The organism is Streptomyces sp. ICC4 (assembly GCF_003287915.1).
Classification (GTDB): domain Bacteria; phylum Actinomycetota; class Actinomycetes; order Streptomycetales; family Streptomycetaceae; genus Streptomyces; species Streptomyces tritrimontium.
Genome location: NZ_CP030286.1, coordinates 6,768,583 through 6,824,072, shown reverse-complemented (window position 1 = coordinate 6,824,072; position 55,490 = coordinate 6,768,583). Strand labels below are relative to the sequence as shown.

Sequence of the window (55,490 nt, the reverse complement as noted above, 5' to 3'; positions counted from 1 at the left end):
CCAGCACGTCCACGCCCTGGCGGTGGTCGCGTGCGCGCCGGGCGGCGCGGTAGTGCGGCATCAGGGAGCGCAGGTCCTCGCGTACGGACTGGGCGTGCGCGGCGGCCTGCGCGACCCGGGCCTCCAGCGGGCCGACCGCCTCCGCCGCGGCGGCGTCCGGGCTGACCGGGATCAGCTCCCCGGGACTGCCGGGCGCCGGGCGCAGCAGCCGCAGCACCAGCAGGGTGCGGCAGGCCCCCTCGACCTCGTCCGGGGTCATGCCGAGGGCCCCGGGCGCCTCGTGCGGCGGCCTCTTGAGGCTGCCCTGCGACAACGCGTACGCGAAGACGGCGACGGCCCGGTCGTCGAGCCGCGGCAGCTCGATGGAATTTGTCTCTGTGGTCACGATTTCCCCCGCAATGCGGCCCTGCTACTTCCGTGTCATGCAGGGTATTGCCAGCTCACAGGGGTGGACCAAGCGGGCACGCCGGTATGAACTTTGAGCATCCGGCCGGGTCACACCCCATCAGGTCGATATGCCGACATACGGCGCGAACCGCCCGACGAGGGTGGTCGCCGCCCGATCCACCACCTCCCCATCCAGGAGCCGCACCATGTCCCGAACCCTCAGCTGTCTGCTCCTCCTCACGGTCCTGCTGGCCGGCGGTTCCCCCGCCGCCCTGCGGGAAGCGGGGCCGGGGGCGGCCGAGGTGCGGCCCGCCTGGGCCCCGCCCACCCTTGCCGGCAGCCCCCTCCGCGCGGTCGACCCCGCCCGGGCCCGCGCGGAAGGCCGCTCGCCGATCATCGACCCGGGCCCGCGGGCGGCCATACTGACCGCCGCCCTCGGGCTGGTCATCGCCGCGGCCGCGGCCCTCGGCAAGCTCGCGCTGCTCGCACCCCTGATCGCGCTCCAGGGCCTCACCGCGGCCGGCTGGTTCCGGCTGAACGGCAGAACCGCGACCTCACAGGTCTTTTTCAAAGGAACCTCATCCACCGAAATGGACGGGGTATCAACTTTTTGGCGTTGATTTTTGGCACGCTGTTGAGTTCTCAAGGAACGGACGCTTCCTTTGTACTCACCCTCTCGGGCTTTCCTCCGGGCGCTTCCTTCGTTCTTGTGTTTCCGACTCTATCAGACTCTTTCGGGCCTGACCCCCAGTCAGCGGGGTTTGTCTTTCGGGCTGTTGTGCCCTTCCGACTCCCAGAACTCTAGTGGATTTCCCAGGCGATTCATAATCGGCCTTCGGAAATGAATTCGGGCATGCCGAATACGTTCCCGGTGGGAGATCGTGCTGAGTTGGGTGCCGCAACGAGGCGGCGGGATTCGTTATACCCGAAACCTTTCGGCTCAGGGACAACTCGAAGAACCTTACGGATCCGCGGGCCTGGTGTCAACCCCGGACTCGGGGACGCGTCAGCTGGGGGACTGGAGGTCCTCCACGCGGTCCAGGAGGCGGGTGAGCATGTCGCCCAGCACTCCCCGTTCCGCGGTGGAGAGGTCCTGGAGGAGGTCCTCCTCGAAGACCGTGGCCGCGCGCATCGCGTCCAGCCACTTGCTGCGGCCCTCCGCGGTGAGCTCGACGATCACGCGGACGCGGTTGTTCTCGTCCCGCTCGCGCGTGACCAGCCCTTCCGCCGTCATCCGGTCGATCCGGTGGGTCATCGCCGCCGGCGTGAGGCCCAACTGCTTCGCGAGCTCGCTCGGGCCCATCCGGTACGGGTCTCCGGAGATGACGAGGGCCTTGAGGACCTCCCACTCCGCGTTGCTGATGCCCAGGGCCGCGGTCTGGCGGCCGTACGCCACGTTCATCCGGCGGTTCAGGCGGCTCAGGGCCGAGACGACCTTCTCGACCTGGGGGTCGAGGTCCTGGAACTCGCGCTGATAGACGGCGATCTGTTCGTCGAGGCTCGGCTCGTGGACGGGCGCAGTGCCGTCGGGGGTGTCACCCATGGTTCGAAGTATCGCACGGGAGCGTTGGCGTCTAACTCCTTCGATGTGTAGAGTTAAGGATCGAACTTTAGGGATGAAGTCTTCAAGCTTCAGCAATCAAGGTGGTGAGAAGTGACCAAGGTGATGGGCGCTGCGATGCGGCGGATCCAGGCCGGGAACGCGTTGACCGCGTTCGGCATCGGCTTCACGGTTCCGTTCCTCTATGTCTACGCGGCGAAAGTGCGAGAGCTGGACCCCGTGTGGGCGACCGGCGCGTTCATGGCGTTCGCCCTCGGTGCGCTTCTCGCGCTGCCCTTCACCGGGCGGGTGATCGACCGGCGCGGTCCGGTCCCCGTCGTCATCGGTGCGGCCTTCCTCGCCTCCGCCGGCGCGCTGTCGCTCGGGCTGTCCACGGGCGTGGTCGCGATCCTGCTCTCCGCACTCGCGCTGGGTGCCGGTCAGGCCGTCATGCAGCCCGCGCTGGCCACAATGATCGTGCGGTGCTCCACGCCGTCCACCCGGACCCGTGCCTTCGCGCTCCAGTTCTTCATGCAGAACCTGGGGCTGGGCATCGGCGGGCTCATCGGCGGCCTGATCGTCGACGAGAGCCGTCCCGGCAGCTTCACCCTGCTCTTCGGCATCGAGGCCGTGATGTTCCTGGTCCTGGCCGGGGTCATCGCCACCGTGCGGATGCCGCAGGTGCCGGCCATCAGCAACGCCCTTGCCAAGCAGGCCGCGCAGTCGGGCGGCGGCTGGAAGCGGCTGATGGAGCACAAGGCCATGGTGCAGTTCTGCGTCCTCGGCTTCGTCCTGTTCTTCGCCTGTTACGGACAGTTCGAGTCGGGGCTGGCCGCCTTCGGTACGGAGGCCGCCGGGATCTCCCCGTCCACGCTCGGGTTCGCGCTGGCCGCCAACACGGGTGCGATCGTCCTCGCGCAGTTCGTCGTGCTGCGGCTGGTGGAGAACCGTCGCCGCTCCCGGGTGATCGCGCTCGTCGGTCTGATCTGGACCGGCGCCTGGATCATCGCCGGCTTCTCCGGGCTGGGACACGGCAGCGCCGTCATGGCCGCCGCCGCGTTCGTGATCACGTACGGGCTCTTCGGCATCGGCGAGGCCATGCTGTCGCCGACGCTGGCGCCGCTGGTGGCCGATCTGGCTCCGGAGGGCTCCGTGGGCCAGTACAACTCGGCCTTCGCGCTGGTCAAGCAGATGGCGCTGGCGCTCGGGCCGCTGGGTGTGCCGCTGGGTGCGGGCGTGCCGATGCTCTACATCGGGATCTTCGTCCTGGTCTCGCTGGGCATCGTCGGGCTGGCGCTGCGCCTCGGCAAGCAGCTGACGCCGGTGCAGGACAACCCGTCGCTGGCGCCGAGCCTGGTCGTGGCGGGGTCGGCGGAGCCGGCGAAGGCCGCCGCGCCCGTGCCCGCGTAGGCGGACTGAACAGGAGAAGGCCCCGGTCCGGTGGACCGGGGCCTTCTTCGTGTCCGGACGCTACTTGTCCCTGTCCCTCTCCCTGTCCCTGTCCTTGTCGGGGAGGGCGAACTCGCACCAGACGGCCTTGCCGCCGCCCGGGGTGCGGCGCGAGCCCCACGCCGAGGCGATGGTGGCGACGATGGAGATGCCGCGGCCGGTCTCGTCGGCCGGTTCCGCGCGGCGGCGGCGCGGGAGGTGGTCGTCCCCGTCGGTGACCTCGATGATCAGCCGGCGGTCGGTGCGGCGCAGGCGCAGGCGCATGGGCGGGGTGCCGTGCTGGAGGGAGTTCGCCACGAGCTCGCTGGCGGCCAGGACGCCGAGGTCGCAGAGCTCGACGGGGAAGCGCCAGGAGGCGAGGACGCCCTGGGCGAAGGCGCGGGCGCGCGGGGCGGCCTCGACGCCGCCGAGGAGTTCCAGGGCTGCGTTGTGGAAGAGCTCGGCATCGGCTCCGGTGCGGGCGGGCTGCTGGAGGACCATCACGGCGACGTCGTCGTCGTGGTCGGCGTCCACTCCGAGGGCGCGCATCAGGCGGTCGCAGATGACGGCGGGGGTGCCCTGTGCGCCGGAGAGGGCGCGCTCCAGGGCGGCGACGCCTTCGTCGATGTCCTCGCCGCGGCGTTCGACCAGGCCGTCCGTATAGAGGACGGCGGTGGAGCCGGGGCCGAGCGCGATGGTGCCGGAGGTGTGGAGCCAGCCGCCGGTGCCCAGCGGCGGGCCGGTGGGGTCGGCGGCGCGGCGGACGGTGCCGTCCTCGTCGCGGACGAGGATCGGGAGGTGGCCGGCGGAGGCGTAGGCGAGGAGGCCTTCGTTGGGGTCGTGGACGGCGTAGACGCAGGTGGCGATCTGGCTGGCGTCGATCTCGGCGGCCAGTCCGTCGAGGAGCTGCAGGACCTCGTGGGGCGGGAGGTCCAGGCGGGCGTACGCGCGGACCGCCGTGCGGAGCTGGCCCATGACGGCGGCGGCGCGGACCCCGCGGCCCATGACGTCGCCGATGACGAGGGCGGTGCGGCCGGCGCCGAGGGTGATGACGTCGTACCAGTCGCCGCCGACGGCCGCCTCGGTGCCGCCGGGCTGGTACGTCGCGGCGACGCGCAGGTCGTCGGGCTGTTCCAGCTCCTGCGGGAGGAGGGAGCGCTGGAGGGTGACGGCGGCCTCGCGCTGGCGGCGCTCGCTCGCCCGCAGGCGCTCGGCGGCCTCGGCGTGGTCGGTGACGTCGGCGAGGTGGATCAGGATGCCGGTGTGGTGGGCGCCGTCCGGCTCGCCGTCGGCGGCGGCCTTGGGGAAGTCCACCGGGGTGCACGTGACGGTGTACGAGCTGCCGCCGCCGGGCGCCGTGCGGTTCTTGGCGGTACGGGGCTTCCCGCTGCGCTGGACCTGCTCCAGGAGCGGGAGCAGGCCGAGGTCGCCGATCTCGGGGAGGGCCAGGTGGGCGGGGGCGCCGGGGGTGCGGGCGCCGAAGCCGGCGGTGTAGGCGTCGTTGACGTAGGCGACCCGGTGCTCGGGGCCGTGCACGAGGGCGATGAGGGCCGGGAGGCGGTCGAGGACGTCCCGTACGGAGAGCTCGTCGGGGGAGGGCACGGGTGCGGCGGAGCTTCCCGTACCGGCGGTGGCGGGCGCGGCCGCGGTGGCCGAGCCGGTGCCGCGGACGGTGGGGTCGGCGGGGCCGCCGTCGACCGCGGCGGCCGCGTGGCCGGCGGCGCCGCGGGCGGCCGGGACCGCGCCCTCGCCCCGTTTGGCCTGGGCGGCGGCGTGTTCGGAGCGGGCGGCGGCGCGACGCTGCGTTCCGGGGAACCGGGCGCTCCAGCGCGTGAAGTTCACTGCGTTCAAGCCTCGTGGTGTCGCTCGTGGTCGCTGTGTCACTCGGTGGCACTCGGGTGGCACTCGGATGTCACGCTGATGTCACTCAGTGCAGGTGTGAGCCCACCTATGGTCACACGTCCGGTGGGGCCGACGGCACTGACGACGTCAGCCTTCGGTCTTCTTCGGGGGGTCCTTGGGGCCTCCGCCCGCGGCGAGTTCGAATTCTGCTCTGGGGTGTTCGAGGGATCCCAGGGAGACGATCTCACGCTTGAAGAGTCCGGAGAGGGTCCATTCGGCGAGTACGCGCGTCTTGCGGTTGAGGGTGGGGACGCGGCTGAGGTGGTAGGCGCGGTGCATCAGCCAGGCCGGGTAGCCCTTGAGCTTGCGGCCGTAGACGTGGGCGACGCCCTTGTGGAGGCCGAGCGAGGCCACGGATCCGGCGTACTTGTGGGCGTACTCGGTGAGGAGTCCGCCGCGCAGGGACGAGACGAGGTTGTCGGCGAGGACCTTGGCCTGGCGCAGGGCGTGCTGGGCGTTGGGCGCGCAGGCGGTGCCCTTCTCCGGTGCCGTGATGTCGGGGACGGAGGCGGCGTCGCCGGCCGCCCAGGCGTGTTCGACGCCTTCGACGGTGAGGAACGAGGTGCAGGCGAGGCGGCCGCGGTCGGTCTTGGGCAGGTCGCTGGCGGCGAGGATCGGGTGCGGTTTGACGCCGGCGGTCCAGACGACGGTGCGGGTGGGGAAGCGGGCGCCGTCGCTGAGGACGGCGACGCGGTTCTCGCAGGATTCGAGGCGGGTCTCGAGGCGCAGGTCGATGCCGCGGCGGCGCAGTTCACGGATCGTGTAGGTGCCCATTTCGGGGCCGACCTCGGGGAGGATCCGGTCGCTGGCCTCGACCAGCACCCATTTCATGTCCTCGGGTTTGACGTTGTGGTAGTAGCGGGCGGCGTAGCGCGCCATGTCCTCGAGCTCGCCGAGCGCTTCGACGCCGGCGTAGCCGCCGCCGACGAAGACGAAGGTCAGGGCGGCGTCGCGGATGGCGGGGTCGCGGGTGGAGGAGGCGATGTCCATCTGCTCGATGACGTGGTTGCGCAGGCCGATGGCCTCTTCCACGGTCTTGAATCCGATGGCGTATTCCGCGAGTCCCGGAATGGGGAGGGTGCGGGAGACGGATCCGGGGGCGAGGACGAGTTCGTCGTACTCGATCACCACGGGGCCGCCGCCCTCCTCCTCGGTGGCGAGGGTGGTGACGGTCGCGGTCCGGGCGGAGTGGTCGATGCTCCGGGCCTCGCCGATGAGGATGCGGCATTTGGGGAGGACGCGGCGCAGCGGGACCACCACGTGGCGCGGTGAGATGGAGCCCGCGGCCGCTTCGGGGAGGAAGGGCTGGTACGTCATGTAGGGCTCGGGGGTGACCACCGTGACCTCGGCCTCGTCGGTTCTCAGCTTTCGCTGGAGCCGGAGTGCCGTGTACATGCCTACGTAGCCGCCGCCGATGATGAGGATCCGCGTACGGGGCGGGGTACCGGGGGCCGTGCCCCGGGAGTTAGCAGCCTTCACCATCCCATGACGCAACGTGGCCGGGAGTTTGTCCACAGGCCCGACAAATTGTGTGACCGACGGGGAAGGCGGGACGGGGCTGTCGGGGGGTGCCGATGGAGGAGAAGGTGTGCAGGTCAGGCCGTGCGGAACGGGTGATTCCGGGGGCTTGGAACGGAAAAGTGGGGGTGAATGCTCCGATCGGGCGGCGGTCCGTCCGGGGCTGCCTCTTCTGAATTGACTCTGGCTCAACTATGTTCGTATCTCGTCGAGGAGTAGGACCAGGGCCCTCATGACCGTGGCCCCCCTCGATGCGAAGGCGGGGAGTGTCTCCGGGGGGAGACATAAGATTACCGGGGGATACACATGCACATTTCCGATTTCCATGCTTCTGCCACGGCACTGTCGACAGCCACGGCTTCGACCGAAAACAATGGCCGCCTGATGGCCGGCGGCCCCACCACGCACGGCGTGGGCCGCTCCACGCCGCTGCGCGTCGACGCTCAGCGCAACCTCGAACACGTACTGCGCGCGGCCCGCGAGGTCTTCGGCGAGCTGGGCTACGGGGCTCCGATGGAGGACGTCGCGCGCCGTGCGCGGGTCGGCGTCGGCACCGTGTACCGGCGGTTCCCGAGCAAGGACGTCCTGGTCCGGCGCATAGCCGAGGAGGAGACCTCCCGGCTGACCGAGCAGGCGCGCACCGCGCTCGGCCAGGAGGAGGAGCCGTGGCAGGCGCTGTCGCGCTTCCTGCGCACCTCCGTGGCCTCCGGCGCCGGGCGGCTGCTGCCGCCGCAGGTGCTGCGGGTCGGCGGGCCGGACGAGGACGGGGCGCAGGACGGGGACGCGCGCGTCCCGCACCAGCGTCAGGCCGCCGTCACCGGCGGGGTGCCCGATCTGCGGGTCGTGGGGGGTTCTCGGACCTCCCTGGAGGACGAACCCTCGGACGACGCGGGCGCGGGTGCGCTGCTGGAGGTCGTCGGCCGTCTGGTGGACCGGGCCCGGGAGGCCGGCGAGCTGCGCGCCGACGTCACGGTGGCCGATGTGCTGCTCGTGATAGCCACGGCGGCGCCCGCGCTGCCGGACGCGGCGCAGCAGGCGGCGGCCTCGGCCCGGCTGCTCGACATCCTGCTCGAGGGGCTGCGCTCCCGGACCGTCTGACAGGTGGGGCGGGGCACCGCGCTGCTGGTCGGGCTTCGCACTGGGTGGTCGGCTTCGCACTGGGTGGTCGTCGCCGAGCGGTGGTTGCCGCCGAGCGGTGGTCGGCTTCGCAGTGGAGGGCGGCTTCGCACTGCGTGGTCGCCGCCGCGCGGTGGTCGGCTTCGCACCGGGGGCGGCTCCGCACTGGTGGTCGCGTCAACCGGGTCCGTCGAACGGCCGCTCGCTCGAACGGGTGAGGTGACGTACGGCGATTCGCCGCACCTTGCCCGGACGAGTGGATGGCGTGGAGACGGGTCCGGTGCGCGGCCGCCATGTGACACGCTGGATCGGTGGACCGGTTGAGTGTGTCGTGCGGGGGCTTCCGCGATGAGCGGTGACGGGCGTGAAGAGCCACGCGGTGGCGCCGGCGGCGAGGTCGAGACGGGCAGCCTGCCCGCCCGGCAGGTCCCGGCGCAGCGCGAACCGGGTGGCCGCCACGCCGCCGGGTCGAGCGGAGAGCTCCCGCCGTCCGACGGGGATTTGATCGCCCGGATGCGCGCCGGCGACGACGGTGCGTACGAGGAGCTGTTCCGCCGGCACGCCGATGCCGTGCGCCGCTACGCCCGCACCTGCTGTCGCGACGGGCACACCGCCGACGATCTGACGGCCGAGGTGTTCGCCCGCACCCTCCAGGCGGTACGGGGCGGGGCGGGTCCGGACCAGTCGGTGCGCGCCTACCTGCTGACCACCGTGCGCCGGGTTGCCGCGGCCTGGGCGAAGACCGCCAAGCGGGAGCACCTGGTCGAGGACTTCGCGCTGTTCGCGGAGCAGTCGGCCGGATCCGGTGACGGCCCGGTCCCGCTGACCGGGGACGACACCCTGGAACTCGGCGCCGACGTACGGGCGATGCGCGAGGCGGAGCAGTCCCTCGCCATGCAGGCCTTCCGGAGCCTGCCCGAGCGGTGGCAGGCCGTGCTGTGGCACACCACCGTCGAGGAAGCCTCTCCCAGCGCGATCGCCCCGCTCTTCGGGCTGAGCGCCAACGCCACCGCCGTCCTGGCCAGCCGGGCCCGCGAAGGGCTCAAGCAGGCGTACTTGCAGGCCCATGTGAGCACCGCGCTGAGCTCGGGCGGGGACTGCGCCCGGTACGCCGACCGGCTCGGCGCGTACGCCCGCGGCGGGCTGCGCATGCGGGCCGAGCGGGGGCTGCGCAAGCACCTGGAGGAGTGCGCCCGGTGCCGGCTCGCCGCCGGGGAGCTCAAAGACGTCAACGCGGGCATTCCCGCGCTGCTTCCGGTCGCCGTCATCGGGTGGTTCGCCGCCGGGTACGCGGCCAAGGCCGCCGGAGTGGTGGCGGGCGGGGCCGTCGCCGCGGGCGGGGCCGGGGCCGCCGCGGCCGCCGCGGGCGGATCGACCGCAGGGGCCGGTGCAGGTGCCGGAGCCGGGGCCGCGGGTGGTGCGGCCGGGTCCGGCGGGGTCGGCGGAGCCGTGGCTTCGGAGGGGCTGGGGCTGCCCGCGAAGGCGGCCATCGCCGCCGGGGTCGTGGTCGCCGCTGCCGCCGGAGTGGTGTTCGCACTGGCCGGTGACGACACCGAGCCGCAGGCCCGGGCGGATGCCGCGCCGAGCGTGGCGGCGCCGGTCCGGCCGGTGCCGGTGAGTTCCGCGCCCGCCGCGCAGGAGCCGAGCCCGCCCGCCGCGCAGCCTTCGGCGGCGCGCGGCTCCGTACCGCCGCCGCGGGCCAGCACTCCCCCGCCGCCGTCGGCCAAGGCGCCGCCGGCCGTGCCGAAGGCCTCGCCGAGCCGGGAGCGGCCCTCGCCCGGCCCGAGCCCGAGCCGCAGCACGAGCCCCAAGCCGAAGCCGACGCCCACCCCGCCGCCGCAGGCCCCGGAGGGGTTCCGGCTGTCCGGGCTGGTCCACTCCGTCTACGGGGACCACAGCGGCCCGGAGCTCCAGACCTGGCGCAGCAGCTGGGTGTGGCAGCGCTGGGGACCGCAGATCGGCGGGCAGCGCTTCACGCACGGGATCACCGTCAACTCCCGCTCCTCCGTGAAGATCGCACTCAACCGCCAGTGCGCGAGCTTCTCCTCGCGGGCCGGCGTGGACGGCCTGTCGGTGCTCACGGACGGCGAGGTGCGCTTCTCCGTGTACGCGGACGGGCAGCGCCTGTGGCAGTCCCGGGCGCTCGGCTACGAGGACCCGGCGGTGGGCGTGTCCGTCTCCCTGGCCGGGCACAAGACGCTGCGCCTGGTCGTGGAGCGGGCCGGGGACGGCCGGCTGCCGACGCTGGCGAGCTGGGCCGACTCCGTCATCAGCTGCCGCTGACCGCGGCCGTCGGGTTTCCGGGCGCCGTCAGGTGCCGGTGAGGGCCAGGACCGTGCTGGTCAGGAGCTCCGCCGCCTCGGGCGGGCCGAGGGCGGCGCCGGCCGCCTGCTCCCCGGCGTACCGCTCCGGGCCGAGCGCTGCGAGGGTGCGGTGGGGGAGGTCGGCCAGGGCGGCCGCCTCCGGGACCGAGCGCGGGTGGCCCGCGCGCCAGGCGGTGGCGGCCGCGAAGACCCGTACCGCCTCGGCGGGCCGGTCGGCGGCGGCCAGCTGACCGGCGGCGGTCTCGGCGAGCGCGGCGAGGACCCGCTCCGCGCAGTGCCCGGCGACGGCGGCGGCCAGGGCGGGGGCGATCAGGACCAGGCCGGCCTCGGGGCCGTGCTCCCGGGCGGCGAGGACGGCGCCGATGTTGTCGATGCCGGCGGTGAGCTGCGGGGGCCCGGTGAACTTCCCGGCCGAGGCGCGGGCCAGATCGCACTCGCTGCGTGCCCGGCCGAGATCGCCCCGGAAGAGCGCGATCAGCGAGGCGACCAGGTGGCTGTAGGAGAGCACGTCATACACCCCGCCGTACTGTTCGGCCTCCCGGTCGGCCTGGTCCAGCAGCCGCTCCGCCTCGTCGAAGTCCCCGGCGCAGAACGACGCTTCGGCGATGCGGACGAGCGCGAAGGGCGCTTCGATGTGCGCCCCGACCTCGCGGGCCAGGCGCAGGCACTCCTCGTACTCGGTGCGGGCGGTGGCGTACCGGCCGCGGGAGAGGGCCAGTTCGCCGGCCGCGCTGGCCACCTGGGAACGGGTCCAGCGGTCGCCGACCCGGTGGGCGATCTCGTGCAGTTCCGCGATGTCCGCGTCGACGGTGGGCAGGCCGCCGGTGATGTCGATGGCGACGTGGGTGCGGAGCATGAGGGTGACGCCGAGCTCCCAGTCGCCGCCGTGGCGGCGGCAGGCCTCGACGGTCGTGTCGAGGTGGGCGTGGAAGTCGAGGACGTCGCCCGTGAGGAACGAGGCCATGGGCCAGAGCATGCCGGGGAAGCGGGCCGTCTCGGGGCCGCCGCGGCCGAAGGCCTCGGTGATGCGGGCCGAGAGGGCGGCGTACTCCGGGGTGCGGAACGGCACCGTGTCGCGGCCCTCGGCCACCAGGAAGATGTGGAGCACCTGGAGGCGCATGAGGCTCCAGTGGTGCGCTGAGCCCACGGGCGGGTCGGGCGGGGTGACGGCGAGGACCCGGTCGGTCCACTCGGCGCCCTCGTCGCGGTAGTTGCGCAGCCACCAGAACCAGCCGAGGGCGAAGTTGAGGCGGTGGGCGGTGTCGACGTCGTGGTGGGTGAGGGCGGTGTGGAGGGCCGCGCGGAGGTTGTCGAGCTCGGTCTCGATCCGGCGGATCCAGGGGAGCTGGGCGGCGGAGCGGAGCAGGGGTTCGGCTTCTTCGGCGAGGGCCGTGAAGTGGGCGGCGTGGCGACGGGCGGTACGGGCGCGGGCGGCGGGTTCGGCCGCGGCGCGCTCGGTGACGTACTCGTGGATGGTTTCGAGCATGCGGTAGCGCATGCCGGCCGGGCCGGCGGGTTCGGCGAGGACGAGGGACTTGTCGACGAGGGAGCCGAGGAGGTCGGCGACGTCCCGGGGGTCGGCGACGGCCGGGGGGCCGGCGACAGCCGGGGGGTGGCGGGCGTCGGGGTCGGCGCAGACGGCTTCGGCCGCCGCCAGGTCGCAGCCGCCCGCGAAGACGGACAGCCGGCGCAGGACGGTGCGTTCGGGCTCGGCGAGGAGGTCCCAGGACCAGTCGACGACGGCGCGCAGGGTCTGCTGGCGGGGCAGGACGGTACGGCTGCCACTGGTCAGGAGCCGGAAGCGGTCGTCGAGGCGGTCGGCGATCTGGCGCGGGGTGAGCAGGCGCAGCCTCGCCGCGGCCAGCTCGTCAGACCTCGATCGCCGCCCGGAGCGGCAGGTCACCCGCGCTGCGCCCGGCCAGCACCTCGAACCGGCCCGGCTCCGTGGTCCAGCCCCTTCCCCCCGGTGACCAGTGCTGCAGGGCTCGCGCGGGGCTGCGTACGGACCCCGCTCCCCGCCCCCCCGGCCCCCCGCCGGTAACGTTTCTGCTGGGCCTGGGCCCGGTAACACCGTCGGACTAGATGTCCTCGTGCGCCACCGCACGACGCGCGTCCGCGTCCAGCACGCCCCAGCTGATCAGCTGCTCGGTCAGGACCGAGGGGGACTGGTCGTAGATGACGGCGAGGGTGCGCAGGTCGTCCTGGCGGATCGAGAGCACCTTGCCGTTGTAGTCGCCGCGCTGGCTCTGGATGGTCGCCGCGTAACGCTGCAGCGGGCCGGCCTTCTCCGCGGGGACGTGGGCCAGGCGCTCCAGGTCCAGGCGCAGCTTCGGCGGCGGCTCGGCCGCTCCGCCGGGGGTCGTTCCCGGCAGCAGTTCCTGCACCGGAACCCCGTAGAAGTCCGCCAGCTCGGCAAGGCGCTGGACGGTCACGGCGCGGTCCCCGCGCTCGTAGGAACCGACCACCACGGCCTTCCAACGGCCCTGGGACTTCTCCTCGACACCATGGAGGGAAAGGCCCTGCTGGGTGCGGATGGCGCGGAGCTTGGCCCCGAGCTGTTTGGCGTATTCGCTGGACATAACGCTCCCGGACGCTGTGCGCTGTGACGGCATGGACGCTGTGACGACATGAACGCTTTGGCGACATGGCCCACGTGATGGACCACGTGCGGCTCCGCCGCGCGGCTCGTAACTCACTGTGAGGTTACGCAGCGTTACTTGGATGCGTCAAGCCGAATGGTCCGCGACGCCCACGGACGAGGGGTCCCGGGCCGCCCCGGTGCGGGCCCCGGGGAATCCCCCTGGTACCGTGGAACGCGTAGATCAGACGTCCTTTAAGGTCCGTCCCGTGAGGCGGAGAAGGAGGTCCTTTTCATGGACACCCAGCACAACCGCACCACAGCCCGGGAAACCGGGCAGAGCGATGCCATGCGCCCCGTTCTCGACGCGCAGGACATCGCCCGGGTCCTGACCCGGATCGCCCACGAGATCGTCGAACGCGCCAAGGGCGCCGACGACGTGGTGCTCCTCGGCATCCCCACCCGCGGCGTGTACCTCGCCCGCAGGCTGGCCGCCAAACTCGAAGAGATCACCGGTGCCAAGATCCCGGTGGGCTCCCTCGACATCACCATGTACCGCGACGACCTGCGGATGAAGCCGGCCCGCGCCATCGGGCGCACCGAGATCCCCGGCGACGACATCGACGGCCGCCTGGTCGTCCTCGTCGACGACGTCCTCTTCTCCGGCCGCACCATCCGCGCCGCCCTCGACGCCCTCGGCGACATCGGCCGCCCGCGCGCCGTGCAGCTCGCCGTCCTCGTCGACCGCGGCCACCGCGAACTGCCGATCCGCGCCGACTACGTCGGCAAGAACCTCCCCACGTCGCTGCGGGAGAACGTGTCGGTCCAGCTCCAGGAGGAGGACGGCCGGGACGCCGTACTGCTCGGCCAGCGAACCGACCGGGCAGCGGGGCAGTAACCCTGCCGGAGCCGGACCCCCCCGGGGGTCCGCGCGCCGAAGCCTGCCCTGCCACACCCCAGCCCGCCCGTCTGCCCTCCCCACACCGCTGCCCTCACCGACGTACGGAGAACCCGGATGAAGCGCCACCTCATCTCGGCCGCCGATCTCACGCGCGACGACGCCGTCCTGATCCTCGACACCGCCGAGGAGATGGCGCGCGTCGCGGACCGGCCGATAAAGAAGCTGCCCACCCTGCGCGGCCGCACGATCTGCAACCTCTTCTTCGAGGACTCGACCCGCACCCGGATCTCCTTCGAGGCCGCCGAGAAGCGCCTGTCCGCCGATGTGATCAACTTCGCGGCGAAGGGCTCCAGCGTCTCCAAGGGCGAGTCCCTCAAGGACACCGCCCAGACCCTGGAGGCCATGGGCGTCGACGCGGTCGTCATCCGGCACCACGCCTCCGGCGCCCCCTACCGCCTCGCGACCTCCGGCTGGATCGACGCCCCGGTCATCAACGCCGGTGACGGCACCCACGAGCACCCCACCCAGGCCCTGCTCGACGCCTTCACCATGCGCCGCCGCCTCGTCGGCAAGGACGCCGGGCTCGGCAAGGACCTGAACGGCCGCCGGATCACCATCGTCGGCGACGTCCTGCACAGCCGGGTCGCCCGCTCCAACGTCCAGCTGCTGCACACCCTGGGCGCCGAGGTCACCCTGGTGGCCCCGCCCACCCTGGTGCCCGTCGGCGTCGAGGCCTGGCCGTGTGAGATCTCGTACAGCCTGGACGAGGTGCTGCCGAAGTCCGACGCCGTGATGATGCTGCGCGTGCAGCGCGAGCGGATGAACGCCGCCTTCTTCCCGACCGAGCGCGAGTACTCCCGCCGCTACGGCCTGGACGGCGCCCGGATGGCCCGGATGCCCGAGCACGCCATCGTGATGCACCCCGGCCCGATGGTCCGCGGCATGGAGATCACCGCCGAGGTCGCCGACTCCGACCGCTGCACGGTCATCGAGCAGGTCACCAACGGCGTCTCCATCCGGATGGCCGTCCTGTACCTGCTGCTCGGGGGCTCCGAGCCCGCCGTCACCACCAGCACCGCCAGCACCACCGCCGCCCGCACCGAGGAGACGAAGTAAAGATGAGCAAGATCCTGATCCGTGGCGCGAAGGTACTCGGTGGCGAGGCGCAGGACGTCCTGATCGACGGCGAGACCATCGCCGCCGTGGGCGCGAACCTGGACGCCGGCGACGCGACGGTCATCGAGGCCCAGGGCCAGACCCTCCTCCCGGGCCTCGTCGACCTCCACACCCACCTGCGCGAGCCCGGCCGCGAGGACTCCGAGACCGTCCTCACCGGCACCCGCGCCGCCGCCTCCGGCGGCTACACCGCCGTCTTCGCCATGGCCAACACCTTCCCCGTCGCCGACACCGCCGGCGTCGTCGAGCAGGTGTGGCGCCTGGGCAAGGAGTCCGGCTACTGCGACGTGCAGCCCATCGGCGCCGTCACCGTCGGCCTGGAGGGCAAGAAGCTCGCCGAGCTTGGCGCCATGCACGAGTCCGCCGCCCGCGTCACCGTCTTCTCCGACGACGGCAAGTGCGTGGACGACGCCGTGATCATGCGCCGCGCCCTGGAGTACGTGAAGGCCTTCGGCGGCGTCGTCGCCCAGCACGCCCAGGAGCCCCGCCTCACCGAGGGCGCCCAGATGAACGAGGGCGTCGTCTCCGCCGAGCTCGGCCTCGGCGGCTGGCCCGCCGTCGCCGAGGAGTCGGTCATCGCCCGCGACGTGCTGCTCGCCGAGCACGTCGGCTCCCGCGTGCACATCTGCCACCTCTCCACCGCCGGCTCCGTCGAGATCGTCCGCTGGGCCAAGTCCCGCGGCATCGACGTCACCGCCGAGGTCACCCCGCACCACCTGCTCCTCACCGACGAGCTCGTGCGCTCGTACAACCCGGTCTACAAGGTCAACCCGCCGCTGCGCACCGAGCGCGACGTGCTGGCCCTGCGCGAGGCGCTCGCCGACGGCACGATCGACATCGTCGCGACCGACCACGCCCCGCACCCCCACGAGGACAAGGACTGCGAGTGGGCCGCGGCCGCCATGGGCATGGTGGGCCTGGAGACCGCGCTCTCCGTCGTCCAGCAGACGATGGTGGAGACCGGACTGCTCGACTGGGCGGGCGTCGCCGAGCGGATGTCCTTCGCCCCGGCGCGCATCGGCGGCCTCCCGAACCACGGACGCCCCGTCTCGGCAGGTGAACCCGCGAACCTGACCTTGGTCGATACCTCGTACCGTGGTGTCGTGGACCCCGCACACTTCGCCTCCCGCAGCCGCAACACGCCTTACGAGGGCCGTGAGCTGCCGGGGCGCGTCACTCACACCTTCCTGCGGGGCCGGGCAACGGTCGTGGACGGGAAACTGGCGTGACACCTGCAGTGATCCAACTGGCCGCCGAGGCCGCCGAACGACAGTCGGCGGAGGTGACGGACTGGGGCGCCCGCATCGCGTGGGTGATCGGTCTGCTCGTCTTCATCGCGTTCGTGTACTGGCTGATGCGGCAGGGCTGGAAATGGCGCGGCACCCTGCAGAGCGATCTGCCGGAGCTGCCCGCCGCCCCCAGCGGCCTCCCGGCGCACCGGCTGGCCCTGACCGGCCGGTACCACGGGTCCACCACCGCCGGGCAGTGGCTCGACCGGATCGTCGCCCACGGGCTGGGGGTCCGCAGCCGGGTCGAGCTCACGCTCACCGACGCGGGCCTCGACGTGGTCCGTCCGGGTGCCACCGACTTCTTCGTACCGGCCGCGCAACTGCGCGGCGCCCGCCTCGACAAGGGAATCGCGGGCAAGGTACTCACCGAGGGCGGTCTCCTCGTCGTCACATGGGCGCACGGCGACAGGCTGATCGACTCCGGATTCCGCTCCGACCGCGCGGCCGAACACGCCGCCTGGGTCGAAGCGATCAACCTCATGAACCACTCAATCACCACGACGGAAGGCGCCGAACGATGACGACCTCCACCAGGGGAGCAGCCAAAGCTCCCGCCGTACTCGTCCTGGAGGACGGTCGGATCTTCCGCGGCCGCGCCTACGGCGCTGTGGGGGAGACCTTCGGCGAGGCCGTGTTCTCCACCGGCATGACCGGCTACCAGGAGACCCTCACCGACCCGTCGTACCACCGGCAGGTCGTCGTGATGACCGCCCCGCACGTGGGCAACACCGGCGTCAACGACGAGGACTCCGAGTCCTCCCGCATCTGGGTCGCCGGATACGTCGTGCGCGACCCCGCGCGCGTCCCCTCGAACTGGCGCTCGCGCCGCTCGCTGGACGAGGAGCTCGTCAAGCAGGGCGTCGTCGGGATCTCCGGCATCGACACCCGCGCCCTGACCCGCCACCTGCGCGAGCGCGGCGCCATGCGCGTCGGCATCTTCTCCGGCGAGGCCTGGGACGGCGTCCGTGACGAGGCGCTGCTCGCCAAGGTGCGCACCGCCCCGCAGATGAAGGGCGCCAACCTCGCCGCCGAGGTCGCCACCAAGGAGGCGTACGTCGTCCCCGCGATCGGTGAGAAGAAGTTCACCGTCGCCGCCGTGGACCTCGGCATCAAGGGCATGACCCCGCACCGGATGGCCGAGCGCGGCATCGAGGTGCACGTGCTCCCCGCCACCGCCACCGTCGAGGACGTGTACGCGGTCAACCCCGACGGCGTGTTCTTCTCCAACGGCCCGGGCGACCCGGCCACCGCAGACGGCCCCGTCGCGGTCATGCAGGCCGTACTGGCCCGCAAGACCCCGCTCTTCGGCATCTGCTTCGGCAACCAGATCCTGGGCCGCGCGCTCGGCTTCGGCACGTACAAGCTGAAGTACGGCCACCGCGGCATCAACCAGCCGGTGCAGGACCGCACCACCGGCAAGGTCGAGATCACCGCGCACAACCACGGCTTCGCCGTGGACGCGCCCCTCGACAAGGTCTCCGAGACCGCCTACGGCCGCGCCGAGGTCTCCCACGTGTGCCTGAACGACCAGGTCGTCGAAGGCCTCCAGCTGCTCGACCAGCCGGCCTTCTCCGTCCAGTACCACCCCGAGGCGGCTGCCGGCCCGCACGACGCCGCGTACCTCTTCGACCGCTTCACGTCTTTGATGGAAACCGCCCAGATGGAGGCCGATCGTGCCTAAGCGCACCGATATCCAGTCCGTCCTGGTCATCGGCTCCGGCCCGATCGTCATCGGGCAGGCCGCCGAGTTCGACTACTCCGGGACCCAGGCCTGCCGCATCCTCAAGGCCGAGGGCCTGCGGGTGATCCTGGTGAACTCCAACCCCGCCACGATCATGACCGACCCGGAGATCGCCGACGCCACGTACGTCGAGCCGATCACCCCCGAGTTCGTCGAGAAGATCATCGCGAAGGAGCGCCCCGACGCGCTGCTCCCGACCCTCGGCGGCCAGACCGCGCTCAACACCGCCATCTCCATGCACGAGCAGGGTGTGCTGGAGAAGTACAACGTCGAGCTCATCGGCGCCAACGTCGAGGCGATCAACAAGGGCGAGGACCGCGAGCTCTTCAAGGGCGTCGTCGAAGCCGTCCACGCCAAGATCGGCTACGGCGAGTCCGCCCGCTCGGTCATCTGCCACACGATGGACGACGTCATCCAGGGCGTCGACACCCTCGGCGGCTACCCCGTCGTCGTGCGCCCCTCCTTCACCATGGGCGGCGCCGGCTCCGGCTTCGCCCACAACGAGGAAGAGCTGCGCCGCATCGCCGGCCAGGGCCTCACGCTCTCCCCGACCACCGAGGTGCTCCTGGAGGAGTCCATCCTCGGCTGGAAGGAGTACGAGCTGGAGCTGATGCGCGACACCAAGGACAACGTCGTCGTCGTCTGCTCCATCGAGAACTTCGACCCGATGGGCGTCCACACCGGTGACTCGATCACCGTCGCCCCGGCGATGACGCTCACCGACCGCGAGTACCAGCGGCTGCGCGACATCGGCATCGCGATCATCCGCGAGGTCGGCGTCGACACCGGCGGCTGCAACATCCAGTTCGCGATCGACCCGGTCGACGGCCGCGTCATCGTCATCGAGATGAACCCGCGCGTGTCCCGGTCGTCCGCGCTCGCGTCGAAGGCCACCGGCTTCCCGATCGCCAAGATCGCCGCCAAGCTGGCCATCGGCTACACGCTCGACGAGGTCCCCAACGACATCACCGAGAAGACCCCGGCCTCCTTCGAGCCGTCCCTCGACTACGTCGTCGTCAAGGCCCCGCGCTTCGCCTTCGAGAAGTTCCCGCTCGCCGACGCCACCCTCACCACCACCATGAAGTCGGTGGGCGAGGCCATGGCCATCGGCCGCAACTTCACCGAGGCCCTCCAGAAGGCCCTGCGCTCCCTGGAGAAGAAGGGCTCGCAGTTCACCTTCGTCGGCCCCACCGGCGACAAGGACGAGCTCCTCGCCACCGCGGTCCGCCCCACCGACGGCCGCATCAACACCGTCATGCAGGCCATCCGCGCCGGCGCCACCCAGGAAGAGGTCTTCGAGTCCACGAAGATCGACCCCTGGTTCGTCGACCAGCTCTTCCTCATCAAGGAGATCGCGGACGAGCTGGCCGCCGCGGAGAAGCTCCACCCCGAGCTGCTCGCCGAGGCCAAGCGCCACGGCTTCTCCGACTTCCAGATCGCCGAGATCCGCGGCCTGCGCGAGGACGTAGTCCGCGAGGTCCGCCACGCGCTGGGCGTCCGCCCGGTCTACAAGACGGTCGACACCTGCGCCGCCGAGTTCGCCGCGAAGACCCCGTACTTCTACTCGTCCTACGACGAGGAGTCCGAGGTCGCCCCCCGCGAGAAGCCCGCGGTCATCATCCTGGGCTCCGGCCCGAACCGCATCGGCCAGGGCATCGAGTTCGACTACTCCTGCGTCCACGCCTCCTTCGCGCTCAGCGACGCCGGCTACGAGACCGTGATGGTCAACTGCAACCCGGAGACCGTCTCCACGGACTACGACACCTCCGACCGCCTGTACTTCGAGCCGCTCACGCTCGAGGACGTGCTGGAGATCGTCCACGCCGAGTCGCTGGCCGGCCCCATCGCCGGTGTCATCGTCCAGCTCGGCGGCCAGACCCCCCTCGGTCTCGCCCAGGCGCTCAAGGACAACGGCGTGCCCATCGTCGGCACCCCGCCGGAGGCCATCCACGCCGCCGAGGACCGCGGCGCCTTCGGCCAGGTCCTCGCCGACGCCGGCCTGCCCGCCCCCAAGCACGGCACCGCCACCACCTTCAAGGGCGCCAAGGCCATCGCCGACGAGATCGGCTACCCCGTCCTCGTACGCCCCTCGTACGTGCTCGGCGGCCGCGGCATGGAGATCGTCTACGACGAGGACCGGCTGTCCTCGTACATCGCCGAGTCCACCGAGATCTCGCCGACCCGCCCCGTGCTGGTCGACCGCTTCCTCGACGACGCCATCGAGATCGACGTCGACGCCCTCTACGACGGCACCGAGCTCTACCTCGGTGGCGTCATGGAGCACATCGAGGAAGCCGGCATCCACTCCGGCGACTCGGCCTGCGCCCTGCCCCCGATCACCCTCGGCGGCTACGACATCAAGCGGCTGCGCGCCTCCACCGAGGCCATCGCCAAGGGCGTGGGCGTCCGCGGCCTGATCAACATCCAGTTCGCGATGGCGGGCGACATCCTCTACGTCCTGGAGGCCAACCCGCGCGCCTCCCGGACCGTCCCCTTCACCTCGAAGGCGACCGCCGTCCCCCTCGCGAAGGCCGCCGCCCGCATCTCGCTCGGCACCACCATCGCCGAGCTGCGCGAAGAGGGCATGCTCCCGAAGACCGGCGACGGCGGCACCCTGCCGCTCGACGCGCCGATCTCCGTCAAGGAGGCCGTCATGCCGTGGTCGCGCTTCCGCGACATCCACGGCCGCGGCGTCGACACGGTCCTCGGCCCGGAGATGCGCTCCACCGGCGAGGTCATGGGCATCGACTGCGTCTTCGGCACCGCCTACGCGAAGTCCCAGGCCGGCGCCTACGGCCCGCTGCCCACCAAGGGCCGCGCGTTCATCTCCGTCGCCAACCGCGACAAGCGCACGATGATCTTCCCGGCGCGCGAGCTCGTCGCCCACGGCTTCGAGCTGATGGCCACCTCCGGCACCGCCGAGGTGCTGCGCCGCAACGGCATCAACGCCACCGTCGTGCGCAAGCTCAGCGAGGGCGAGGGCCCGGACGGCGAGAAGACCATCGTCCAGCTCATCCACGACGGCCAGGTCGACCTGATCGTCAACACCCCGTACGGCACCGGCGGCCGCCTCGACGGCTACGAGATCCGTACGGCCGCCGTGGCGCGCGGCGTCCCGTGCCTCACCACGGTCCAGGCGCTCGCCGCGGCCGTCCAGGGCATCGACGCGCTCAACCGCGGCGACGTCGGCGTCCGCTCGCTCCAGGAGCACGCGGAGCGGCTGACGGCGGCCCGCGACTAGATCCCGGCGAGGACCGACAAGCCCGTACGGCCCGTAGAGGGGAGGGGGACACCGTCCAGCGCGAAGCGCGACGGTCGTCCCCCTCTTCATGAGCTTCATGAGCGCACAAGGGAACCCCTGCACGATGTACAAACTCTTCTTCGACCTGGTCTTCAAGCGGATGGACCCGGAGCAGGCCCACTACATGGCCTTCCGCTGGATCCGCCTCGCCGCCCGCACGCCGGTCCTGCGCACCTTCGTCGCCGCCTTCCTGGCACCCCGGTACGCATCGCTGCGCACCGAGGCCCTCGGCCTGCGGATGCACGGCCCCTTCGGGCTCGCGGCCGGCTTCGACAAGAACGCCGTCGCCATCGACGGGATGTCGATGCTCGGCTTCGACCACATCGAGATCGGCACGGTCACGGCCCAGGCCCAGCCGGGCAACCCGAAGAAGCGGCTGTTCCGGCTGGTGCCGGACCGTGCGCTGATCAACCGCATGGGCTTCAACAACGAGGGTTCGGCGGCCGTGGCGGACCGCCTGGCCGCCCGCAACCCGGTCTTCAAGACCGTCGTCGGCGTCAACATCGGCAAGACGAAGGTCGTGCCCGAGGAGGAGGCCGTCGCCGACTACGTCGCCTCCACCGAGCGCCTCGCCCGCCACGCCGACTACCTGGTCGTCAACGTCTCCTCCCCGAACACCCCGGGACTGCGCAACCTCCAGGCGACCGAGTCGCTGCGCCCGCTGCTGAGCGCCGTACGGGAAGCCGCGGACCGCGCCGTCACCGACCGCCGGGTCCCGCTGCTCGTCAAGATCGCCCCGGACCTCGCGGACGAGGACGTGGACGCGGTCGCCGACCTGGCCCTGGAGCTGGGCCTGGACGGCATCATCGCCACGAACACCACCATCGCCCGCGACGGCCTCGGTCTGAAGTCCTCCCCGTCCCTGGTCAAGGAGACCGGCGGACTGTCCGGCGCCCCCGTCAAGGAGCGCTCGCTGGAGGTCCTGCGCCGGCTGTACGCCCGCGTCGGCGACCGGCTGGTCCTGGTCGGCGTCGGCGGCATCGAGAACGCCGAGGACGCCTGGCAGCGGATCCTGGCCGGCGCGAGCCTGGTCCAGGGCTACAGCGCCTTCATCTACGAGGGCCCCTGCTACGCCCGCGCCATCCACAAGGGCCTGGCCGCGCGCCTGGCCGCCAGCCCGTACGCGACCCTCGCCGACGCGGTGGGCGCCGAAACCCGAAAGGCCGCGCTGTGAGCCCTGTGATCCCGTTCGGTACCCGCCTGCGCGAGGCGATGGACACCCGCGGTCCGCTGTGCGTGGGCATCGACCCGCACGCGGCGCTGCTGGCCTCGTGGGGCCTGGACGACGACATCGCGGGCCTGGAGAAGTTCTCCCGCACGGTCGTCGAGGCGCTGGCCGACTCGGTGGCGGTCTTCAAGCCGCAGGCGGCGTTCTTCGAGCGGTTCGGGTCCAAGGGCGTCGCGGTGCTCGAGCAGACCGTGGCCGACGCCCGGGCGGCGGGCACGCTGGTCGTCATGGACGCCAAGCGGGGCGACATCGGCTCGACGATGGCCGCGTACGCGCAGACCTTCCTGTCGCCGTCCTCGCCGCTCTTCTCCGACGCGCTGACCGTCTCCCCGTACCTGGGCTACGGCTCGCTGAAGCCGGCGGTCGACCTGGCCCGCGAGTCGGGGGCCGGCCTGTTCGTCCTGGCCCTGACCTCCAACCCGGAGGGCGCGGAGGTCCAGCGGGCCGTGCGGTCGGACGGCCGGACGATCGGCGCGACGATGCTCGGGCACCTGGCGGCGGAGAACGCGGGCGCCTCCCCGATGGGCTCGTTCGGAGCCGTCGTGGGCGCGACCCTCGGGGACCTGTCCTCCTTCGACCTGGACATCAACGGGCCGCTGCTGGCCCCCGGCATCGGCGCGCAGGGCGCGACGGCGGCGGACCTCCCGGCGGTCTTCGGCGCGGCCGTCCGCAATGTCGTGCCGAACGTGTCGCGGGGCGTGCTGAAGCACGGACCCGACGCGGGTGCGTTGCGCGGCGCGGCGGAGCGGTTCGCGGACGAGATCCGCGCGGCCGTCTCGGCCTGACCCACGCGTTGCCGGGCGCCCGCGCAGGGGCGTACGGCCCTGGGGGTCGGGGCTTTCGGCCGGTGCCGGCCGGGCGGGGTGCGGGCGATCATGGGGTGGGGGCGGTCGCGGTCGCGGGCTCTTCCGCGAAGCGGGCGTACACCTCGGGGCGGCGGGTCTTCAGGCGCTGGGCGAGGACGAGGCCGGCCGCGAAGACGGCGGGGACGAGGGCGACGAGGACGGTGTTGACGGTGGTGGAGGCCATGGTGAACAGGCCCACCTTGGAGACGACCAGGCAGATCGCGACGGCCAGCAGCACGGCGGCGGTGACGGGCGCGACCAGGGTCCGCCAGGGGCCCTCGTCGTGGGGGACGCGGTGGAAGTAGACGGGCACGGCGATGGCGGCGAGCAGCATCAGGGCCATGAGCCCGATCATGCCGGGAGTGTTCACCCAGAGCAGGAGCTGCTGGTACGGGTCGGCTCCGGCGAGGGCGAAACCGAGGACGATGACGGCACCGAGGGCGGTCTGGGCGAGGCCGGCGAGGTACGGGGAGCCGTGGCGCGGGTGGATCCGGCCGAGGGCGGCGGGCAGTACGCCTTCTTCGGCGAGGGCCAGCACGTACCGGTTGATGGCGTTGTGGAAGGCGAGGAGGGAGGCGATGACGCTGGTGACGATGAAGACGTGCATCAGGTCGGCCGCCCAGGGGCCGACGTAGGTGGTGATGGCGGTGAAGAAGAGGCCGGCGGGGTCCTCGCCGGCCGCGGTGAGGACCTCCTCGGAGCCGAAGGCCTGGATGACGGTCCAGACGATGAAGGCGTAGAAGAGGCCGAGGAAGGCGACGGCGATGTAGGTGGCGCGCGGGACGGTCCGGTCGGGGTCGCGGGCCTCGCGGCGGTAGATGACGGTGGACTCGAAGCCGGTGAACGCGGCGAAGGCGAAGGCCAGGACGGCCGCGGTGCCGGGGACGAGCACGGCGCCCGGGGCGAAGGAGCCGAGGGAGAGCCCGTGGGCGCCGCCCTCGATGAGGACCCCGCCCGCGAGGAGGACGAGTATCCCGGTCTCGGCGACGAGCAGCACGCCGAGCAGCTTGGCGCCGAAGTCGATGGAGCGGAAGCCGCCGTACCAGATGAGGGCGAGGCCGGCGAGGGAGACGGGCAGCCAGGGGACGTCGACGCCGGCCAGGGAGTGGGCGGTGTCGGCGGTGGTGGTGCCGAGGAGGCCGTAGACGCCGATCTCCATGCCGTTGTAGCCCACGAGGGCGAGGAGCGCGGCGCCGATGCCGACGCGCTTGCCGAGGCCGCGGGCGATGTACGCGTAGAAGGCGCCGCCGCTGCGGACGTGGCGGCTCATGGTGGTGAAGCCGATGGCGAAGACCGCGAGGGTGAGGCCGGCGAGGAGGTAGCCGGCGGGGGCGCCGACGCCGCCGAGGAGGATCGCGACGGGGGCGACGCCGGCCATGACGGTGAGGGGGGCGGCGGCGGAGATGACGAAGAAGGAGATGTCGGCGGTACCGAGCGCGCCGCGGCGCAGCTCGGTTCCGGTTCTCGGCGGCTCGGGCGTTTCGGGCATGCGGGAGCACCCTTCTGCGAACGGCGGGCGGCGGGGACGCAAAAACCTAAAGGCTTTCGGTTTGCGGCAATGTAGCCTCCGGTTTTGGCGTACGGGAAGACCTGACGGCGGGAGAACACCGATGGCACGGCCACGCACCCCCTTGCTGGACCGGGAGCGGATCGGCGCTGCCGCCCTGCAACTGCTGGCGGAGCAGGGCGAGTTCAGCGTGCCGCAGATCGCCCGGGCGCTCGGCGTGCAGACCGGGTCGCTGTATCACCACGTGGACGGCCGGGCCGGGGTGGTGGAGCTGGTACGGGAGCGGGTGTGCGCCGGAATCGACGGCGGGGCCCTGGCCGGGGAGCCCTGGGACGGGGCGCTGGAGGCCTGGGCGCGGTCCTACCGGGCCGCCTTCGCCGCCTACCCGCGGGCCATCCCGCTGCTGATGACCACGCCGGTACGGGCCCCGGCGGTGCTCGCGCAGTACGAGCAGGCGGTGGCGCTGCTGCTGCGGGCCGGGTTCCGCGTGGAGCGGGTGATGCCGCTGCTGACGGGGCTGGAGAACCTGGTCCTGGGCTCGGCCCTGGACCTCGCGGCGCCGGAGGCCATGTGGGAGCCGACGCCGCAGACCCCGCTGCTGGCGGAGGCGCTGGCCGCGCAGGGCCCGGGCCGCGCGGAGGCCGCCTTCGAAGTCGGGCTGGCGGCGTTCCTGGCGTACGCGCGGACCCTGCGGGGCGAGGCGGAACCGACCGGCTGAAAGCAGGCCCAGGTCAGCGGCCTGAGCCTGCTTCGTTGCGCAGACCCACGCCTATGGCTCCAGGTGGCTGAATCCGACCTCGAAGCGTTCGACCGAGACGATCCGCTGGCCTTCCCGCTGTGCTGTTTCCTCGCGGATCCGGGCGGCACGCTCCTCGCTCTCCAGCATGGTCCGCTCGTCCTCCCACAGGGTCAGCGACGTGGCCTTCCCCGAGGCCCGGTCGACGAGGTAATACACGCCCCGGAAGCCGGGAACGTCCTGAACCTGCCGGACGATCGCCTCCGAATTCGTGGTCAGGTCTCCCTCCGCAGGCACCGGTGACCCCTGGTAGGTACTCAGCCTCGCGAACATCTCCCGCAGTCCTTTCCTTCAGGTCCTTCAGGCCCCAGGACCAGCGTGCTCCGGCAGGTCACGCGCCGCATGCCGAGTGGCGTGACAATGGTGGTGAGGGACGCATCGGCCGTTGCGGAGAGGCGGGACGTCATCGTGGCGTACATAGCCGTGACCGCCCTGAGTCATGTCGGGCTGGTTCGCGATCAGAACGAGGACAGCCTCGTCGTCGGACCGTGGACGCTGTGCGGGACCACGACCCGGAGCCCCCAGACGCTCCTGTTCCCCCTCGGCAGGCCGCTCGTCGTCGCGGTTGCCGACGGGCTGGGTGGGCAGCCGGCCGGCGAGGTCGCCAGCGAGCTGGTCGTCCGCCAGCTCGCCCTGCTCGGCCCTTCGCTGGACGGCGTCGAAGCCATCGAGGACGCGCTGAACCTCTGCAATCGCGCGGTGTACTCAGCCACCGACGGCCGTCCGGAGCTGACCGCCATGGGCACCACGGTCGCCGGCGCCCTCGTCACGGCGGAGTCGCTGCTGTCGTTCAACGTCGGTGACAGCAAGGTGTTCCACGCGGCTCCGGACGGGCTGCGCCAGGTCAGCGTGGACGACAGCCCGGCGCTGCTACCGGGCCACCGCACCACGTCGGTCGTCACGCAGACACTCGGTGGAAGCCGCGGGCCCCACGTCCTCACTCCCCACGTGGCGGCCCTCCCGCTGGCCATGGGCGATCGCTACCTGGTGTGCAGCGACGGGCTGACCGACCCGGTGCCCGACGAGGCCATCAACGACGTGCTGCGGGTGCACGACGACGGCAAGGCGGCGTACGAGCTGTGGAAGGCGGCCATCGAAGCCGGAGGCCCCGACAACATCACCCTCGCGCTGGTACGCATCGGCGCGTGACGTCACCGACGCCTGGTCGCGTACCCCACGAACCCGGTCCAGGCCACCGGACCGACGGCGAGGCGGGGGCCATCCGTGACCTTGGAGTCCCGGATGAGGATCGCCTCGGGCAGCATCGCCACCTCGACGCAGTCGTTGCTGTCGCTGGCGCTGTAGCTGCTCTTGAACCAGGCGACTTCGACGCAGTCGTTGCTGCTGCTGGCGCTGTAGCTGCTCTTGACCCAGGTCAGTGCGGAAGGACCGCCGGTCGAGGGCTTGATGCTCATGTATCCCCCAGCATTTTCTCGATGAAGGCCCTCGACTGCCGTGGGCTGAGAGCCTGTGACCGGATGATCCCATACCGGAGTTCGAGGATCTGGATGTCCTTGGCGTCGGTGATCAGGCGGCTCATCAACTGCGCCTCGACGTACCCGATCGTCGAACCGTCCTTGAGCTTCAGGACGTCGATCTGCCCGCCCATCCCCGCGTGATCGTCACAGTCCATCGGCATCACCTGGATCTCTACGTTGCGCAGCTGCCCGATGTCGAGCAGGTGCTCCAACTGCCTGCGGAGTACCGCCCGCCCGCCGATCGGCCGCTCCAGCGTGACTTGCTCCAGCACGAAGGTCAGGGCGGGTGACGGCTGTCGGTGGAACATCTTCTGCCGGGCCATGCGGCCGGCGACGTACCGGTCCACCACGTCCGGCGAGAAGGCCGGCCGCCGGACCTCGTACAGCGCCCGCGCGTGCTCCTCCGTCTGGAGCAGACCATGCAGGTTGTGGTTCCCGTAGGCGCCCAACTCGACCGCGTCGGACTCCAGCTTGGCCAGGGCCCGGACCTTTTTGGGGTAGCGGGCCTTTTCCACGTCGTCCTTCATCGCGGCGATTTTGCCGCCCGCGCCGAGGATCTCGTCCGCCTTGTCCAAGTACTCCGGGCGCGGGATTCGCGCGCCGCGCTCGATCTTGTAGATCAGGTTCGGCCCGTATCCCAGGCGCTTACCGAACTGCGCACGGTCGAGCCCGGCGGCCTCCCGCCACATTTGCAACTGGCGGCCCACGGTGGCGATAACGGCCCCCGCTTCATCCTCCGGGTCGAGTTCCCAACTCGATTCACTCGACTCGTCGACACCGTCTGCATTCATCTCCACCCCCGAGGGACAGGCGGGACAGGGCGGGACAGCCCTGGACAACCGCCGTACAGGGCGGCCTCATTCCTGTTCAGGTTACGCACGGCTCGCCACGCTGAGTCACGTGAATCAGGAAATCGCCTTCGTCGCCACGCTCCCCGCCACCCCGCACGGCGCCCGCGCCGCCCGGCAACTCACCGCCGCACAACTGGCGGACTGGGGGCTTCCGTTCCATGACGCGGCCCAAGTCGTCGCCGAGCTCGCGAGCAACGCCGTCACGCACGGCCGGGTCCCCGGACGGGGGTTCCGGCTCCGGATCTCCACTTCGGGCGGCACGCTCCGTATCGAGGTGAGCGAAACCCGCGCCGAGTGCGCGCCGCCGTCCACCGCCGAATTCCCGTCCCTTGACGCCGAGTCCGGCCGAGGCATGGCACTCGTCGCGGCGCTGGCGGACCGCTGGGGGGTGTCCGTCGGGCCCGTTCCACTGAAAACGGTCTGGGCGGAAATCGGCACACCGCATCTCGGTTCACCGGATCTGGGTATCCACGACCCGGTGGACGACGTAGCGGTGGCGCACGACGTAAACCGCTTTAAAGACCCGGGGAAATAACCCAACCCAACCAAACCCGGGCCGCGCTCACTCGGTCGGGTGAATGAGCCCAACCCGGCTGGCGCATATGCCAATTCAGGGTGCAGGCTCAGCCTCGACAACCCCAGACATGCGAACGGCCCCCGACGGGACTGGCATCCCGGCCGAGGGCCTCACCGCTCAGGAAGTGGAGCTTCCCGTGGCTGAACAGCAGCTTAGCGCGCCGCTGCGCGCTCCGTACGGCAATCCGAGGCCCGGCGTCATGCACGAGCAAGACCCCCAGGCCGAGCGCTACGTCAAGATCTGCAACCGGCTCGCCCAGCACCGCGAGCTGAGTTTGACCGCGATCGGCCTGTCCACCCACATCCAGTCCCTGCCCACCGGCGCCCTGGTCTCCATCAAGGCCCTGTCGGCGCGCTTCTCCGAGGGCGAGACCCGCATCGCGGCGGCCCTGCGCGAGCTGGAAGCGCACGGCTACCTGGCCCGGATCCGGGAGCGGCTCCCGTCGGGGCAGGTCATCACCCGAACGGTGTCGTACAACGTCCCGCTCGCCCTGCGGGCGGCCCCGCCGGAGCGAGTCCCGGCCGTGGCACCGGTGTTGGCGCCCGTTCCGGTGCTGCTGCCGGTACGGGTACCGGCTGAGGACTCAAGCCCGGACGCCGACCCGGATTCCGACCCCGACCCGGATTCCGACCCGGACCCCGGACCCGGCGCCGGTCTGGATCCCGGCTCCCAACCGGCCCCCGGGCCCGGCCAGGGCCCCCGACCCGGCTCCGGCTCCCACCCCGGCCCCGCACCGGCGGCGCCGGTGGCCCGCCGGGCCGAGGCCACGTCCCGGCACGAGACCGTGTCCCGGACCGCGTTCGCGTCCCTGTCCGCACCCGCACCCGCAGGGCCCCTCCCCGAGGAACACCGGGAGGCCGCCGAGCTGCTCGCCCGCCTGCGGCTGCGCGACCCGAGGCTGATGCTCTCGGAGCGCGACGTGGCGCGGCTCGCGCCCAGCCTGACCGGCTGGCTGAAGCTCGGCCTGAGCCCCGCCGCCACCAGCGCCACCCTCGCGGGCTGCCTTCCGGACGGGCCGATCCGGTCGCCCGGGGCCCTGCTGGCGTACCGGCTCCGGGAGTTGCGGCCGCCCCGCCTCTCGGAGCGCCCTGTCGGTGTCCGGCCCCCGAAGGACCGGGAGATCCTGCCGTTCCAGACCTGCGACGACTGCGATCGCGCCTTCCGCGCCGCCTCCCCCGGCCACTGCGCCCCCTGCACGGCGGCCAAGGCCGCCTGACTCCCCCGGTCGGCGACCCGCGAGGATTCGATTGCGCTTCCGGGCAACCGAATCCGGGCGGGTGGTGGTCAAGGGGGCGAAGGAGGTGCCGATGCAAGCCGAGGAAGAAGCTCAGTTCCAGTCGTTCGTCGCCGCACGCTGGACCCATCTGGTGCGAACCGCGTACCTGTTGACCGGTGATCCGCACGACGCGGAGGACGTGACCCAGGCCGCGCTCGCGAAGGCGTACCGGTCGTGGCGGCGCGTGGCGCGCATGGACAGTCCGGAGGCGTACGTCCGCCGGATGCTGGTGACCTGCAACAGCGACCGGTTCCGCAAGCGCCGGGTCGCCGAGCGCCTGACGGACCGCGTGCCGGACACGTCGGTGCACGACCACCGCGTGGCGTGGGCCGACGAACGCAACGTGCTGATGGAGGCGCTGGCCGAACTGCCGACCCGGCAGCGGGCGGTGGTGGTCATGCGGTACTGGGAGGACCTCTCCGAGGCCGAGACCGCCGACGTCCTGGGGTGCTCCCAGGGCACCGTCAAGAGCCAGGCCTCCAAGGCGCTGGCGAAACTGCGCGCCTGGCCCGGACTGAGCCGGATCGCGACGAGGAACGAGGGGGCGGCCGCGTGAACGGGCAGGGCAACGGACAGGGCAACGGACAGCGCAACGAGCCGGGTTACCGGCACGACGACTTGTTCGAGCTCGACCTGCGGGATTGGATGGCCCAGGGCGCGGACGCCGTACGTCCCGCCGCCGCGCCGTATCCGGAGATCGTCCGGCAGGGCCGCGCGGAGCGGCGGCGCAGGCTGGCGGTGGCGGGGGCCGCCCTGGTCGCGCTGGCCGTCGTACCGGCCACGACCCTCGCCTTCACCGGCAACAGCGGCGGCGGGCCCGCGGACCGGGTGTCCGTGGCCGGCGGCGGCCCGGGACCGAGCGTGACGGCGCCGGCCCCGCTGGCGCCCGCCGGGCCGGGCGCTCCCGCGACTCCCGGGCAGCTCGCCGACGGGATCACCCTCCAGGACGCGGCCGCCGGGCTGGAGCAGTGCCTCGCCTACGACCGGGAGCACTCCAGCTCGTCGGGTTTCCAGCGGACGGACCTGGGCAAGGCCACCGACTATCGGATCCTGCTCGCGCACCGCAGCACCGGCAACGACAACTCCCCGGGGGACGGCCACTTCGTAGTCGCAGTCAGGGACAATCCCCCGCAGACCCGGCTGATCTGCACCATCAAGGACGGCCGGGTGAGCGGCATCAACACCTCCCGCAGGGACGCGGACCCCGAGCGCGGAGCGGTCGTCCCCGACATGAACGGGGGCAAGCTCCACCTGCAGCGGCTGCGCTCCGAGGGTCCGTGGAAGCTGCCCTACCGCTGGGGCAGCATCGGCACCGTCGACTCCAGCGTCGCCCGAGTCACCGTCAGCTACGGCAGCGTCAGCGTCGAAGCCGCCCTCGACCACGGCTGGTTCGCCGCCACCAGCATGCTGGACCGCGCCGTCACCGAGGCCCCGCGCATCCAGGGCTACGACGCCCAGGGCAAGCGGATCTACGACTCCAACCAGGACCAGGCCTACGACAAGCCCATCCCTTAACGGGGAGCCGGGCGGAGCCCGTAGGACCTCGCCGCCGTACAGGGGTCGGCGGCGAGGTCCTACGCGCCGTAGAAGAGTTCGTCCACCACCGCCCGCGCGCGGCGCGTGATGCGGCGGTAGTCGTCGAGCATCTCGCCGACCCGGCCCTCCGCATAGCCGAGGTAGCGGCCGACCGCCGCCTGTTCGCGGACGTCGGAGGGGAAGCTGTCCCCGGCCCGGCCGCGGACCAGCATCACGGCGTTGCGGACGCGGGTGGCCAGCACCCAGGCCTCGTCGAGGATCTGCGCCTCTTCGGTGGGGATCAGGCCGGCCGCGTGGGCGGCTGCCAGGGCCCGGCGGGTCCGGGTGGTGCGCAGGCCGGGCTCGGCCCAGGCGTGGCGCATCTGGATCAGCTGGACGGTCCACTCGACGTCGCTGAGGCCGCCGCGCCCCAGTTTGGCGTGCAGGGTCGGGTCGGCGCCCCTGGGCAGGCGCTCGGATTCCATCCGGGCCTTCAGCCGCCGGATCTCGCGGACGGCGTCCTCGCCGAGACCCTCCATCGGGTAGCGCAGCGGATCGATGAGCTCGATGAAGCGGGCACCGAGCTCGGCGTCGCCCGCGATCGGCTCGGCGCGCAGCAGGGCCTGGGACTCCCAGGTCAGGGACCAGCGGCGGTAGTAGGCGGCGTAGGAGGGGATGGTGCGCACCAGCGGGCCGGAGCGGCCTTCGGGGCGCAGGTCGGCGTCGATGAGCAGCGGCGGGTCCGCGGTGGGCAGCTGGAGCAGTCTGCGCATCTCGGAGACGACGTGCTGGGCGGCTTTCGCGGCCTCCTGTTCGTCGACGCCCTCGCGGGGTTCGTGGACGAACAGGACGTCGGCGTCGGAGCCGTAGCCGAGCTCGTGTCCGCCGAAGCGTCCGACTCCGATGATCGCGAAGCGGGTGGGCAGGGTGTCGCCCCAGTGGCCCCGGACGGCGGCGCGCAGGGCTCCGGCGACGGTGACGGCGGTGAGGTCGGAGACGGCGTCGCCGACCCGGTCGACCAGGGCTCCGTGGTCCTCCTCGGCCGGGCTGTCCTCCGTACCGTAGGAGCCGATGATGTCGGCGGCGGTGGTGCGGAAGAGTTCGCGGCGGCGCACTCCGCGGGCGGCGGCCACGCCGGCCTCCGGGTTCTCGGCGCGGCCGACGGCGGCGAGCACCTCCTGTTCGAGGGCCTCGCGGGTACGGGGGACCAGGCCTTCGGCGTCGCCGAGCAGGGCCACGGCTTCGGGGGCGCGCATGAGCAGGTCGGGGGCGAGGCGGCCGGCGGACAGGACGCGGGCGAGGTTCTCGGCGGCGGCGCCCTCGTCGCGCAGCAGGCGCAGGTACCAGGGGGTGCGGCCCAGCGCGTCGGAGACCTTGCGGAAGTTGAGCAGGCCGGCGTCCGGGTCCGCGGAGTCGGCGAACCAGCCGAGGAGCACGGGCAGCAGGGTGCGCTGGATGGCGGCCTTGCGGGTGACGCCGGAGGCGAGGGCTTCGAGGTGGCGCAGGGCGGCGGCCGGGTCGGCGTACCCGAGGGCTTCGAGGCGCTGGCCGGCGGCGCGCGGGGAGAGCCGGGTCTCGCCGGGGGCGAGTTGGGCGACGGCGTCGAGGAGCGGGCGGTAGAAGAGCTTCTCGTGCAGGCGGCGGACGACGGAGGCGTGGCGGCGCCAGGCCTTGTTGAGCTCGGCGACGGGTTCGGTGCGCAGGCCCATGGAGCGGCCCAGGCGCCGCAGGTCGTTCTCGTCTTCGGGGACGAGGTGGGTGCGGCGCAGCCGGTAGAGCTGGATGCGGTGTTCCATGGCGCGCAGGAAGCGGTACGCGTCGTTGAGCTGGGCGGCGTCGGCGCGTCCGACGTAGCCGCCGGCGGCTAGTGCGTGGAGCGCTTCGAGGGTGCTGGAGGAGTGCAGGGTGGCGTCGGAGCGGCCGTGGACGAGCTGGAGGAGCTGGACGGCGAACTCGACGTCGCGCAGGCCGCCGGGGCCGAGTTTGAGTTCGCGGTCGACCTGGGCGGCGGGGATGTTGTCGACGACGCGGCGGCGCATCTTCTGGACGTCGGCGACGAAGTTCTCGCGCTCGGCGGCCTGCCAGACGAGGGGGGTTATGGCCTCGACGTACTCGGCGCCGAGCGTTTCGTCGCCGGCGACGGCGCGGGCCTTGAGTAGGGCCTGGAACTCCCAGGTCTTGGCCCAGCGCTGGTAGTAGGCGAGGTGGGAGGCGAGGGTGCGGACGAGCGGACCGTTTCTGCCCTCGGGGCGGAGGTTGGCGTCGACGGGCCAGATGGTGCCTTCGACGGTGGTGTCGGAGCAGATCCGCATGAGGTGGGAGGCGAGGCGGGTGGCGGCCTGGACCGCCTTGCCCTCGTCGGCGCCGGGGGCGGCGTCCCCGACGAAGATGACGTCGACGTCGGACACGTAGTTCAGTTCGTGGCCGCCGCACTTGCCCATGGCGATGACGGCGAGCCGGCAGGCGGCCGCGTCGGCGGGGGCGGCGGCGCTCGCGATGCGCAGGGCGGCGCGCAGGGTGGCGGTGGCGAGGTCGGCGAGTTCGGCGGCGGTCTGGGCCACGTCGGTGGTGCCGCAGACGTCGCGGGCGGCGATGGAGAGCAGGCAGCGGCGGTAGGCGACGCGCAGGTCGACGGGGTTGTGGGCGCCGGCCAGTCCGTTCTCGAACTCGGGGAGTCCCGGGTGCAGGTCGGCGGCCTCGTAGGTGACGAGGGCCCGCCAGTCCTGGTGGTGGCGGGCGAGGTGGTCGCCGAGTGCTTCGGAGGCGCCGAGCACGCCGAGGAGGCGGTCGCGCAGGGGCTTGGCGCTGACGAGGGTGTCGAGCAGTACGGGCAGTTCGTCGGCCGTCTGCGCCTCGGCGAGCCGGACCAGCCCGAGGAGGGCGAGGTCGGGGTCGGCGGTGGCTCCGAGGGCGTCGAGGAGCACGGGATCGGTGCGTACGGCGGCCAGCGCGTCGGTGTCGAGGAGCCGGGCCGCGGCGGAGGGGTCGGTGAAGCCGCTGCGCAGCAGCCGGCTGAAGGTACTGCTCCTGCGTCCCGGGACTGTCATCCCGCCGCCTCCCGCGTACGTCGCCTTGCCCGTGCCTCTGCCCTGGCCTGGTGGTTCGCGTGGGCCCCGCTCCCGGCGTGGTCCGCGCGTCCGCCCGGGGAGAGCCTAAGCGGTCGCGGGGAAGCGGGGCACGCCTCCGCGCCGCGGGGCACACCGGTCTCGGCGGACGGCGCGGACGCGCGCCCGGCTCCCTGGCGGCCGGTGGGGCCGTACGGCACGGGAATCAGGACTGTAGCGATGCGCTCCCACCCACCACAAGCCCCCCGCCTGCGGACTTCCCGGAAGGGCGGGGGAGTGCGTCCCGGGTCCAGCGGCCCGGGCGTCTGAGGGGGCCGGGACGGGGTAGTCGCCGAAGACCCGCACCACCCGTACAACAGGAACCGGAAGAGGACGAGATGACGGAACACGAGAAGTCCCGGCGCCGCCCGCGCACGACCCCGTCCGAAGCGGTGGGGGAGAGCGGGGACCGCGAGGCCCGGCAGCAGGCGGACGACGCCGTCGTACGGCGCCCTGGCGAGGGCCGGGGCGACACGGATGCCGGAGGCCATCAGGCCAAACGGCAGCGCCCGGGCATCGGCCGCGAGGAGCAGGCCGGCCCGGACCGCCCGAGGCCGACGGGCGGTGGAGACCGCTGAGAACCCCGCCCGGACCGCTCCGCTCACCCGCTGCCGGGCGGCGGCGCGGGCGGTTCCCGCCCCGCGGGGGGTTTCGGGGACGGGATCCGGGCAAGGCGCGCCGCATGGTGCGAATCGGGTACACGATGATGACCGAGCAGGCCGGACCGCGTGAGCTGGTGTCCCACGTGGTGGGAGCGGAGGAGGCCGGATTCGACTTCTCCGTCACCTCCGACCACTACTCCCCCTGGCTGGAGTCCCAGGGCCACTCGCCCTATGCCTGGAGCGTCCTGGGCGCGGCCGCGCAGGCCACGTCCCGGATCCCGCTGATGACGTACGTGACCTGTCCGACCTTCCGCTACCACCCCGCGGTCGTCGCGCAGAAGGCGGCGACGATGCAGATCCTGTCCGAGGGGCGCTTCCGCTTGGGGCTGGGCTCGGGGGAGCATCTGAACGAACATGTCGTGGGGGCCGGCTGGCCGGCCGCCCACGTGCGGCTGGACATGCTCGAAGAGGCCGTGGACATCATCCGGCACCTGTTCTCCGGGGAGAGCGTGAGCCACCACGGCGCCCACTACGACATCGAGAACGCCACGCTCTGGGACCTCCCCGACGAGCCGCCTCCGATCGGGATCGCGGTCTCCGGGCCCCGCTCCTGCGAGCTCGCCGGCCGGTACGGCGATCTCGCGATCGCCACGGAGCCCAAACGGCAGCTCCTGGCCCGGTTCGACGAGCACGGCGGCGCGGGCAAGCCGCGCGTGGGCCAGCTGGCGGTCTGCTACGACACCGACCGCGAGGCGGCGGTCGCCCGCGCCCACGACCAGTTCCGCTGGTCCCTCGGCGGCTGGAAGGTCAATGCCGAACTCCCCGGTCCCGTCGGCTTCGACCAGGCCTCCCGGCACGTCCGGCCCGCGGACATCGCCGAGGCCGTCCCGTGCGGTGACGACGTCGAGGCGTTCACCGAAGCGGTGCGCCGGTACGCGGAAGCCGGGTTCACCGAAGTCGCCCTCGTCCAGATCGGCGGGGACCACCAGCGGCCCTTCCTGGAATGGGCCGAGGCCAAACTCCTGCCCGCCCTGCGGGGCGAACTCTCACCCGGATGATCCCGGGGAGGCGGCCGAGCCCTCCCCCGGCCGGATGATCGTGACCCCGCCGCCCGGGGCCGTGCCCATCGCGGCCAGGGCGGCCGGAGCCGCGTCGAGCGGGATCACGGCCGTGACCAGCAGGTCCGGGCGCAAGGCCCCGGAGCGGACCAGCTCCATCATCGGGGGGTACGCGTGCGCCGCCATCCCGTGGCTGCCCAGGACCTCCAGCTCCCAGCCGATGACCCGCTCCATCGGCAGCGCCGCGGTTCCCCCGGCCGCCGGCAGCAGTCCGACCTGGACGTGCCGCCCGCGCCTGCGCAGCCCGGCCACCGAAGCCGCCGCCGTCACCGGTGAGCAGGGCGTCCAGCGACAGGTGGGCGCCGCCGCCCGTCAACTCCCGGACGGCCTCGGCAGCATCGCCCCGGGAGGGATCCACGCCGTGCGCGGCGCCGAACCGCCGCGCCAGCTCCAGCGCCCCGGGAGCCGTGTCCACGGCCACCACCCGGGCCCCCGCGGCCACCGCGACCATCACGGCGGACAGCCCCACGCCGCCGCAGCCGTGCACGGCGACCCATTCGCCCGGCGCCGCCCGCCCCCGGGCGACCACCGCACGGAACGCCGTCGCGAACCGGCAGCCCAGCCCCGCCGCCGTGTCGAAGGACAACTCCCGCGGCACGGCGACCAGGTTCACATCGGCGTGCTCCAGCGCCACGAACTCGGCGAAGGACCCCCAGTGGGTGAACCCGGGCTGCGTCTGGCGGACGCACACCTGGTGCTGGCCGGCGGCGCACTCGGCGCAGCTCCCGCACGCGCAGACGAAGGGGACCGTGACGCGGTCCCCGGCACGCCAGCGGGTGACCCCGGATCCCACCGCCTCCACCACGCCGGCCAGTTCGTGCCCGGGTACGTGCGGCAGCACGATGTCCGGGTCGTGCCCCATCCACCCGTGCCAGTCGCTGCGGCACAGCCCGGTCGCCTCGACCCGTACCACCACTCCGCCGGCGGCCGGGGCCGGATCGGCCACCTCCCGTACCTCGGCCCGCTCCCCGTACCGCTCGAACACCACCGCGCGCACGCCCACCGCCTCCGCTCGTCCCGCTCGCTTGTCCGGCCCGGTCCCGGATGGGAAGCTGCCGGGACCACCACACCATCAGGGGGAAACCATGACCCGCAAGCGCGCGGCGGCCGCCGCCGTATCCGTACTGCTCGCCCTCACCGTCACCGCGCTCGGCGCGAGTTCGCAGGCCTACGCCGCCGCGGGCGACAAGAAGGTGGAGGTCATCAAGTAGGCGCCCGCGATCAGCCGGCCGGGCGCCCCGCCCGCTTCAGGGCCAGCTCCGCCAGGGCCTCGGGGGCGCCCGGCTGTTCGCGGATGCCGGGGAAGGCGTTGACGTCCACGATCAGCGGGGAGCCGTCGGCGGTGGCGATGAGGTCCACGCCGTAGACGTCCAGGGAGAACACCTCGCCGACCCGGAGGGTCAGTTCGGCCCAGCCCGCCGGGATCCGAGGCAGCGGCAGGGTCGGGCCGCGGCCCTCGGGGGAGAGTTCGGAGCGGCGCAGGGCGGCGAAGACCCGGTCGCCGATCGCCCAGAGCTTGTGGTCCCAGCCGCTGTTCGGGGCGAAGTCCTGGACCACCACCGGCTCGTCGGGCCACGTGCCCGCCAGCTCCTTGAGCGCCGCCGCCCCCTCGACCAGGGCGACGAGGTCCCGCCGCCGGCTGTGCCGGCTCTTGACGACCACGGGGGCGGACAGCGAAGCGCCGTCCGCCCACCGCGCGAGCGTGCCGAAGGTACGGGTTCCCGCGAACGGCAGTCCGGCCCGTACGGCGAGCTCCGCCATCAGCGTCCGGTCCTGGCAGAGCGTGGTCGCCGCGGCCGAGTTGACCACGGGAGCCCCGAGCCCTTCCAGGCGCCGGGCCAGGTCCAGCGCGTGCGGGGTGTGCGCCTTGAGCAGGTAGACGTCGGCCGGCGCCGGGTCGCCGGGGTCCGGCGCGCCGGGATCCAGCGGCTCCACGACGTGTCCGGCGACCCGCAGCAGCCCGGCGGCCGCCGACAGCAGCGGATGCCCGGGGTTGTCCGTGATCAGGCCGATCCTCATCAGGCGTCCCCCACCGTGGCGGCGGCGGACCGCGCGGCGGCGGACCGCGCGGAGGTGACGGCCGTGGCCGCTGTGGCAGCCGTGGCCTGGGCCGGGATCGAGACGGGCGGTCCGGCGGGCCGCGGGAGCCCGGCGCCCGAGCCGGCCCGCGCGAGGCCCAGGACCGCACGGGCCACCCGGGCGGCGGCGTCCGGCACCTGACGGAAGCTCGGGAAGTCGTTCACGTCGACGACCACCGGCCCGTCCGGGCCCAGCAGCACGTCCACCCCGTACAGGTCGAGCCCGTACACCTCCCCGACCCGGGCGCCGATGGCCGCGATCTCGGCGGACAGCGGGACGCGCCGCTCCGGGACCGGGCTGTCCGGGTGCAGCGGGGAGCGGCGCTCGGTGGCGAAGAGCTCGCCGCCGACCGCGTACACCTTGATGTCGGTGCCCGAGTTCGGCACGTACGGCTGGGCGATGAGCATCCCCTCGCCCGCCAGTTCGGGGAGCATCGCGGCGAGCCGCTCCGGCGAGGACACCAGGTGCACGGCGCGCCCCGAGCTGCCGTCGGCGGGCTTGACGACCAGCGGGTACTCCGATTCCGGGATCTCGGCCAGCAGTTCCGGCCGGGCCGCGGCGTACGTCGGCGGCAGCGGCAGTCCCCGCCCGCGCCCGATGGCGGCGGCCAGTGCCTTGTCCCGTACGCCCCGGATCGCGCGGGCGTCGTTGACCGTGGTCATCCCGGCCGCGGCGGCGGCTTCGAGCAGGGTCAGCCCCGGCCCGCCCGACACGGTCTTGAGCACCCAGGCGTCATGGGCCCCGGCGTCCACCACCTCGCTCATCCGCAGCAGTGAACCGCCGGGCCGCAGCACATCCACCCGATGGCCCCAGGCGGACAGTTGCCGGACCACCTCGTTCGGCATTCCGTCATGGCGGTAGTGCTCCTCCACCAGGAAGCAGAGCCTCATGGACCTTCCCCATATTCCCCGGACGTCCGCCGATCCCGTCCGGCGAGTTGTGACGTCACAGGATGTCATGGACCGCAATGTGATGATCGGTCCGTGTCCGCCGGGGCGTGGACCGGGGCCCGGCCCGGTCTCAGGCCTGCGTGGTCGCCGAGAACGCCGCGTCCCGGACCTCCGCCTCCGGGTGCCGGCGCAGTTCCCGCAGCAGCTCCCGCCACGGCGCCGGCCAGCCGTGCAGGCGGCCGACGGCGGCGGTGAGGGCGGCGGCGAACAGCCCGGCCTCCGCCGTGCCGTCGGCCGCGAGGCCGCGCGTGGTTTCCAGGACCGACGCGGGATCCGGCAGCAGGTCGCCGTGGCCGTACCGGGTCGTGAGGCGGGAGGCCGTCGCACGGGCCAGCCCCGGCCGGCCGCGCAGGGCGGCGACCAGCTCGTGCAGCGCCGCCCGCTGCCGGGCCGGGTCCGCGGGATCCGCCCGCAGGTCGACCGCGCGCAGCAGCAGGTTCACCCGGGCCTCGGCCAGCAGGGGTTCGCCGGCCAGTTGGCGCAGCACCGCCTCGCGCGCGGCCGGCCGGTCGCCCAGCGGCTGGGCCGCCAGCTGTCGCAGCCTGCGCAGGGCCGGCCGGTCGAGGTCCGGCTCCGCGTCCGGCTCCTCGCCGGCCCGCACGATGTCCAGCAGCTCGGCCACGGCCCGGTGGAACGGGCTGCCGGGCTCGGCGCCGCCCACGGGGTGGGGCAGCGTGGAGGCCGCGATCTGCGCGAGGGCCGACACGGCGTGGTGCGCAGCGCCGCGCGGCGTGAGGTCGCAGACCGCCAGCCGCAGGGTCTCCGCGGGTTCGGGGTCGTACGCCGCCCACTTCGGCAGGCTCAGGTGGTGGTGCGGGGCGATCCCCGCCGCGGCCCCGTCGCGCACTCCCGTCGCCGCCGCCACCAGCCGGGCGAAGCGCGGGCGGTGCTCCGCGCGCACGGTGAGCGGAGCGGTGTCGAGGAGGGCGGCCCGGCTGTCCGGGGATCCTGCGGCGGCGGCCTCCAGGAGCTCCCAGGCGGCCTCGGCGGGCAGCAGCCCGAGGGCGAGCCGCATGGCGACGGCCTTGAGGTCGGGATGGCTCGCGGGGTCGCGCCCGATCCGGCCCATCAGCGCGACGGCGAGCGCCGGCGGCAGCAGCCGGGCGGCGAGCCGGGCGGCCTCCTTGCGGCTGGTGACCTTGACTTCCCGGCCGGGGTCGAGCAGTTCCGTGATCCGATGTGCGAGCGCCGAGGGCGCGGTGGCGGCCGCCGCCCGGCCGGCTGCGTACACCGCGACCCGGGCCCGGTCGCCGCCGGAGTGCGCGAGCAGCTCGTCCAGGACGGCGGCGGGCTCCACGGTCCGGGCGGCCGCCGCGAGCGCGGCCTCGGCCAGCACGGTGTTCTCGGAGCTCGTGAACTCCCGTATGAGTGCAAGCCCGTGGTCGGGGATCTGAGCGGCTTCGCGGATCGCCGACGTCCGCTCGTACAGCGTCGCGGACTCGTCCCGGACGGCCGCCGCCGTGAGGCGGGCCGCCGCTTCCTGCTGGCGCGGCAGCCAGCGGGAGGCGTGGGTGAGGACCGGCAGCGGCCGGGCGGAGTCCTCGCGCAGGAACCGCCCGGACGGCGGCTGCCCGGTGAGCAGCACGTCCAGCAGGTCGCTGCGGCGCGCCGACAGGACCTCGCGTACGGACTTCAGCGCGGCCGCCGAGGGCTCCCGGGCCAGCAGGGCGACCGCCCGCTCCTCGCGCGTGGCGGGGTCGTCCAGCCAGACGTTCGCGAGGTGGGGGGCCGATTCGTCCTCGCACCGCTCCAGCGCGTCGGTGATCATCGGCTCGAGTCCGGGCACCAGGGCGCGGTCGTTGTCGACGAAGTGGGCCAGCTTGAGAAGGGGGACGAAGTCGCCCTTCCCCGCGGCGGTTTCGGCCCACGGGCGCAGCACCGAGAACACCCGGTCCCGCCGGTCCTGCCGCGCCGGCCAGTCCCGCCCGCCGAGCATGGCCCCGCCGGTGCGGTCGACGAGGAGGCACAGGGCGCGCAGGGCCCAGTCGACGAGATCGGCGCCCGCGGCGGGGTCGTCGAGCACGGCGAGCAGCAGGCCGCGCACGGCGTTGCGGGTGGCGTAGGAGGAGTCCCGGGCCTGGAGGGCGTCCAGGGCGATCGCGGCCAGGTGGCCAGGGGTCGAAGGGGAGCGCAGCAGGCCGACGGGCAGTCGCACCAGGCCTTCGAGCACGGCGGACCGCACGGGATCGCGGTCGTTGCGCAGCCGGCCCGCGATCAGGGCGAGCACCTCGGCCACCGCTTCGGGGTCGCCGGAGTCGGCCGCGTTGGCGACGAGCAGCACCCAGGCGTCCGCGCGCCGGTCGGCGTCGGAGCCGCCGCAGGCGGCCAGGATCTCGGCGCGGACCTCGGCCACCGGGAGGTGGGCCAGCGAGGGGGGCAGCGCGCCGGGCAGGGGCCGGCCGGTGGTCCGTTCGCGGGCCACGGCGAGCCGTGCTTCGGTGTACCGCCGCGGAGGCGGGAGGAGCGGAAGCAGCGGGGCGGCCAGGTTCCACGTGGCGGGTGTGAGGTCCTGCGTCACCGCGTCGTGGAAGGCTTCGCGGCGCGCCGGCGGCAGTGCCTCGAACAGCGCGGCCAGGTGCTCGGGACTGCGCAGCCAGCGCCGCCCGAGCACGGGCAGCGAGGGCGGGTCGGCCCGTACGAGCCTGCGCAGGAGGGAGGGCGCCGGAGCGGGTTCGTACCGCGGCTGCCGGCGCGCCGGATCGGCGAGCCACCGTACGAGGCGTTCGGCGTCGGCGCGGGCGAGCAGGCCGAGCCGGTCGCGCACCTCGCGCTGCGGGGTGGTGGGCCCGTACCGCTCCAGCAGGCCGAGCACGCGCAGCGGTTCGGCGGGCGCGGCGGCGGCCGGCCCGGAGGAGCGGCGCGCCCACCAGGAGTCCCGCAGCCCGTCGGGGAGCCCGGCGAGCTCGGCTTCGGCGTTGTCGAGCACCGGCCCGGGATGGCGCCGGGCCAGCCGGGTCCAGTCGCCGACGGCGTCCGCGAGCCCGGGCAGCAGCCGGGCCACGGTCTCGGGCCCGCAGGCGGGCAGCAGGGCCGCGGCCTCGTGGTCGCCCCACCGGGCCCGCAGCCGGGGGAGGAGGGCTTCGGCGAGCGCTCTGCGTCCGCCGCGCCGGACGGTCCGGGACAGCTGCCCGCGGACCTCGGCGGAGGCGTCCTCGTAGGCCGCGATGATCGCCTCGTCGGGCACGAGCGGGGTCCGGGCGGCCCGCAGGGCGTAGCCGCGGACCACCGGGTCGGGGTCGGTGAGCCGCGCGCACAGGTACTGCGTCCGCCGGCCGGCGAAGGCGGCGAGCGCCGCCAGCCGCCGCTCGTAGCGGCCCCGTCCGTTCAGCTCCTCCAGTACGGGGTCGAGCTCGCCTGCGGCCGCGAGATCGCGGGCGGTGGTGGCGGCGAGGCGGAGCCGGGCCCGGTGCGGAAGCGGTTCGAGAGCGGTGAGCAGTTGTTCGGTGGTGCGTGACATCGGGTCAGTGTGGTGGGCGGAGCGGGCGGGTCACAACAGGTTTCGGACCCGGTGGGGACCGGGGCGCGCTCGAACTTCCGTGCACTCAAATCGCTACAGAATGACCCTTAGCGGCCATCCACCATGTGAAAACTTGTCAGGAGCTGTCCAAAAGGATCAACAACTCTCCTATAGTGATGCCTCGTTGCCAGGAACCTTCTCCTCCATTTACGCCCGGTATGAGGCTTTGATTGATGACGGCGTCGCCCTCCCCCCTTCGCCCCTCCGCGCTGGCCCTGCTGATCACAGCAGCTGCCGGCGGCGCGCTCACCACGGCGGCGGTGGCCGCGGCCCCGTCGTCCATCGGCGCTCCCCTCGCCTGGTTCTCCGGCGCGGGCGTCCTGCTCCTCTCGGTCGCGGCCTTCGCCGTGACCTGGTCCACGCGCACCGCGCGGATCCAGCGCGGCCGCATCACCGGCCTCGGCGCCGAACTCGCCGCCCGTGACGGACACATCGCCCGGCTGCTCGCCGACGCGGCCCGTGACGCGGCCGCGCGCACGGCCGAACGCGCCCGGCTGGCCGCCGACCACGCGGCCGTGCTGGAGCGGCTCGTCGGCGCGCACACCGCCGAAGCCGACGGCCTCTCGATCGCGCACGCGGCCGAACTCGACAGCCTCGCCGCGGCCCAGAACGCCTCCCGCGAACGGCTCGGCATCGCACTGCGCCGCGCCGAGTCGGGCCGGGCCGCCGCCATGGCCGCCGCGGCGAACGCCGCCGGCCGGATGCAGGCCCTGGCCACCGGCATGCTCGCCGACCTCCGCGAGATGGAGCACCGGCACGCCGACGAGGACGTCCTGACCGACCTGCTCCACCTCGACCACCGCACCGCCCAGGCCGGCCGCCTCGCGGACTCCATCGCCGTGCTGACCGGGGCCCGTTCGGGCCGCCGCTGGGCCAAACCGATCGTCATGGAGTCGATCCTGCGCGGGGCCATGGGCCGCATCGGCGGCTACCAGCGGGTCCGGCTGCACTCCACCAGCGACGCCGCCGTCGCCGGACACGCCGCCGAGGGCGTCATGCACGCGCTGGCGGAACTCCTCGACAACGCCGCGAACTTCTCCCCGCCGACCGCCGAAGTCCACGTCTACGTGGAGGAGGTGCCGTCCGGGATCATCATCACCGTCGAGGACAGCGGCCTCGTCATGAGCGAGGTCCAGCTGCGCCGCGCCGAACAGGCCGTGAGCGCCGAGTCCTTGGACCTCGCCGGACTGTCCGGGACCCGGCTCGGACTCGCGGTCGTCGGCCGGCTCGCCCGCAAGCACGGGCTGACCGTCTCCTTCCGGCCCTCCGCGCGCGGCGGCACGGGCGCGCTGATGATGCTCCCGCAGGAGCTGATCAGCCGCGCGGCCGCCGAAGTCCCGGCGCCGCCGCTCGCGATCCCGGCGCAGCCGTCCGGGCACCGGGCGATCGAGGCTCCCGCCGCGCCCCGTGCGCACACCGAGCCCGAGGCCGTCCACAACACCGCCGCCGGGCTGGCGGGCGCCGCCCGCGCGAAGGACCGTACGCCGGACACGGACGGCGCCGGACCCGAGGACGCGGCCACCGGCGAGCACCCCGAGTCCGGCGACGGAGCCCTGCCCCAGCGCCGCCGCGGCCGGACCCTGGCCGCCGCCCACCCCGAGGGACCGGACGCCGCCGGCGCGCAGGCCCGTACCGCGGCCGCGCCCGCCGGGGCCTCCCGATCCGCCGCGCGCTTCGGCAGCTTCCGCCAGGCCGTCCGCGGCGCCGGGGCCCCCGGCCCCGCCGGCGGGGCCGAGGACGAGCAGCAGCCCGCGCACACCCCAGACCCGGAAGGCAACACGCGATCATGACCGGCTTCACCACCGACGAGACGCTCAACTGGCTCCTGGAAGGCCTCCTCGAGCGCACACCGGGGGCCCGCCACGCCCTCGTGCTCTCCCGCGACGGCCTCAAGCTGTGCCGCACGCCCGAGCTCTCCGTCGACCAGGCCGACCAGCTCGCCGCGATCGCCGCCGGCATCCAGAGCCTGTCCCACGGGGCGTCCATCGAGTTCGGCGACGGCACCGGCGGCGTCCGCTCGGCCATGGCCGAGTTCTACGGCGGCATCCTGTTCATCGTCGAAGCGGGCGAGGGAGCGCACCTCGCGCTCGTCGCCAACGAGGACGCCGACGCCGGCCTCGTCGGCCACAACATGTCCGAACTGGTCGAGCAGCTCGGCGAACACCTCATCGCCAGGCCCCGGGGATGAGCCGGGCCAGGCCGGGCCGGGACGATTCCCCGGACCGGCTCTACACCCTCACCGGTGGCCGCAGCCGATCCGGATCCGACGTCTTCGACCTGGTCACGCTCGTCGTCGCCGAATGCGATCCGGTGCCCGGCATGCAGTCCGAGCACGCGGCGATCCTGCGGATGTGCCGCTTCCCGGCGGCGGTCGTGGAGATCGCCGCCGAGCTCGGGCTGCCGGTGTCGATCGTGCGGATCCTGCTGGCCGACCTGCTCGGCACCGGCCGGATCAGCGCCCGCCACCCGCGTACCGCGAGCTCGGCTTACAGCCTTCCCGACCCCGACATCCTGGAGCAGGTGCTCGTTGGACTCCGCAATCTCTGACGCGACGATCCCCGACGCGGCGCCGACCCACACGTCCGAACCGCTCCGGCCGCGCGCCGCGCTGCGCAGCACCGCCGACAACGGACTGAAGATCGTCATCGTGGGCGGTTTCGGCGTCGGCAAGACCACGATGGTCCGCTCGGTCAGCGAGATCCGCCCGCTGAACACCGAAGAGACGATGACCAAGGCCGGCGAGGCGGTCGACGACGTCGACGGGATCGCCGGGGTCGCCGGGAAGAACGCCACCACCGTGGCCTTCGACTTCGGCCGCATCACCCTCGACGCCCACAACGTGCTCTACCTGTTCGGCGCCCCCGGCCAGGAGCGGTTCTGGTTCCTGTGGGACCGGCTCTTCTCCGGCACCCTCGGCGCCGTCGTCCTCGTCGACACCCGGCGCCTCGCCGACTCCTGGTACGCCATCGACCGGCTCGAACACCACGGCACGCCCTTCGTCGTGGCCTGCAACGACTTCGGCGGACCCGAGCACACCCCGGAGCAGATCCGCGCCGCCCTCGACCTCCCGGCCGCCGTCCCGCTGGTGTTCTGCGACGCGCGCTCCCGCGAGTCGAGCAAGCACGTCCTGATCTCCCTCGTCCAGCACCTCCAGACGGCCGCCCTGTCCCAGACCAGAGGGGTATAAGAGACAGGTGGAGGTCGGGGTGGGCCGGTCGGCCGGGGCCGCGGGCCCGAACTGTCCGAGAGCGATTGGCGGGACGACCGGGGTGGCACCTCCGAGAGCACTGCTCGCGCTGCGGAGCAGCGCTTCCAACTGCTCGGCGTCGGGCCGCGCGGACAGGTCCCGTACGAGCAGCCGCTCCAGTACGGGCCCCAGCGGGCCGGAGCGTACGGGCGCCGGGATCGGCTCGTCGAGCACCGCGACCACGGTCGCCAGGCTGGTGGCCCGGCGCAGCGGGTGCACGCCCTCCGAAGCCACGTACAGCAGCATGCCGAGCGACCACAGGTCGGAGGCGGCCAGCCCCTCCTCGCCGCGCGCCCGCTCCGGGGCGATGTACTCCGGCGAGCCGATCAGCACGCCGGTCGAGGTGAGCCCGGTCGCCCCGTGCAGCGCGGCGATCCCGAAGTCGGTGAGCACCGCGGAACCGTCGGTCCGCAGCAGCACGTTGGCCGGTTTCACGTCCCGGTGCAGCACGCCCTCCGCGTGCGCGGCCCGCAGTGCGGACAGGACGTCGAGCCCGATGCGCAGCACGTCCGCGACCGGCATCGGTCCGGCGGCCAGCCGGTCGTGCAGGGAGCCGCCCTTGACCAGTTCCATCACGATCCACGGGTGGCCTTCCGCCCCGTCGGCGGGTTCCACGATGTGGTGGATGGTGACCACGTTGGGGTGCGCGAGCCGGGCGAGGGCGCGCGCCTCGCGGACGGCCCGTTCGCGCAGTTGGACGGCGAGACCGGGCTGGGCGGCGGCGGTGGCGGGATCCGGCGGCCGGACCTCCTTGAGGGCGACGTCCCGGTGCAGGGCGATGTCGCGGGCCCGCCACACGGTCCCCATCCCGCCGCTGCCCAGGGGGTCCCCCAGTTCGAAGCGCCCGTCGATCAGTTGTCTGCCGGCCTCACTGCTGTCCATGGCCGGTCATCGTAGGCGCCGCCGGTGACCGCCGTGCGGCCGGTGTCCGGTCCGGCCGCGAAGGCCCGGACGGGGTCCGGGTCACCGCCGGGAGTTGCCGAACAGGAGGCGGTAGGCGACGAGCAGGACCAGGGAGCCCGCGATGGCGGAGCCCCAGGTCGCGAGGTCGAAGAATTCGTTCTGGATCGGCCGGTCCAGGAACTTCGCGGAGAGCCAGCCTCCGGTGAAGGCGCCGGCGATGCCGATGAGGGTGGTGACGATCAGGCCGCCGGGGTCACGGCCGGGCAGCAGGACCTTGGCGATCCCGCCCGCGAGCAGTCCAAGGATGATCCAGCTGATGATGCCCATGCCCGTTCACTCCGCTTCGGTGGGCGCGCGCCGTGCGCACGCCTCGTGTCCGTGTGTCGTCGTTCGTCTCACCGAAGAGGACGCGCGAAGTGCCGAAACGGTTCTCGGGCCCGCCGGTTCTGAGGCCCGCCGGTCTCAGCCCGCCGGGTCTCAGCCCGCCGGGTCTCAGGCCCGCCGGGTCCGGGCCAGCAGGACCGCGCCCACGGTCACCGCGCCGGCTGCCAGAAGGCCGCCGCGGGACCGCCAGGACAGGACCGACAGCGCCGACTGCGCGGAGAGCACCGAGCCCGCGCTCAGCCAGGACCCGGCCGAACCGGCCGACAGGGCCGATCCGATCGAGGCCACCGAGAGCACGCTGCCCACCGAGCCGACGGAGAGCACCGAGCCCACCGAGCCGATGGAGAGGATGGAGTCCTTGGACCAGAGCGAGAGCAGCGATCCGTTGTCAGCCGTCATACGGCTCATGCTGACACACGGGCCATGGACGCGGCCTGGGAGGGAACACCGGCCGCGGCGACGGCCGCGGGGGTCGCCGCGGGGGTCGCGCGGGCCACCGGGGTCGCGAGGACCGCCGGGTTTGCGAGGGCCGCCGGAGACGCGGGGGGCGGCGTCGGCGGGGGTGTGCGCGTGAGGAGCAGCACGCCCCGTGCCGCCGCGACCGCGCCCGCCGCCGCCAGCAGAACCCCGACCGCCCCGCCGTGGAGGCGTTCGCCGAGCAGCACCATGCCGATCGCGACCGCGGCCAGCGGGTTGGCGAGGTTGACCACCGCGAGCGGGGCTCCGAGGCCGCCCCGGTAGGCCCGTTGGGACAGGAGCATCCCGCCGACCGCGAAGACCACGACGAGCAGGCCCACGCTGACGACCCGGACGCTGAGCAGCGCCCCGCCGCGGCCGCCCGCGACGGCGACGGTCTGGGTCAGGGCGGAGGCGGCCGCGGAGGCCAGCCCGGAAGCCGTCGCGTGGCGCAGCCCCGAGCTCGTGTCCCTGCGCGCGGTGAGCAGCAGGATCACCGCGGCCGTGGCGCCGGAGACGGCGAGGGCCTCGGCCAGGGTGAGGGCGTCCTCGGGGGCCGGGCCGGAGGCGGGCACCAGGAGCAGCCCGAGGCCGACGACGGTGGCCAGGGTGCCGCGCCACTCGGTGGCCGCGACCCGCCGCCCGGCGCCGCGCGCGCCCAGCGGCACGGCGGCGACCAGGGTGAGCGCCCCGAGCGGCTGGACCAGGGTGAGGGGCCCGTACCGCAGGGCGGCGGCGTGCAGGAGCGCGGCGGCGGCGTTCAGCCCGGCCGACCACCACCAGGCGCCGTTGCCGAGCAGCGCGGTGGCGCTGCGGGCGACCGCGCGGCGGGCGAGGCGTTCCTGGGCGACGGCGGCGGCCGCGTAGGTGACGGCCGCGGCGAGGCAGAGCAGGACGGCGACGAGCGTGGCGTTCACCGCACGGCTCCCACGGTTTCCGCGGCTCCCACGGTTTCCGCGGCGGCCGGGGTCGGGGCGGCCGGGGCCGGAGCCGGGGCGGCCGTGCGCCGGGCCGGCACGCTCCGCCGGGCCACGAGCGAGCGGGTGGCCGGGCGCGGGACCAGCAGCAGCGCGGCTCCCAGCAGCAGGGTCGCGACGATGGCGTCGAGCCAGTAGTGGTTGGCGGTGCCGACGACCACCAGCAGGGTCAGGAGCGGGTGCAGCAGCCACAGGGCGCGCCACCGGGAGGAGGTGGCGGCGATCATGCCGAGGGCCAGCATCAGCGCCCAGCCGAAGTGCAGGGAGGGCATCGCGGCGAACTGGTTGGCCATGGTGTCGGCGGCGGGCGCGGCCCCGTAGACGGTGGGGCCGTAGACCTGTCCGGTGTCGACGAGGTGGGCGGCGGCCAGCATCCGCGGGGGTGCGAGGGGGAAGCTCAGGTGCAGGACGAGCGCGGCGCCGGTGAGGACGGCCAGGACGCGGCGGCTCCAGAGGTAGTGCGCGGGGCGGCGTACGTAGAGCCAGCCGAGGAAGAGCACGGTGGCGGGGAAGTGCACGGCCGCGTAGTAGGTGTTCGCGGCGTGTACGAGGGTGTCGCCGGGGCCGTCCAGGAGCAGGCGCTGGACCAGGCCTTCGCCGGGCAGGCGCAGGGCCCGCTCGGCGTCCCAGACGCGGCCCGCGTTGCGGAAGGCCTCGTCGGTGCGGCCGGTGGAGAGCAGGCGGCCGGCCTTGTACACCGCGAAGAGGCCCGCGACGAGCAGCAGCTCGCGCAGGAGGCGGCGGCGCCGGTGCCCGCCGCGCGGCGATCCCGGCGTGCGCGGCCCCGCGCCGGCCTCGGCAGGTGTGGTGTGGGAGGTCATCCCCCGGTCTCGCTTCCTGTACACGGGCACTTCGACACGCCAGTGTATCGATACATTCGCGTATCGATACACTGACGTACCGATACGAGCGTGTACCGATACGCTCGCGTTCCCGTAGACTTTCAGCAGAGCGGGATCCGGCCAGGCCGGCCAGACCGGCCGGATGCCGTCGGATCCGGCACCGAGCCCGCAGAAGCCCCCAGAGGCCCTGAAGCGCCACCGAGGAGAGCCGCCCCATGACGTCGCCGACGCCGGTCGCCACCCCGGCCCCAGCGCGCCGCTCCAAGATCACGCCGGAGCGCGAGCGGGAGTTCTACGACGCCGTCCTGGAGCAGTTGCGCGAGGACGGCTACGAGGCGCTGACCATGGAGGGCATCGCCGCCCGGGCCAGCTGCGGAAAGTCCACGCTCTACCGGCAGTGGAAGACCAAACCGCAGCTCGTCGCCGCCGCCCTGCGCGCGGACCGGCGGGGAACGCTCGCGGCGGTGGACACCGGCACGCTCGTGGGCGACCTGCGCGAGGCGGCTCGGATCGCGGCCTGCACCTCGGGGCGCGACACCCGGCTCATGCAGGCGCTCGGGATCGCGGTGCTGAGCGATGAGAAGCTGAAGGCGGCCCTGCGCGAGGCGCTGGTCGAACCGGAGCTGGCGGCGTTCGACGCGATCGTGGAGCGGGCCGTGGCGCGGGGCGAGCTCGCCGCCGGGCACCCGGCCGTGGAGTTCCTCCCGGCGCAGCTGATGGGCGTCCTGCGGATGCGGCCCGTCCTGGAGGGGCGCGACGCCGACACCGGGTACCTCGTACGGTTCGTCGACGCGTGCCTGCTGCCCGCGCTGGGCATGGCCGCACGGCCCGGACCGGAAGCGGTCCGGAGCCCCTGAACCGGCGGACCGCCGTCCCCGATGACCGGACGGCGGCCTGCCCGCGCTGCCTCGTGGGGACGGTGGCAGCGCACACCACCCGGACCGGGCGGTGGTCACTCCCGCGCGGAGTGTCCGCCGCCCGGTCCGCGCGGTGAACCGGCCCGACCGGTGGTCCGGTCCGCGCGGTGAACCGGCCCGACCGGGCGCCGAGGCCGTGTCGGCCCGGGCGGCGGTCAGACCCGGGCGGCGGTCAGGTCCGGGCAGCGCCCATGACCCGGGCGAACTCCTCCGGGTCCGCCTCGAAACCGCGTACCGCCGGGTCCAGCGTCCAGACGCCCGAGGCGTCGCGGGTGAACTCCGCGACCGTGGCAGCGGACGCGCCGGCGACGGCCGCGAAGTCCTCCTCGGCGAGATCCGTGTAGCCCTCCCGGATCCGCAGCCGCGGCCCCGCGACGTCCCCGAAGGACACCGCCGGGCCGTCACCCGTCCGCTGGATCACGACCCCCACCACGACGCGGGCCGACTCGTCCGACATCCGGTTCAGTTCGAACGTCATCACCTCGTCGAAGCCGAACCCCTGCCCGGTGCGGCTGTCCCGGTCCAGCGTGATGGTGCCGTCGGGGGACCTGCTCCCGAAGTGCACGAGGTGGACGGGCCGCCCGTACGGGTCGGCGGCGGCGTAGACCCCGGCGACTATGTCGAGGTCGTGGACGGGGCCGCCGGCCGGGCTGGGATCCCATCGCAGTCCGATCTCCACCTTGGCCAGGCCCTTGCGTACTCCGCTCACCGAACTCCCCCTCCGCTTACCGTCTGTTGCCCTCCCATGCTGTCACGCGCCCGTCCGCCCGGTCCGAACGACCGTACGTTCCCGGCCAGTCCGCCGGACCTACCAGTCCCCGTCCCCCACCGGCTTCCCCGGCCGGGGCCCCTTCCCCAGGGGCTTGACCTGCCCGGGGGCCGGGTCGGCCCACGGCGCCCCGTCCTCGCCGAGCCATTCGCCCACCGGGACGACTCCGCTCAGGGCACCGGAGGGGGCGAGGTCGGCCGCCGTCTCGTCGTAGTAGTCGAACCACGGGAGCCCGGCCTGGGTGTAGGCGGCCCGGTCCACCGGCGAGGGCGGTGCGTCCTCCCCGGTGATCCGCCGCCAGGCGGGCGGGGTGACCAGGTGGACGAAGACCCGCGCGGCCGGCTCCGCGCCCCATTCGCCCAGCTTCCGGTCGTCCCGGTAGACCTCCTGGCGCATGGAGCCGCCGACGCCGAGCCCCATCGCGGGGGCCGCCTGCGGGGCGGGTCCGCCCGGGGCCCGCATGCGCGGGTCGGAGGCCGAGCCGGGGGGCCCGCCCGGTGCCGCCGCCATCGGCATCGCGGGGGCCGCCCCGTAGCCGCCCGCGAAGCCTCCCATCGGTGGGGCCCCGTACGCACCGCCGCCGGGCCGGGGTCGGGCCGTGCGCACCCGCTCCTCCTCCTGCCACCGCGCCAGCGCCTTCGCACCGAGCGGGAACGCCTGCAGCTGTACGCCGCCGGTCGTCTCCTCCCCGGTGATCTGGCCCTCCACGGTGGCCCCGAGGCCGAGCGGGACGGCGACGAACTGGCGCACCGTCCCCTTGCCCGAATTGATCCCGTCCAGCCACGGCTGGCGCGGCAGCACGACGTAGTTCTGCGGCCGGCGCGCGAGCGCTCCCGTCCACCGCTCGCCGGAGACGGCGCACACCTTGCCGACCCCGACCTGGAGCGCGGTGGGCCGGCTGGTCCCGCCGAAGCTGAGCCACATCGCCTCGCGCAGGTACACCGGGAGCATCACCCCGCCCTTGGCGAGCCACTCCGCCGGCACGGTGTCCGGATGGTCCTCCACCCGCCGCAGCGGAAACTCTCCCAGCCCCGGAGGCAGATTGTGCGTACCCGACTCCGGCAGCCGCAGCGTCCGCATGAAACGGACCCGCACCCCTTCGCCCAGCAGCAGCGTGTTCCCCTCGACCCTTGCCCCGCCCTCGGCCACGCGACCGGCTCCTCTCCCGTAGTGGTCCGGATCCGCCGCAGGATGTGCGGCCGGTCCGGATCGTGACCCTCAAGATTTGCTCAGATGCCGTGACACTGCGCCCGGCTGTTTCCTAGCTTCCTCGTATACGCGTCCGCCCACCCCCGCGGTTCCCGCGTACCCGAGGAAAGAGTGCAGCATGAAGGTTCCCAAGACCGGCGCGGTCGCCGCGGTCATCGGTCTCGCCCTCACCGTGTCAGGGTGCGGCGGCGACGACGGGCCCAAGGGGAACCTCTCCATCGGCATCAAATTCGACCAGCCGGGCGTCGGCATGCGCGAGCCCGACGGCACCTTCACCGGTTTCGACGTGGACGTGGCGACCTACATCGGCAAGGAGCTCGGCTACAAGCCGGACCGCATCGACTTCAAGCAGGTCTACAGCAACGACCGCGAGCTGCTGATCCAGTACAACGAGGTCCAGTTCGTCGCCGCCAGCTATTCGATCAACGACAAGCGCAAGGAGAAGGTCGACTTCGCCGGCCCGTACTTCCTCGCGCACCAGGACCTGATGGTCCGCGCCAACGACAGCACCATCAACAGGGCCGAGGACCTCAACAACAAGCGGCTGTGCTCGGTGACCGGCTCGACGTCCGCGGAGAACATCAGGAAGAACCTGGCCCCCAAGGCCAGCCTCCTGGAGCTCGGCGGCTACTCCGAGTGCCTCGTCGCCCTCAACGACAACCTGGTCGACGCCATGACCACGGACAACTCCATCCTGGCCGGGTACACGGCGCGCAAGGGCAACGAGGGCAAGTTCCGGCTGGTCGGGCTGAGCCTGAGCAGCGAGAACTACGGGATCGGCATGAAGAAGGGCAACACCGAGCTCCAGCGCAAGGTCAACGAGGCGATCCGGAAGATGGTCGCGGACGGCTCCTGGGAGGCGGCCGTGAAGAAGAACTTCGGCGAGAACTACAAGTACGAGCCGGCCCCCGGCCTCACGACGGGCAGCTGACGGTCGCGCCACCGACGAAGGCCGGGCCCGTCGCCGGCTGACGGGTGGCCGGAATCCGCCCGTCAGCCGGAGGCGACGGGCGGATCCGCCCGCTTGCGCCGCCCCGTCCTGTCCCGCCTCGTCCCGTCCCGCCTCGTCCCGTCCCGCCCCGCCCGGGCGAGGGTGCCGCCCGGGGCGAGGGTGCCGGCCGCCGCGCCCCGGGCGGCGCGGTGGGCTACGCCAGCGGCGCCTTCCCGCGCAGGACGGTCAGGAACTCCCGCATCCAGGCCGAGTGGTCGGGCCACGCGCGGGCCGACACCAGCGTGCCGTCGACCACGGCCTCGGCGTCCTCGAAGTCGGCGCCGGCCGCCTTCATGTCCAGTTCCAGGGCCGGGTAGGCCGTGACCCGGCGGCCGTCCAGGGCGCCCGCCGCGGCGGTGATCAGGGGGCCGTGGCAGATCTGGGCGATCGGCTTGTCGGAGCCGGCGAAGGCGGACAGGATCCGCCGCACCTCGGGGTCGTTGCGCAGGTACTCGGGTGCCCGGCCGCCCGGTACGACGAGCGCCGCGTACTGCTCCGGGTCGACGTCGGCGAAGGCGATGTCGGCGGGCCAGGTGTAGCCGGGCTTCTCGGTGTAGGTGTCGAAGCCGTCCTCGAAGTCGTGCACGACGAACCGCAGCTTCTTCACCGCCGGGGCCGCGATGTGGACCTCGTACCCTTCCTCGCGCAGGCGCTGGTAGGGGTAGAGGACCTCGAGCGACTCCGCCGCGTCGCCGGTCACGATGAGGATCTTCACTGCCATGGGCTGCTCCTGGTAGGGCTGTTCACGGTGTGGCCTCCGCCACCGTGCACGCACCGGCGGGTTGTGCCAAGGGATTCTCGCGCCAATCACCGGCAGCATGACGCGCGTAGAAAATCCTGGCTCCCGACACGTGCTTTTCACCTGTAGGGCACATGACAATGTGAACCTCGCTCTGCCACCTGATGCCCCGCCAATTCCCCGGGCGGGAGCGGTGCGTGTGGAGAGGTACCCCCACGTGATGAGAATCTCGCGCCTTACTCCCTGGGCAGCCGGCCTCGGGGCGGCGTCCCTGCTTCTGCTCCCGGTGTCCGCCTCGGCCGGCCAGCGGAACGCGGCCGCTCCCGCGGCGCCCCCGGCGGCTCCGGTGGTTTCGGCGGCTCCGGCGTCCGCCGTCGACACCTACTACGCCGCCGCCGAGGGCAAGACCGGCGCCGCGCTCAAGACGGCCCTGCACACCATCATCAAGACCCAGTCCAAGGTGACGTACGACGGCGTGTGGAACGCCCTGAAGGTCACGGACCAGGACCCGGCGAACCCCAACAACGTCATCCTGGTCTACTCGGGCCGCTCCCAGTCCAAGTCCACCAACGGCGGCGGCGTCAACGACTGGAACCGCGAGCACGTCTGGGCCAAGAGCCACGGGGACTTCGGGACCGCCACCGGGCCGGGCACCGACCTGCACCACCTCAGGCCCGAGGACGTGACCGTCAACAGCACCCGCGGGAACAAGGACTTCGACAAGGGCGGCAGCCCGGTCTCCGAGGCCCCGGGCAGCTTCACCGACTCCGATTCCTTCGAACCGCGGAACGCGGTCAAGGGCGACGTCGCGCGCATGCTGCTCTACATGGCCGTGCGCTACGACGGCGGCGACGGCTTCGCGAACCTCGAGGTCAACGACAAGGTCAACAACGGCAGCGCGCCCGCCATCGGCCGGATCAGCGTCCTGAAGCAGTGGAACCTGCAGGACCCCCCGGACGCCTTCGAGCAGCGCCGCAACCAGGTCATATACGACACCTACCAGCACAACCGGAACCCGTTCGTCGACCACCCGGAGTGGGTCAACTCCATCTGGTAGGCACGCGCCCGGGCGGCCGCCCTACTGCTCGCCGAGGACCATCCAGTGCTCCGGTTCCGCGAGGGGCGCGAAGCCGGCCTTGGCGTGGACGCCGTGGGCGTCCCCGGTCGCCAGCAGGATCCGCCGCAGCCCGTACGGGGCGAGGTGGTCGCGCACCGCTCCCGCCAGGGCCGTGCCCAGCCCCTCGCCCCGTGTGCCCGGGTCCACGTACACGTCGCAGAGCCAGGCGAAAGCGGTCCGGTCGGTGACGATCCGTGCGTACGCCACCTGGGCGCCGCCCGGTGCGCCGCGCGAGGGCTACAAGCGGTCGGCGAGGGCCTTGAAGGCCGGCCAGTCGAGGGCCGGGGTCCGGGAG

At 73.1% G+C, this 55,490-nt stretch carries 50 protein-coding genes and 3 pseudogenes (2 of these 53 only partly in view); 28 read left to right on the top strand and 25 right to left on the bottom strand.

The features are described from left to right. On the bottom strand, nucleotides 1–385 hold the start of the coding sequence (locus DRB89_RS31940; protein ID WP_112451716.1) for a hypothetical protein. Its footprint begins 641 nt before the window's first position; 385 of the gene's 1,026 nt are visible here — the first part of the coding sequence; its start codon is at nucleotides 383–385; its stop codon lies beyond the left edge, outside the window. A 208-nt stretch (nucleotides 386–593) separates the two neighbouring features. Here DRB89_RS31940 and DRB89_RS46415 point away from each other — a divergent pair, with 208 nt between their 5' ends. Next, on the top strand, nucleotides 594–1,007 hold the full coding sequence (locus DRB89_RS46415) for a hypothetical protein (protein ID WP_162688809.1): 414 nt from the start codon (nucleotides 594–596) through the stop codon (nucleotides 1,005–1,007). A gap of 386 nt (nucleotides 1,008–1,393) precedes the next feature. On the opposite strand, the gene DRB89_RS31935 is transcribed toward DRB89_RS46415, so the two are convergent. Further along, complete coding sequence (locus tag DRB89_RS31935; protein ID WP_112451759.1) at nucleotides 1,394–1,930, bottom strand: MarR family transcriptional regulator; 537 nt, start codon at nucleotides 1,928–1,930, stop codon at nucleotides 1,394–1,396. Nucleotides 1,931–2,053: 123 nt separating this feature from the next. Here DRB89_RS31935 and DRB89_RS31930 point away from each other — a divergent pair, with 123 nt between their 5' ends. Continuing rightward, nucleotides 2,054–3,337 (top strand): MFS transporter, encoded by a 1,284-nt coding sequence (locus tag DRB89_RS31930; RefSeq protein ID WP_204358089.1) that lies wholly within the window; start codon nucleotides 2,054–2,056, stop codon nucleotides 3,335–3,337. 60 nt (nucleotides 3,338–3,397) lie between these two features. On the opposite strand, the gene DRB89_RS31925 is transcribed toward DRB89_RS31930, so the two are convergent. Beyond that, nucleotides 3,398–5,197, bottom strand: a complete 1,800-nt coding sequence (locus tag DRB89_RS31925; protein WP_112451757.1) for an ATP-binding SpoIIE family protein phosphatase — start codon at nucleotides 5,195–5,197, stop codon at nucleotides 3,398–3,400. Nucleotides 5,198–5,344: 147 nt separating this feature from the next. Beyond that, nucleotides 5,345–6,739: an NAD(P)/FAD-dependent oxidoreductase gene (locus tag DRB89_RS31920; protein WP_112451756.1), complete on the bottom strand. Its 1,395-nt coding sequence runs from the start codon at nucleotides 6,737–6,739 to the stop codon at nucleotides 5,345–5,347. A gap of 420 nt (nucleotides 6,740–7,159) precedes the next feature. Here DRB89_RS31920 and DRB89_RS31915 point away from each other — a divergent pair, with 420 nt between their 5' ends. Together DRB89_RS31915 and DRB89_RS31910 are read left to right on the top strand one after the other, a co-directional pair. Continuing rightward, on the top strand, nucleotides 7,160–7,873 hold the full coding sequence (locus tag DRB89_RS31915; protein WP_239516429.1) for a helix-turn-helix domain-containing protein: 714 nt from the start codon (nucleotides 7,160–7,162) through the stop codon (nucleotides 7,871–7,873). A gap of 366 nt (nucleotides 7,874–8,239) precedes the next feature. Further along, a complete protein-coding gene (locus tag DRB89_RS31910; RefSeq protein ID WP_112463516.1) occupies nucleotides 8,240–10,174 on the top strand; it encodes a sigma-70 family RNA polymerase sigma factor in 1,935 nt (644 codons plus the stop codon). Nucleotides 10,175–10,201: 27 nt separating this feature from the next. Here the strand turns inward: DRB89_RS31910 and DRB89_RS31905 are convergent, their stop codons facing one another. After that, on the bottom strand, nucleotides 10,202–12,118 hold the full coding sequence (locus tag DRB89_RS31905; protein ID WP_112463515.1) for a tetratricopeptide repeat protein: 1,917 nt from the start codon (nucleotides 12,116–12,118) through the stop codon (nucleotides 10,202–10,204). Nucleotides 12,119–12,293: 175 nt separating this feature from the next. Beyond that, nucleotides 12,294–12,794, bottom strand: coding sequence for a transcriptional regulator BldD (gene bldD, locus DRB89_RS31900; RefSeq protein WP_069929708.1), 501 nt, complete (start codon nucleotides 12,792–12,794; stop codon nucleotides 12,294–12,296). Nucleotides 12,795–13,088: 294 nt separating this feature from the next. Between bldD and pyrR the strand changes: the two genes are divergently transcribed. The 8 genes from pyrR to pyrF all read left to right on the top strand — a co-directional run bounded on the left by pyrR (nucleotide 13,089) and on the right by pyrF (nucleotide 23,214). Next, a complete protein-coding gene (pyrR, locus tag DRB89_RS31895) occupies nucleotides 13,089–13,691 on the top strand; it encodes a bifunctional pyr operon transcriptional regulator/uracil phosphoribosyltransferase PyrR (protein ID WP_112446813.1) in 603 nt (200 codons plus the stop codon). 117 nt (nucleotides 13,692–13,808) lie between these two features. Continuing rightward, nucleotides 13,809–14,810 carry an aspartate carbamoyltransferase catalytic subunit gene (locus tag DRB89_RS31890; protein WP_112446814.1) on the top strand — a complete coding sequence of 334 codons (1,002 nt, stop codon included), beginning with the start codon at nucleotides 13,809–13,811 and terminating at the stop codon, nucleotides 14,808–14,810. 2 nt (nucleotides 14,811–14,812) lie between these two features. Beyond that, complete coding sequence (locus tag DRB89_RS31885; protein ID WP_112446815.1) at nucleotides 14,813–16,099, top strand: dihydroorotase; 1,287 nt, start codon at nucleotides 14,813–14,815, stop codon at nucleotides 16,097–16,099. Next, the gene (locus tag DRB89_RS31880; protein WP_112446816.1) at nucleotides 16,096–16,680 is read left to right on the top strand and encodes a hypothetical protein; all 585 of its coding nucleotides are present in this window, start codon (nucleotides 16,096–16,098) and stop codon (nucleotides 16,678–16,680) included. The genes DRB89_RS31885 and DRB89_RS31880 overlap by 4 nt, the downstream gene beginning before the upstream one ends. After that, nucleotides 16,677–17,840: a glutamine-hydrolyzing carbamoyl-phosphate synthase small subunit gene (gene carA / locus DRB89_RS31875; protein ID WP_112446817.1), complete on the top strand. Its 1,164-nt coding sequence runs from the start codon at nucleotides 16,677–16,679 to the stop codon at nucleotides 17,838–17,840. The genes DRB89_RS31880 and carA overlap by 4 nt, the downstream gene beginning before the upstream one ends. Continuing rightward, complete coding sequence (gene carB / locus DRB89_RS31870; protein ID WP_112446818.1) at nucleotides 17,833–21,141, top strand: carbamoyl-phosphate synthase large subunit; 3,309 nt, start codon at nucleotides 17,833–17,835, stop codon at nucleotides 21,139–21,141. The genes carA and carB overlap by 8 nt, the downstream gene beginning before the upstream one ends. 124 nt (nucleotides 21,142–21,265) lie before the next feature. Further along, nucleotides 21,266–22,375 carry a quinone-dependent dihydroorotate dehydrogenase gene (locus DRB89_RS31865; protein ID WP_112446819.1) on the top strand — a complete coding sequence of 370 codons (1,110 nt, stop codon included), beginning with the start codon at nucleotides 21,266–21,268 and terminating at the stop codon, nucleotides 22,373–22,375. Then, nucleotides 22,372–23,214, top strand: a complete 843-nt coding sequence (pyrF, locus tag DRB89_RS31860; RefSeq protein WP_112446820.1) for an orotidine-5'-phosphate decarboxylase — start codon at nucleotides 22,372–22,374, stop codon at nucleotides 23,212–23,214. Before DRB89_RS31865 ends, pyrF begins: the two co-directional genes overlap by 4 nt. A gap of 88 nt (nucleotides 23,215–23,302) precedes the next feature. On the opposite strand, the gene DRB89_RS31855 is transcribed toward pyrF, so the two are convergent. Then, nucleotides 23,303–24,763, bottom strand: coding sequence for an APC family permease (locus tag DRB89_RS31855; RefSeq protein WP_112463514.1), 1,461 nt, complete (start codon nucleotides 24,761–24,763; stop codon nucleotides 23,303–23,305). Between the two features lie 121 nt (nucleotides 24,764–24,884). On the opposite strand from DRB89_RS31855, the gene DRB89_RS31850 reads away from it, so the two are divergent. Further along, nucleotides 24,885–25,499: a TetR/AcrR family transcriptional regulator C-terminal domain-containing protein gene (locus DRB89_RS31850; RefSeq protein ID WP_112451670.1), complete on the top strand. Its 615-nt coding sequence runs from the start codon at nucleotides 24,885–24,887 to the stop codon at nucleotides 25,497–25,499. A 51-nt stretch (nucleotides 25,500–25,550) separates the two neighbouring features. Here the strand turns inward: DRB89_RS31850 and DRB89_RS31845 are convergent, their stop codons facing one another. Further along, nucleotides 25,551–25,814 (bottom strand): hypothetical protein, encoded by a 264-nt coding sequence (locus DRB89_RS31845; RefSeq protein ID WP_239516428.1) that lies wholly within the window; start codon nucleotides 25,812–25,814, stop codon nucleotides 25,551–25,553. A 171-nt stretch (nucleotides 25,815–25,985) separates the two neighbouring features. Here DRB89_RS31845 and DRB89_RS31840 point away from each other — a divergent pair, with 171 nt between their 5' ends. Continuing rightward, a complete protein-coding gene (locus DRB89_RS31840) occupies nucleotides 25,986–26,726 on the top strand; it encodes a protein phosphatase 2C domain-containing protein (protein ID WP_112453968.1) in 741 nt (246 codons plus the stop codon). Nucleotides 26,727–26,728: 2 nt separating this feature from the next. On the opposite strand, the gene DRB89_RS31835 is transcribed toward DRB89_RS31840, so the two are convergent. Together DRB89_RS31835 and DRB89_RS31830 are read right to left on the bottom strand one after the other, a co-directional pair. Next, the gene (locus tag DRB89_RS31835; protein WP_112451672.1) at nucleotides 26,729–26,992 is read right to left on the bottom strand and encodes a DUF397 domain-containing protein; all 264 of its coding nucleotides are present in this window, start codon (nucleotides 26,990–26,992) and stop codon (nucleotides 26,729–26,731) included. Then, nucleotides 26,989–27,846, bottom strand: a complete 858-nt coding sequence (locus DRB89_RS31830; protein ID WP_112451673.1) for a helix-turn-helix transcriptional regulator — start codon at nucleotides 27,844–27,846, stop codon at nucleotides 26,989–26,991. Before DRB89_RS31830 ends, DRB89_RS31835 begins: the two co-directional genes overlap by 4 nt. Nucleotides 27,847–27,955: 109 nt before the next feature. On the opposite strand from DRB89_RS31830, the gene DRB89_RS31825 reads away from it, so the two are divergent. The 4 genes from DRB89_RS31825 to DRB89_RS31810 all read left to right on the top strand — a co-directional run bounded on the left by DRB89_RS31825 (nucleotide 27,956) and on the right by DRB89_RS31810 (nucleotide 31,274). Next, nucleotides 27,956–28,441, top strand: coding sequence for an ATP-binding protein (locus DRB89_RS31825; protein ID WP_239516427.1), 486 nt, complete (start codon nucleotides 27,956–27,958; stop codon nucleotides 28,439–28,441). A 178-nt stretch (nucleotides 28,442–28,619) separates the two neighbouring features. Further along, a complete protein-coding gene (locus DRB89_RS46105) occupies nucleotides 28,620–29,699 on the top strand; it encodes a helix-turn-helix domain-containing protein (RefSeq protein WP_275432037.1) in 1,080 nt (359 codons plus the stop codon). A gap of 91 nt (nucleotides 29,700–29,790) precedes the next feature. Then, nucleotides 29,791–30,315: a SigE family RNA polymerase sigma factor gene (locus tag DRB89_RS31815; RefSeq protein WP_112453972.1), complete on the top strand. Its 525-nt coding sequence runs from the start codon at nucleotides 29,791–29,793 to the stop codon at nucleotides 30,313–30,315. After that, complete coding sequence (locus tag DRB89_RS31810) at nucleotides 30,312–31,274, top strand: hypothetical protein (protein WP_239516425.1); 963 nt, start codon at nucleotides 30,312–30,314, stop codon at nucleotides 31,272–31,274. The genes DRB89_RS31815 and DRB89_RS31810 overlap by 4 nt, the downstream gene beginning before the upstream one ends. A 59-nt stretch (nucleotides 31,275–31,333) precedes the next feature. Here DRB89_RS31810 and DRB89_RS31805 read toward each other — a convergent pair whose 3' ends face one another. Next, entirely contained in the window at nucleotides 31,334–34,321 is a 2,988-nt protein-coding gene (locus DRB89_RS31805; RefSeq protein WP_112451675.1) for a bifunctional [glutamine synthetase] adenylyltransferase/[glutamine synthetase]-adenylyl-L-tyrosine phosphorylase, read from the bottom strand. 395 nt (nucleotides 34,322–34,716) lie between these two features. Here DRB89_RS31805 and DRB89_RS31800 point away from each other — a divergent pair, with 395 nt between their 5' ends. Together DRB89_RS31800 and DRB89_RS31795 are read left to right on the top strand one after the other, a co-directional pair. Next, nucleotides 34,717–34,956, top strand: a complete 240-nt coding sequence (locus tag DRB89_RS31800; RefSeq protein ID WP_112451683.1) for a hypothetical protein — start codon at nucleotides 34,717–34,719, stop codon at nucleotides 34,954–34,956. 104 nt (nucleotides 34,957–35,060) lie between these two features. Next, the gene (locus DRB89_RS31795) at nucleotides 35,061–36,038 is read left to right on the top strand and encodes an LLM class F420-dependent oxidoreductase (protein ID WP_112451682.1); all 978 of its coding nucleotides are present in this window, start codon (nucleotides 35,061–35,063) and stop codon (nucleotides 36,036–36,038) included. On the opposite strand, the pseudogene DRB89_RS31790 reads toward DRB89_RS31795, so the two are convergent. Further along, nucleotides 36,027–37,095, bottom strand: a pseudogene (locus tag DRB89_RS31790) (zinc-dependent alcohol dehydrogenase family protein). The gene DRB89_RS31795 and the pseudogene DRB89_RS31790 overlap by 12 nt on opposite strands. A gap of 88 nt (nucleotides 37,096–37,183) precedes the next feature. Between DRB89_RS31790 and DRB89_RS46100 the strand changes: the two are divergent. After that, the gene (locus DRB89_RS46100) at nucleotides 37,184–37,309 is read left to right on the top strand and encodes a hypothetical protein (RefSeq protein WP_275432038.1); all 126 of its coding nucleotides are present in this window, start codon (nucleotides 37,184–37,186) and stop codon (nucleotides 37,307–37,309) included. Between the two features lie 10 nt (nucleotides 37,310–37,319). On the opposite strand, the gene DRB89_RS31785 is transcribed toward DRB89_RS46100, so the two are convergent. From DRB89_RS31785 to DRB89_RS31775, 3 genes are all read right to left on the bottom strand, one after another. Further along, on the bottom strand, nucleotides 37,320–38,117 hold the full coding sequence (locus DRB89_RS31785) for an alpha-L-glutamate ligase (RefSeq protein ID WP_112451681.1): 798 nt from the start codon (nucleotides 38,115–38,117) through the stop codon (nucleotides 37,320–37,322). Further along, nucleotides 38,117–39,067: a hypothetical protein gene (locus tag DRB89_RS31780; protein WP_112451680.1), complete on the bottom strand. Its 951-nt coding sequence runs from the start codon at nucleotides 39,065–39,067 to the stop codon at nucleotides 38,117–38,119. The genes DRB89_RS31785 and DRB89_RS31780 overlap by 1 nt, the downstream gene beginning before the upstream one ends. Nucleotides 39,068–39,197: 130 nt before the next feature. Further along, nucleotides 39,198–42,584 (bottom strand): hypothetical protein, encoded by a 3,387-nt coding sequence (locus DRB89_RS31775; protein ID WP_112463513.1) that lies wholly within the window; start codon nucleotides 42,582–42,584, stop codon nucleotides 39,198–39,200. Nucleotides 42,585–42,817: 233 nt separating this feature from the next. On the opposite strand from DRB89_RS31775, the gene DRB89_RS31770 reads away from it, so the two are divergent. From DRB89_RS31770 to DRB89_RS45130, 4 genes are all read left to right on the top strand, one after another. Next, nucleotides 42,818–44,434, top strand: a complete 1,617-nt coding sequence (locus DRB89_RS31770) for an ATP-binding protein (RefSeq protein ID WP_112463512.1) — start codon at nucleotides 42,818–42,820, stop codon at nucleotides 44,432–44,434. Further along, nucleotides 44,431–44,832, top strand: coding sequence for a roadblock/LC7 domain-containing protein (locus DRB89_RS31765; protein ID WP_112451677.1), 402 nt, complete (start codon nucleotides 44,431–44,433; stop codon nucleotides 44,830–44,832). Before DRB89_RS31770 ends, DRB89_RS31765 begins: the two co-directional genes overlap by 4 nt. Then, on the top strand, nucleotides 44,829–45,191 hold the full coding sequence (locus DRB89_RS31760; protein WP_112451676.1) for a DUF742 domain-containing protein: 363 nt from the start codon (nucleotides 44,829–44,831) through the stop codon (nucleotides 45,189–45,191). The genes DRB89_RS31765 and DRB89_RS31760 overlap by 4 nt, the downstream gene beginning before the upstream one ends. Nucleotides 45,192–45,252: 61 nt before the next feature. Further along, nucleotides 45,253–45,831, top strand: a complete 579-nt coding sequence (locus tag DRB89_RS45130; RefSeq protein ID WP_239516889.1) for an ATP/GTP-binding protein — start codon at nucleotides 45,253–45,255, stop codon at nucleotides 45,829–45,831. Between the two features lie 78 nt (nucleotides 45,832–45,909). Here the strand turns inward: DRB89_RS45130 and DRB89_RS45125 are convergent. The 5 genes and pseudogenes from DRB89_RS45125 to DRB89_RS31735 form a co-directional block, all read right to left on the bottom strand. Beyond that, nucleotides 45,910–46,773 (bottom strand): annotated as a pseudogene (locus DRB89_RS45125) (serine/threonine-protein kinase); the annotation flags it as partial. An 81-nt stretch (nucleotides 46,774–46,854) separates the two neighbouring features. Then, nucleotides 46,855–47,121, bottom strand: coding sequence for a GlsB/YeaQ/YmgE family stress response membrane protein (locus DRB89_RS31750; protein WP_112450795.1), 267 nt, complete (start codon nucleotides 47,119–47,121; stop codon nucleotides 46,855–46,857). A gap of 165 nt (nucleotides 47,122–47,286) precedes the next feature. Further along, on the bottom strand, nucleotides 47,287–47,577 hold the full coding sequence (locus DRB89_RS31745; protein ID WP_239516424.1) for a hypothetical protein: 291 nt from the start codon (nucleotides 47,575–47,577) through the stop codon (nucleotides 47,287–47,289). A 5-nt stretch (nucleotides 47,578–47,582) separates the two neighbouring features. Then, the gene (locus DRB89_RS31740) at nucleotides 47,583–48,551 is read right to left on the bottom strand and encodes a hypothetical protein (protein ID WP_204357825.1); all 969 of its coding nucleotides are present in this window, start codon (nucleotides 48,549–48,551) and stop codon (nucleotides 47,583–47,585) included. Next, on the bottom strand, nucleotides 48,548–49,432 hold the full coding sequence (locus tag DRB89_RS31735) for a phosphatase PAP2 family protein (protein ID WP_112450797.1): 885 nt from the start codon (nucleotides 49,430–49,432) through the stop codon (nucleotides 48,548–48,550). The genes DRB89_RS31740 and DRB89_RS31735 overlap by 4 nt, the downstream gene beginning before the upstream one ends. Nucleotides 49,433–49,668: 236 nt before the next feature. Between DRB89_RS31735 and DRB89_RS31730 the strand changes: the two genes are divergently transcribed. Further along, a complete protein-coding gene (locus DRB89_RS31730) occupies nucleotides 49,669–50,310 on the top strand; it encodes a TetR/AcrR family transcriptional regulator (protein WP_112450798.1) in 642 nt (213 codons plus the stop codon). 232 nt (nucleotides 50,311–50,542) lie between these two features. Here DRB89_RS31730 and DRB89_RS31725 read toward each other — a convergent pair whose 3' ends face one another. Then, nucleotides 50,543–51,079, bottom strand: coding sequence for a TerD family protein (locus DRB89_RS31725; protein ID WP_112450799.1), 537 nt, complete (start codon nucleotides 51,077–51,079; stop codon nucleotides 50,543–50,545). Between the two features lie 99 nt (nucleotides 51,080–51,178). Next, nucleotides 51,179–52,288 (bottom strand): hypothetical protein, encoded by a 1,110-nt coding sequence (locus DRB89_RS31720; RefSeq protein WP_112450800.1) that lies wholly within the window; start codon nucleotides 52,286–52,288, stop codon nucleotides 51,179–51,181. 178 nt (nucleotides 52,289–52,466) lie between these two features. Between DRB89_RS31720 and DRB89_RS31715 the strand changes: the two genes are divergently transcribed. Continuing rightward, entirely contained in the window at nucleotides 52,467–53,279 is an 813-nt protein-coding gene (locus DRB89_RS31715) for a glutamate ABC transporter substrate-binding protein (RefSeq protein ID WP_112450801.1), read from the top strand. A 214-nt stretch (nucleotides 53,280–53,493) separates the two neighbouring features. Here the strand turns inward: DRB89_RS31715 and DRB89_RS31710 are convergent, their stop codons facing one another. Next, the gene (locus DRB89_RS31710) at nucleotides 53,494–54,060 is read right to left on the bottom strand and encodes a DJ-1/PfpI family protein (RefSeq protein ID WP_112450802.1); all 567 of its coding nucleotides are present in this window, start codon (nucleotides 54,058–54,060) and stop codon (nucleotides 53,494–53,496) included. Nucleotides 54,061–54,298: 238 nt separating this feature from the next. On the opposite strand from DRB89_RS31710, the gene DRB89_RS31705 reads away from it, so the two are divergent. Beyond that, a complete protein-coding gene (locus DRB89_RS31705) occupies nucleotides 54,299–55,135 on the top strand; it encodes an endonuclease (RefSeq protein WP_112450803.1) in 837 nt (278 codons plus the stop codon). Nucleotides 55,136–55,156: 21 nt separating this feature from the next. Here DRB89_RS31705 and DRB89_RS31700 read toward each other — a convergent pair. Then, nucleotides 55,157–55,411: pseudogene (locus DRB89_RS31700) on the bottom strand (GNAT family N-acetyltransferase); the annotation flags it as partial. Nucleotides 55,412–55,432: 21 nt separating this feature from the next. Beyond that, on the bottom strand, nucleotides 55,433–55,490 hold the final stretch of the coding sequence (locus DRB89_RS31695; RefSeq protein WP_112453734.1) for a glycoside hydrolase family 20 protein. Its footprint extends 1,583 nt past the window's final position; only the last 58 of its 1,641 coding nucleotides appear in the window; its start codon lies off the right edge, out of view; its stop codon occupies nucleotides 55,433–55,435.

Coding starts and splice junctions, on each gene's coding strand:
- DRB89_RS31765 (WP_112451677.1), top strand. CDS start 44,431: ATGACCGGCTTCACCACCGACGAGACGCTCAACTGGCTCCTGGAAGGC.
- DRB89_RS31705 (WP_112450803.1), top strand. CDS start 54,299: ATGAGAATCTCGCGCCTTACTCCCTGGGCAGCCGGCCTCGGGGCGGCG.
- DRB89_RS31805 (WP_112451675.1), bottom strand. CDS start 34,321: ATGACAGTCCCGGGACGCAGGAGCAGTACCTTCAGCCGGCTGCTGCGC.
- DRB89_RS31865 (WP_112446819.1), top strand. CDS start 21,266: ATGTACAAACTCTTCTTCGACCTGGTCTTCAAGCGGATGGACCCGGAG.
- DRB89_RS31855 (WP_112463514.1), bottom strand. CDS start 24,763: ATGCCCGAAACGCCCGAGCCGCCGAGAACCGGAACCGAGCTGCGCCGC.
- bldD (WP_069929708.1), bottom strand. CDS start 12,794: ATGTCCAGCGAATACGCCAAACAGCTCGGGGCCAAGCTCCGCGCCATC.
- DRB89_RS46415 (WP_162688809.1), top strand. CDS start 594: ATGTCCCGAACCCTCAGCTGTCTGCTCCTCCTCACGGTCCTGCTGGCC.
- DRB89_RS31775 (WP_112463513.1), bottom strand. CDS start 42,584: ATGTCACGCACCACCGAACAACTGCTCACCGCTCTCGAACCGCTTCCG.
- DRB89_RS31915 (WP_239516429.1), top strand. CDS start 7,160: ATGGCCGGCGGCCCCACCACGCACGGCGTGGGCCGCTCCACGCCGCTG.
- DRB89_RS31710 (WP_112450802.1), bottom strand. CDS start 54,060: ATGGCAGTGAAGATCCTCATCGTGACCGGCGACGCGGCGGAGTCGCTC.
- DRB89_RS31715 (WP_112450801.1), top strand. CDS start 52,467: ATGAAGGTTCCCAAGACCGGCGCGGTCGCCGCGGTCATCGGTCTCGCC.
- DRB89_RS31885 (WP_112446815.1), top strand. CDS start 14,813: ATGAGCAAGATCCTGATCCGTGGCGCGAAGGTACTCGGTGGCGAGGCG.
- DRB89_RS31890 (WP_112446814.1), top strand. CDS start 13,809: ATGAAGCGCCACCTCATCTCGGCCGCCGATCTCACGCGCGACGACGCC.
- DRB89_RS31780 (WP_112451680.1), bottom strand. CDS start 39,067: ATGAGGCTCTGCTTCCTGGTGGAGGAGCACTACCGCCATGACGGAATG.
- DRB89_RS31795 (WP_112451682.1), top strand. CDS start 35,061: ATGGTGCGAATCGGGTACACGATGATGACCGAGCAGGCCGGACCGCGT.
- DRB89_RS31785 (WP_112451681.1), bottom strand. CDS start 38,117: ATGAGGATCGGCCTGATCACGGACAACCCCGGGCATCCGCTGCTGTCG.
- DRB89_RS31770 (WP_112463512.1), top strand. CDS start 42,818: ATGACGGCGTCGCCCTCCCCCCTTCGCCCCTCCGCGCTGGCCCTGCTG.
- DRB89_RS31850 (WP_112451670.1), top strand. CDS start 24,885: ATGGCACGGCCACGCACCCCCTTGCTGGACCGGGAGCGGATCGGCGCT.
- DRB89_RS31745 (WP_239516424.1), bottom strand. CDS start 47,577: ATGACGGCTGACAACGGATCGCTGCTCTCGCTCTGGTCCAAGGACTCC.
- DRB89_RS46100 (WP_275432038.1), top strand. CDS start 37,184: ATGACCCGCAAGCGCGCGGCGGCCGCCGCCGTATCCGTACTGCTCGCC.
- DRB89_RS31800 (WP_112451683.1), top strand. CDS start 34,717: ATGACGGAACACGAGAAGTCCCGGCGCCGCCCGCGCACGACCCCGTCC.
- carA (WP_112446817.1), top strand. CDS start 16,677: ATGACGACCTCCACCAGGGGAGCAGCCAAAGCTCCCGCCGTACTCGTC.
- DRB89_RS31920 (WP_112451756.1), bottom strand. CDS start 6,739: ATGGTGAAGGCTGCTAACTCCCGGGGCACGGCCCCCGGTACCCCGCCC.
- DRB89_RS31815 (WP_112453972.1), top strand. CDS start 29,791: ATGCAAGCCGAGGAAGAAGCTCAGTTCCAGTCGTTCGTCGCCGCACGC.
- pyrR (WP_112446813.1), top strand. CDS start 13,089: ATGGACACCCAGCACAACCGCACCACAGCCCGGGAAACCGGGCAGAGC.
- DRB89_RS31935 (WP_112451759.1), bottom strand. CDS start 1,930: ATGGGTGACACCCCCGACGGCACTGCGCCCGTCCACGAGCCGAGCCTC.
- DRB89_RS31750 (WP_112450795.1), bottom strand. CDS start 47,121: ATGGGCATCATCAGCTGGATCATCCTTGGACTGCTCGCGGGCGGGATC.
- DRB89_RS31730 (WP_112450798.1), top strand. CDS start 49,669: ATGACGTCGCCGACGCCGGTCGCCACCCCGGCCCCAGCGCGCCGCTCC.
- DRB89_RS31735 (WP_112450797.1), bottom strand. CDS start 49,432: ATGACCTCCCACACCACACCTGCCGAGGCCGGCGCGGGGCCGCGCACG.
- DRB89_RS31910 (WP_112463516.1), top strand. CDS start 8,240: ATGAGCGGTGACGGGCGTGAAGAGCCACGCGGTGGCGCCGGCGGCGAG.
- DRB89_RS31830 (WP_112451673.1), bottom strand. CDS start 27,846: ATGAATGCAGACGGTGTCGACGAGTCGAGTGAATCGAGTTGGGAACTC.
- DRB89_RS31760 (WP_112451676.1), top strand. CDS start 44,829: ATGAGCCGGGCCAGGCCGGGCCGGGACGATTCCCCGGACCGGCTCTAC.
- DRB89_RS31835 (WP_112451672.1), bottom strand. CDS start 26,992: ATGAGCATCAAGCCCTCGACCGGCGGTCCTTCCGCACTGACCTGGGTC.
- DRB89_RS31930 (WP_204358089.1), top strand. CDS start 2,054: ATGGGCGCTGCGATGCGGCGGATCCAGGCCGGGAACGCGTTGACCGCG.